Origin of the sequence: Caldicellulosiruptor morganii (assembly GCF_026810225.1) — a bacterium.
In the GTDB taxonomy this organism is placed as follows: domain Bacteria; phylum Bacillota; class Thermoanaerobacteria; order Caldicellulosiruptorales; family Caldicellulosiruptoraceae; genus Caldicellulosiruptor; species Caldicellulosiruptor morganii.
In genome coordinates, this window is the sequence record NZ_CP113865.1 from 571,029 (window position 1) to 628,699 (window position 57,671).

Annotated in this window: 50 protein-coding genes, 6 tRNA genes and 4 pseudogenes (2 of these 60 cut by a window edge); 58 read left to right on the forward strand and 2 right to left on the reverse strand. The window is 36.7% G+C overall.

Annotation, left to right across the window (positions count from 1 at the left end):
- The 19 genes and pseudogenes from metK to OTK00_RS02780 form a co-directional block, all read left to right on the forward strand.
- A protein-coding gene (gene metK / locus OTK00_RS02690; protein ID WP_045170337.1) for a methionine adenosyltransferase crosses the window boundary here: on the forward strand, nucleotides 1-676 show its 3' portion. It extends 515 nt beyond the left edge of the window; only the last 676 of its 1,191 coding nucleotides appear in the window; its start codon lies off the left edge, out of view; its stop codon occupies nucleotides 674-676.
- A gap of 83 nt (nucleotides 677-759) precedes the next feature.
- Nucleotides 760-1,164, forward strand: a complete 405-nt coding sequence (locus OTK00_RS02695; RefSeq protein ID WP_045170336.1) for a DUF3792 family protein — start codon at nucleotides 760-762, stop codon at nucleotides 1,162-1,164.
- 129 nt (nucleotides 1,165-1,293) lie between these two features.
- The gene (locus tag OTK00_RS02700; RefSeq protein ID WP_045170335.1) at nucleotides 1,294-1,878 is read left to right on the forward strand and encodes a hypothetical protein; all 585 of its coding nucleotides are present in this window, start codon (nucleotides 1,294-1,296) and stop codon (nucleotides 1,876-1,878) included.
- Nucleotides 1,879-1,901: 23 nt separating this feature from the next.
- On the forward strand, nucleotides 1,902-4,301 hold the full coding sequence (gene recJ, locus OTK00_RS02705; protein WP_045170334.1) for a single-stranded-DNA-specific exonuclease RecJ: 2,400 nt from the start codon (nucleotides 1,902-1,904) through the stop codon (nucleotides 4,299-4,301).
- 11 nt (nucleotides 4,302-4,312) lie between these two features.
- Nucleotides 4,313-4,747 (forward strand): NfeD family protein, encoded by a 435-nt coding sequence (locus OTK00_RS02710; RefSeq protein WP_045170333.1) that lies wholly within the window; start codon nucleotides 4,313-4,315, stop codon nucleotides 4,745-4,747.
- Nucleotides 4,748-4,785: 38 nt separating this feature from the next.
- On the forward strand, nucleotides 4,786-5,727 hold the full coding sequence (locus OTK00_RS02715; protein WP_045170332.1) for an SPFH domain-containing protein: 942 nt from the start codon (nucleotides 4,786-4,788) through the stop codon (nucleotides 5,725-5,727).
- 32 nt (nucleotides 5,728-5,759) lie between these two features.
- Nucleotides 5,760-5,951 (forward strand): annotated as a pseudogene (locus OTK00_RS02720) (YlbF family regulator); the annotation flags it as partial.
- A gap of 120 nt (nucleotides 5,952-6,071) precedes the next feature.
- Nucleotides 6,072-7,559: an IS200/IS605 family accessory protein TnpB-related protein gene (locus tag OTK00_RS02725; protein ID WP_045170331.1), complete on the forward strand. Its 1,488-nt coding sequence runs from the start codon at nucleotides 6,072-6,074 to the stop codon at nucleotides 7,557-7,559.
- Between the two features lie 102 nt (nucleotides 7,560-7,661).
- Nucleotides 7,662-7,850 (forward strand): annotated as a pseudogene (locus OTK00_RS02730) (YlbF family regulator); the annotation flags it as partial.
- Between the two features lie 25 nt (nucleotides 7,851-7,875).
- Nucleotides 7,876-10,602 (forward strand): UPF0182 family membrane protein, encoded by a 2,727-nt coding sequence (locus OTK00_RS02735; RefSeq protein WP_045170330.1) that lies wholly within the window; start codon nucleotides 7,876-7,878, stop codon nucleotides 10,600-10,602.
- Between the two features lie 275 nt (nucleotides 10,603-10,877).
- On the forward strand, nucleotides 10,878-12,200 hold the full coding sequence (gene tig / locus OTK00_RS02740; RefSeq protein ID WP_045170329.1) for a trigger factor: 1,323 nt from the start codon (nucleotides 10,878-10,880) through the stop codon (nucleotides 12,198-12,200).
- A gap of 49 nt (nucleotides 12,201-12,249) precedes the next feature.
- On the forward strand, nucleotides 12,250-12,837 hold the full coding sequence (clpP, locus tag OTK00_RS02745; RefSeq protein ID WP_045170328.1) for an ATP-dependent Clp endopeptidase proteolytic subunit ClpP: 588 nt from the start codon (nucleotides 12,250-12,252) through the stop codon (nucleotides 12,835-12,837).
- Nucleotides 12,838-12,865: 28 nt separating this feature from the next.
- Nucleotides 12,866-14,167 (forward strand): ATP-dependent Clp protease ATP-binding subunit ClpX, encoded by a 1,302-nt coding sequence (clpX, locus tag OTK00_RS02750; protein ID WP_045170327.1) that lies wholly within the window; start codon nucleotides 12,866-12,868, stop codon nucleotides 14,165-14,167.
- A 211-nt stretch (nucleotides 14,168-14,378) separates the two neighbouring features.
- A complete protein-coding gene (locus tag OTK00_RS02755; protein WP_045170326.1) occupies nucleotides 14,379-15,383 on the forward strand; it encodes a deoxyguanosinetriphosphate triphosphohydrolase in 1,005 nt (334 codons plus the stop codon).
- An 86-nt stretch (nucleotides 15,384-15,469) separates the two neighbouring features.
- Complete coding sequence (dnaG, locus tag OTK00_RS02760; protein ID WP_241765548.1) at nucleotides 15,470-17,239, forward strand: DNA primase; 1,770 nt, start codon at nucleotides 15,470-15,472, stop codon at nucleotides 17,237-17,239.
- Nucleotides 17,236-18,471, forward strand: coding sequence for an RNA polymerase sigma factor RpoD (rpoD, locus tag OTK00_RS02765; RefSeq protein WP_241765547.1), 1,236 nt, complete (start codon nucleotides 17,236-17,238; stop codon nucleotides 18,469-18,471). The genes dnaG and rpoD overlap by 4 nt, the downstream gene beginning before the upstream one ends.
- Nucleotides 18,472-18,660: 189 nt before the next feature.
- Nucleotides 18,661-20,220 (forward strand): zinc ribbon domain-containing protein, encoded by a 1,560-nt coding sequence (locus OTK00_RS02770; protein ID WP_045170324.1) that lies wholly within the window; start codon nucleotides 18,661-18,663, stop codon nucleotides 20,218-20,220.
- A gap of 5 nt (nucleotides 20,221-20,225) precedes the next feature.
- Nucleotides 20,226-21,380 carry a YIP1 family protein gene (locus tag OTK00_RS02775; protein ID WP_045170520.1) on the forward strand — a complete coding sequence of 385 codons (1,155 nt, stop codon included), beginning with the start codon at nucleotides 20,226-20,228 and terminating at the stop codon, nucleotides 21,378-21,380.
- Nucleotides 21,381-21,422: 42 nt separating this feature from the next.
- The gene (locus tag OTK00_RS02780; protein WP_045170323.1) at nucleotides 21,423-22,694 is read left to right on the forward strand and encodes a PdaC/SigV domain-containing protein; all 1,272 of its coding nucleotides are present in this window, start codon (nucleotides 21,423-21,425) and stop codon (nucleotides 22,692-22,694) included.
- A 367-nt stretch (nucleotides 22,695-23,061) separates the two neighbouring features.
- On the opposite strand, the gene OTK00_RS02785 is transcribed toward OTK00_RS02780, so the two are convergent.
- Nucleotides 23,062-25,023 carry a L,D-transpeptidase gene (locus OTK00_RS02785; RefSeq protein WP_045170322.1) on the reverse strand — a complete coding sequence of 654 codons (1,962 nt, stop codon included), beginning with the start codon at nucleotides 25,021-25,023 and terminating at the stop codon, nucleotides 23,062-23,064.
- Nucleotides 25,024-25,567: 544 nt separating this feature from the next.
- On the opposite strand from OTK00_RS02785, the gene mltG reads away from it, so the two are divergent.
- Genes mltG through OTK00_RS02800 form a run of 3 tightly spaced genes read left to right on the forward strand, consistent with a single transcriptional unit; the run spans nucleotide 25,568 to nucleotide 28,453 of the window.
- Entirely contained in the window at nucleotides 25,568-26,569 is a 1,002-nt protein-coding gene (gene mltG, locus OTK00_RS02790) for an endolytic transglycosylase MltG (RefSeq protein ID WP_045170321.1), read from the forward strand.
- Between the two features lie 4 nt (nucleotides 26,570-26,573).
- Nucleotides 26,574-27,212 carry an O-methyltransferase gene (locus OTK00_RS02795; protein WP_045170320.1) on the forward strand — a complete coding sequence of 213 codons (639 nt, stop codon included), beginning with the start codon at nucleotides 26,574-26,576 and terminating at the stop codon, nucleotides 27,210-27,212.
- 14 nt (nucleotides 27,213-27,226) lie between these two features.
- Entirely contained in the window at nucleotides 27,227-28,453 is a 1,227-nt protein-coding gene (locus OTK00_RS02800) for a peptidase U32 family protein (RefSeq protein ID WP_045170319.1), read from the forward strand.
- 25 nt (nucleotides 28,454-28,478) lie between these two features.
- On the opposite strand, the gene OTK00_RS02805 is transcribed toward OTK00_RS02800, so the two are convergent.
- Nucleotides 28,479-28,555: transfer RNA gene (locus OTK00_RS02805), tRNA-Pro, on the reverse strand.
- Nucleotides 28,556-28,654: 99 nt separating this feature from the next.
- On the opposite strand from OTK00_RS02805, the gene OTK00_RS02810 reads away from it, so the two are divergent.
- The 36 genes and pseudogenes from OTK00_RS02810 to OTK00_RS02985 all read left to right on the forward strand — a co-directional run.
- The gene (locus OTK00_RS02810) at nucleotides 28,655-29,134 is read left to right on the forward strand and encodes a DUF402 domain-containing protein (RefSeq protein ID WP_052670941.1); all 480 of its coding nucleotides are present in this window, start codon (nucleotides 28,655-28,657) and stop codon (nucleotides 29,132-29,134) included.
- Entirely contained in the window at nucleotides 29,131-29,928 is a 798-nt protein-coding gene (locus tag OTK00_RS02815) for a dihydropteroate synthase (RefSeq protein WP_045170318.1), read from the forward strand. The genes OTK00_RS02810 and OTK00_RS02815 overlap by 4 nt, the downstream gene beginning before the upstream one ends.
- Nucleotides 29,929-29,957: 29 nt before the next feature.
- Nucleotides 29,958-31,259 (forward strand): DUF512 domain-containing protein, encoded by a 1,302-nt coding sequence (locus OTK00_RS02820; RefSeq protein ID WP_045170317.1) that lies wholly within the window; start codon nucleotides 29,958-29,960, stop codon nucleotides 31,257-31,259.
- Nucleotides 31,256-32,575, forward strand: coding sequence for a ribosome biogenesis GTPase Der (gene der / locus OTK00_RS02825; RefSeq protein WP_045170316.1), 1,320 nt, complete (start codon nucleotides 31,256-31,258; stop codon nucleotides 32,573-32,575). Before OTK00_RS02820 ends, der begins: the two co-directional genes overlap by 4 nt.
- Nucleotides 32,575-33,183 carry a glycerol-3-phosphate 1-O-acyltransferase PlsY gene (gene plsY, locus OTK00_RS02830; RefSeq protein WP_045170315.1) on the forward strand — a complete coding sequence of 203 codons (609 nt, stop codon included), beginning with the start codon at nucleotides 32,575-32,577 and terminating at the stop codon, nucleotides 33,181-33,183. Before der ends, plsY begins: the two co-directional genes overlap by 1 nt.
- Complete coding sequence (locus OTK00_RS02835) at nucleotides 33,183-33,908, forward strand: class I SAM-dependent methyltransferase (RefSeq protein WP_045170313.1); 726 nt, start codon at nucleotides 33,183-33,185, stop codon at nucleotides 33,906-33,908. The genes plsY and OTK00_RS02835 overlap by 1 nt, the downstream gene beginning before the upstream one ends.
- Nucleotides 33,909-33,953: 45 nt before the next feature.
- Nucleotides 33,954-34,085 (forward strand): annotated as a pseudogene (locus tag OTK00_RS02840) (cold shock domain-containing protein); the annotation flags it as partial.
- A 94-nt stretch (nucleotides 34,086-34,179) separates the two neighbouring features.
- On the forward strand, nucleotides 34,180-35,040 hold the full coding sequence (gene hslO, locus OTK00_RS02845; RefSeq protein WP_045170312.1) for an Hsp33 family molecular chaperone HslO: 861 nt from the start codon (nucleotides 34,180-34,182) through the stop codon (nucleotides 35,038-35,040).
- Between the two features lie 163 nt (nucleotides 35,041-35,203).
- Nucleotides 35,204-35,279, forward strand: a tRNA-Val gene (locus tag OTK00_RS02850).
- Between the two features lie 8 nt (nucleotides 35,280-35,287).
- Nucleotides 35,288-35,364: transfer RNA gene (locus OTK00_RS02855), tRNA-Asp, on the forward strand.
- Between the two features lie 20 nt (nucleotides 35,365-35,384).
- A tRNA-Phe gene (locus OTK00_RS02860) sits at nucleotides 35,385-35,460 on the forward strand.
- 19 nt (nucleotides 35,461-35,479) lie between these two features.
- A tRNA-Gly gene (locus OTK00_RS02865) sits at nucleotides 35,480-35,555 on the forward strand.
- Nucleotides 35,556-35,575: 20 nt separating this feature from the next.
- Nucleotides 35,576-35,650, forward strand: a tRNA-Cys gene (locus tag OTK00_RS02870).
- 156 nt (nucleotides 35,651-35,806) lie between these two features.
- Entirely contained in the window at nucleotides 35,807-37,942 is a 2,136-nt protein-coding gene (locus OTK00_RS02875) for a sodium-translocating pyrophosphatase (RefSeq protein ID WP_045170518.1), read from the forward strand.
- Nucleotides 37,943-38,126: 184 nt separating this feature from the next.
- Nucleotides 38,127-38,321 carry a hypothetical protein gene (locus OTK00_RS02880; RefSeq protein ID WP_045170311.1) on the forward strand — a complete coding sequence of 65 codons (195 nt, stop codon included), beginning with the start codon at nucleotides 38,127-38,129 and terminating at the stop codon, nucleotides 38,319-38,321.
- Nucleotides 38,322-38,361: 40 nt separating this feature from the next.
- Nucleotides 38,362-39,579: an RNA-guided endonuclease InsQ/TnpB family protein gene (locus tag OTK00_RS02885; protein WP_045170310.1), complete on the forward strand. Its 1,218-nt coding sequence runs from the start codon at nucleotides 38,362-38,364 to the stop codon at nucleotides 39,577-39,579.
- A gap of 43 nt (nucleotides 39,580-39,622) precedes the next feature.
- Entirely contained in the window at nucleotides 39,623-39,811 is a 189-nt protein-coding gene (locus tag OTK00_RS02890) for a hypothetical protein (protein WP_241765546.1), read from the forward strand.
- Between the two features lie 299 nt (nucleotides 39,812-40,110).
- Entirely contained in the window at nucleotides 40,111-40,752 is a 642-nt protein-coding gene (locus OTK00_RS02895; protein WP_045170309.1) for an ATP-binding cassette domain-containing protein, read from the forward strand.
- Between the two features lie 551 nt (nucleotides 40,753-41,303).
- Complete coding sequence (locus OTK00_RS02900; RefSeq protein ID WP_268760825.1) at nucleotides 41,304-41,990, forward strand: hypothetical protein; 687 nt, start codon at nucleotides 41,304-41,306, stop codon at nucleotides 41,988-41,990.
- 166 nt (nucleotides 41,991-42,156) lie between these two features.
- Entirely contained in the window at nucleotides 42,157-42,447 is a 291-nt protein-coding gene (locus tag OTK00_RS02905) for a hypothetical protein (RefSeq protein ID WP_045170307.1), read from the forward strand.
- 14 nt (nucleotides 42,448-42,461) lie between these two features.
- Entirely contained in the window at nucleotides 42,462-42,752 is a 291-nt protein-coding gene (locus OTK00_RS02910) for a hypothetical protein (RefSeq protein WP_045170305.1), read from the forward strand.
- Between the two features lie 13 nt (nucleotides 42,753-42,765).
- Nucleotides 42,766-43,632 (forward strand): annotated as a pseudogene (locus tag OTK00_RS02915) (zeta toxin family protein).
- 668 nt (nucleotides 43,633-44,300) lie between these two features.
- Entirely contained in the window at nucleotides 44,301-44,585 is a 285-nt protein-coding gene (gene gatC, locus OTK00_RS02920) for an Asp-tRNA(Asn)/Glu-tRNA(Gln) amidotransferase subunit GatC (protein WP_045170304.1), read from the forward strand.
- 26 nt (nucleotides 44,586-44,611) lie between these two features.
- The gene (gatA, locus tag OTK00_RS02925) at nucleotides 44,612-46,072 is read left to right on the forward strand and encodes an Asp-tRNA(Asn)/Glu-tRNA(Gln) amidotransferase subunit GatA (protein ID WP_045170303.1); all 1,461 of its coding nucleotides are present in this window, start codon (nucleotides 44,612-44,614) and stop codon (nucleotides 46,070-46,072) included.
- A gap of 41 nt (nucleotides 46,073-46,113) precedes the next feature.
- A complete protein-coding gene (gene gatB, locus OTK00_RS02930) occupies nucleotides 46,114-47,556 on the forward strand; it encodes an Asp-tRNA(Asn)/Glu-tRNA(Gln) amidotransferase subunit GatB (RefSeq protein ID WP_045170302.1) in 1,443 nt (480 codons plus the stop codon).
- Between the two features lie 78 nt (nucleotides 47,557-47,634).
- The gene (locus tag OTK00_RS02935) at nucleotides 47,635-47,979 is read left to right on the forward strand and encodes a nucleotidyltransferase domain-containing protein (RefSeq protein WP_045170301.1); all 345 of its coding nucleotides are present in this window, start codon (nucleotides 47,635-47,637) and stop codon (nucleotides 47,977-47,979) included.
- 89 nt (nucleotides 47,980-48,068) lie between these two features.
- Nucleotides 48,069-49,352: an EF-P 5-aminopentanol modification-associated protein YfmF gene (yfmF, locus tag OTK00_RS02940; protein ID WP_268760826.1), complete on the forward strand. Its 1,284-nt coding sequence runs from the start codon at nucleotides 48,069-48,071 to the stop codon at nucleotides 49,350-49,352.
- The gene (gene yfmH / locus OTK00_RS02945) at nucleotides 49,336-50,616 is read left to right on the forward strand and encodes an EF-P 5-aminopentanol modification-associated protein YfmH (protein ID WP_045170298.1); all 1,281 of its coding nucleotides are present in this window, start codon (nucleotides 49,336-49,338) and stop codon (nucleotides 50,614-50,616) included. The genes yfmF and yfmH overlap by 17 nt, the downstream gene beginning before the upstream one ends.
- Nucleotides 50,617-50,641: 25 nt before the next feature.
- Nucleotides 50,642-51,445: a prolipoprotein diacylglyceryl transferase gene (lgt, locus tag OTK00_RS02950; RefSeq protein ID WP_045170297.1), complete on the forward strand. Its 804-nt coding sequence runs from the start codon at nucleotides 50,642-50,644 to the stop codon at nucleotides 51,443-51,445.
- Between the two features lie 97 nt (nucleotides 51,446-51,542).
- Entirely contained in the window at nucleotides 51,543-51,722 is a 180-nt protein-coding gene (locus tag OTK00_RS02955) for a Spo0E family sporulation regulatory protein-aspartic acid phosphatase (RefSeq protein ID WP_045170296.1), read from the forward strand.
- 170 nt (nucleotides 51,723-51,892) lie between these two features.
- Nucleotides 51,893-52,324 carry a division/cell wall cluster transcriptional repressor MraZ gene (gene mraZ / locus OTK00_RS02960; protein WP_045170516.1) on the forward strand — a complete coding sequence of 144 codons (432 nt, stop codon included), beginning with the start codon at nucleotides 51,893-51,895 and terminating at the stop codon, nucleotides 52,322-52,324.
- A 30-nt stretch (nucleotides 52,325-52,354) separates the two neighbouring features.
- Nucleotides 52,355-53,278 (forward strand): 16S rRNA (cytosine(1402)-N(4))-methyltransferase RsmH, encoded by a 924-nt coding sequence (gene rsmH, locus OTK00_RS02965; protein ID WP_045170295.1) that lies wholly within the window; start codon nucleotides 52,355-52,357, stop codon nucleotides 53,276-53,278.
- Nucleotides 53,279-53,309: 31 nt separating this feature from the next.
- Nucleotides 53,310-53,801 carry a septum formation initiator family protein gene (locus tag OTK00_RS02970; RefSeq protein ID WP_045170294.1) on the forward strand — a complete coding sequence of 164 codons (492 nt, stop codon included), beginning with the start codon at nucleotides 53,310-53,312 and terminating at the stop codon, nucleotides 53,799-53,801.
- A 36-nt stretch (nucleotides 53,802-53,837) separates the two neighbouring features.
- Nucleotides 53,838-55,997: a stage V sporulation protein D gene (locus OTK00_RS02975; protein ID WP_045170293.1), complete on the forward strand. Its 2,160-nt coding sequence runs from the start codon at nucleotides 53,838-53,840 to the stop codon at nucleotides 55,995-55,997.
- A 30-nt stretch (nucleotides 55,998-56,027) separates the two neighbouring features.
- Nucleotides 56,028-57,488, forward strand: coding sequence for a UDP-N-acetylmuramoyl-L-alanyl-D-glutamate--2,6-diaminopimelate ligase (locus OTK00_RS02980; RefSeq protein WP_045170292.1), 1,461 nt, complete (start codon nucleotides 56,028-56,030; stop codon nucleotides 57,486-57,488).
- An 8-nt stretch (nucleotides 57,489-57,496) separates the two neighbouring features.
- On the forward strand, nucleotides 57,497-57,671 hold the start of the coding sequence (locus tag OTK00_RS02985; RefSeq protein ID WP_268760827.1) for a UDP-N-acetylmuramoyl-tripeptide--D-alanyl-D-alanine ligase. The gene runs 1,163 nt beyond the window's last position; 175 of the gene's 1,338 nt are visible here — the first part of the coding sequence; it begins with the start codon at nucleotides 57,497-57,499; its stop codon lies beyond the right edge, outside the window.

The window sequence follows — 57,671 nt, forward strand, 5'->3', positions numbered from 1 at the left end:
CCCCGATGGAAAAACTCAGGTCACAGTTGAGTACGAGGATGACAGACCTGTAAGGGTTGATACAATTGTTGTTTCGACTCAGCACAGCCCTGAAGTTACACATTCTCAAATAGAGGCAGATGTGATTGAGCATGTTATAAAACCTGTTATTCCTGAAGGGATGCTTGATAAAAATACAAAGATATTTGTAAACCCAACAGGAAGGTTTGTAATTGGTGGACCTCAGGGTGATTCCGGTCTTACCGGAAGAAAGATTATCGTTGACACATACGGTGGGTATGCACGCCACGGTGGTGGTGCATTTTCAGGTAAAGATCCAACAAAGGTTGACAGGTCGGCAACATATGCGGCAAGATATGTTGCAAAAAATATTGTTGTTGCAGGGCTTGCTAAAAAGTGTGAGGTACAAATTTCATATGCAATAGGTGTTGCAAGACCTCTTTCAATCAGAGTGGATACATTTGGAACAGGCAGGATTGATGATGAAAAGATTGCAGAGATTGTAAAGAGGGTATTTGACTTAAGACCTGCTGCAATAATCAGGGACCTTGACTTGAGAAGACCTATTTACAAAAAGGTTGCTGCATACGGTCACTTTGGCAGAGAAGATTTGGACCTGCCATGGGAGAGAACTGACAAGGTGGATATAATTCTAAAAGAAGCTCAAAATATATAAGAGGAGAGAATGCATTGTTCTAACTTTTTATGAGCTTTAATAATGTTTAATAGAGCTTCTTTTAAAAAGATTGTCAGATTATTATGAACAGGAAGACTGAAGATGCAAGTCTTTCTCAATATGTGTGGATAGGTGTAAAATCTCTGTTTTTGATTTGTTTTTTAATTCTTGTGATATCTGTATTTGTAATGTATTTTTCAGTACAGGATAAAATTGCACAGTATCTTGCAATATTTTCAATGTTTGTGGGAATAGCCCTGTGTGGATATGAAGCTGCTGAAGTTAGCACCACCAGAAAAAAAGTAGCTGCATTTGTAGCTTCACTTGTTATTTCGCTTGTTTTGATTGTGGTATCCATTGTGTTAAAAAAGAGTATCAACATTTCAAAGTATCAGCTGTATTTAATAATCTTTGGTCCGGTTCTGGGTTTTGTTATGGGTGCTCTGAACATGGGGAGGACCAGAAAAACACCAGCCAAAAGAAGATAAAAAAGAGTTGCTATTTGTATCCCCTTTTGCTTTTATTGGCTGCAAAAGGGGATTTATTTTTGCCTTTTTATAGAGATTTGGTGTATAATTAACTCAAGGAAGAAATTAAACTTTTTGGGGGAAGGCTTTATGAGGGAAAAAATAGCATATCTTATAAGCAGCATTTTTACAGTACCTATGGTTGCACTGATTGTCTTTACCATTATGTGGTTTGATAATAAAGCTGCAAATTACAACGGTAATTTCAATTATTATCTCAGTTCAATTCTTTTTTTCACAATAATACCCATCATGGCATATATTGTTGCGAGAACTATTCCAAAATTTAAAAGCGGTGGAAGGGAAAAAGAGCGAAAACTTGCTTTTATCTTCGGGATAGCTGGATATATTCTGGGTAATCTGAGCCTGCTTGTTATGAAAAGACCTACAAAAGCTATGGTGGGATTGTATTTATCTTACCTCATATCAAGTTTTATCCTGGCTTTTATTAACAGGGTACTGAAATTTAAGGCAAGCGGTCATGCCTGTGGCATAACCGGTCCGGTTCTTGCAGTAAATTTTATTGCTGGGATAAAGATGTGGTTTTTGTTTTTGCTCATTCCTCTTGTCATGTGGTCAAGGCTTGTGCTGAAAAGGCATGATTTTAAACAGCTTATAGTGGGGGCTGCAACCTCTTTTGTTGTGACTCTGGTGATAATGATGTGTATTTATTAGGCTTGAGGGGGCATTTTAAAGGCATGATATTCCAGAAAAAGCGATGGGTATTAAAAGAGTGTGCAGACACTGATAACTTTGATATAGTAATAAACGGTAAAAAAATAAAACCACAGATAATACAGGTTTTAAAAAACAGGGGAATTACTCAAAAAGAGGATATTGAAAAATTTTTAGAGCCGGCAGTAAAGAACCTCTACAGTCCATTTTTGCTCAATGATATGAAAGAGGCAGTAAGAATTATCAGGAGTGCCATTTTAAGCAAAAAAAGAGTGCTTATTTACGGAGATTACGATTGCGATGGTGTTACAAGCACATATCTTCTTTACTCAAATTTGAGCAGGTTTTTGCCAGCAGGTTACTACATTCCCAATAGATTTAAAGATGGATACGGTTTAAATCTTGATATTCTAAAAAGACTGGAAAACACGTTTGACTTATTAATCACAGTTGATACAGGAATAAGCGCGATAGGTGAGATTGAATATTTAAAACAAAAAGGCAAAATGGTGATTGTCACAGACCATCATGAGCCAAAAGACAGGCTACCAGCTGCTGATGCCATTGTAAATCCCAAAAGACATGACAGTACATATCCTTTTAGAGATTTGGCGGGAGTAGGGGTTGCGTTCAAGCTCCTTCACGCTTTGAAGCTTTCCGGGCTGGAGATTAAGCTTTCTGAATACCTTGACATTGTGGCAATTGGCACAATAGCGGATGTCATGCCACTTGTTGACGAGAACAGGATTTTTGCTAAGTATGGTTTAAAACTTTTAAAGTATACAAAAAATATAGGGCTTAAAAAACTTATAGAAGTAGCCGGGCTTTCTTCAAAGGAGGAGCTAAAACCTTTTGATGTTTCGTTTATTATAGGACCAAGACTCAATGCAGCTGGAAGAATCTCGGATGCCAATTTGGCTATGTCGCTTCTTTTAAGTGATTCTTTAGCAGAAGCTGAAAAGATTGCAAGAAGATTGGATGAGGAGAACAGAAAGCGTCAGGAGATAGAAGAAAAGACCATCAAAGAGGCTCAGAAGATAATTACACTGAACAAGGATATTCTCAGGAAAAAGATTTTTGTGCTCAGCTCCCAGAGCTGGCACCCCGGAGTTGTTGGGATTGCATCATCAAAGATAACAGAGAAATACCACAGACCATCGCTTTTGTTTACGTTTACTGATGAAGGAATCTTGAAGGGCTCCGGTAGGTCAATAAAAGGGTTTAATCTTTTTGAGGCGCTTAAAAATTGTTCGGACATTCTTCTGAGGTTTGGTGGACATGAGCATGCAGCCGGTCTTTCGCTTGTGAGCGACAACTTTGAAAAGCTTGATGAGATTTTAAACAGCATTGCTCAGGATTACCATTTTATGATTTTCAAACCGGCTGTTGAGATTGACCTTGTTTTGAATTTGAATGAAATTGATGATGATTTGATTGACCAGATTTATCTTTTGGAGCCGTTTGGTGTGGGGAATCCTGAGCCAACCTTTCTTATAAAGAATATTCTGGTTGAGAATTTCAGGTTTATGGGTGAGGATAATAAGTATTACAAATTCTTCACAGGCAATGGAACAAAATATGATGTTGTATGTTTTTCGCGCTCAGAAGATGAAGATGAGCTTGTCACAATGAAAAAGGTTGATATTGTTTGCAAGCTTGAAAAGAATATTTTCAATTCTACAAGGCGGAATCAGTTTAATCTTATTGATATATGTGAAAATGTAAGTTTTGGAGTTATAAAAGACCTGTACAATAACTTGAGAGCTATAAGAAGAAGGGGTTGCAGTTTTGAGAAGTTCGAAACAGAGGTTTGCAATCTTTCTGATCTTGTTGATAAAAAGTGTATTTTTACCGCTTTTTATCCTCATATCGTCCTTGATTTTTTGAAATTTTTAAAAGGTGAAGATGTGCAGAATGATGTTTTTAGGTTTTTGAATGAACAGGGGCGGATTGTGCAGCATCAAAGCTCATTGAAAGAGGTGTATTTTGACGATATATTTGCACCGAGGATTGATAAGATAGAAGCTATAAAACAGGATTTTGATGTTATTGTTGCACTTGATATTCCTTCATATCAGCTTGTGAAAAATCTATATCAGGATGCAAAGGTTTTGCTGTTTGACATGGACCAGAAATTTAAGGATTTTGATCTGCAAATAAACAGAGAAGTGGTAGATATCTATAAGACACTTAGAAATTGTGAGTTTATTTCATATAATTTTTCGGGTATAAATGAATTAGACCCTTTCAGGAAGGTTGTAAAACTTTTGTTTATACTTTCAATGTTTGAAGAAAAAAATCTTATCAGTTTGGAATTAACACATGAAGGTGTGGAAGCAAAGGAATTTTATGAGCTGACTGAGAAGGTCAACCTGAAGCAGACATCAATCTATAATTTTTACCAGATTATTAAAAAAGCATAAGGGGGGATTTGATGCATGTAGGTATTTATGATTTTATCTGGTTGGGAATTGCTCTTGCTTTTTTGATAGCTGACACCTTTGTGGGTTTTGTACTGTTTCCCATTTACATTTCTGCTTTCATAGTTTTTATCCTTGATCTTTTTATAAACAATGCATTTGTAGAGGTTGGATTGTTTATAGTTCTTAGCACAACTATCTTTTTGATAGCTAAACCCAGAATAAAAAGTTTTATGAGAAACATGCCAAAAATAGAGAATAAAAGCTTTGTAAGCGTGGGAAAAGAGTTTTTTGTTGAGGAAGTATCGCAGGACGGGTATTCAGGCAAAATAAAAAAGGACGGAATATTTTACAACATTTTTTGCGACAAGAAGCTGGAAAAAGGTGACAGGGTAAGGGTTGTTAAGGTGGACGGGCTGAAGATTTTTGTTGAGAAGATGGAATCTTAAATTAAAACAAAATATTGAAAATAGGAGGTGTGCTTTTTATGGGTCCACTTGGATGGGTAATTTTAATAATTGTGCTGTTTTTAATCTTCTTCTTTTCAAGCATAAAGGTTGTCAGAACAAAGTACTGCTATGTTGTGGAAAGAATAGGGCAGTTTCACAGGGTTTTGGAGCCAGGTATTCATATTATTATTCCTTTTATTGATAATGTAAGAGCAAAGGTGAACATGCAGGAGAGGATTCTTGATGTGCCACCGCAGGATGTTATCACAAAAGACAATGTCAGAATAAAGATTGACTCTGTTGTGTTTTTCGAGGTTTTTGATGCAAAGATGTGCACGTATAACATCCAGAACTACCAGGCAGCTATAATGTACTCTGTCCTGACAAACTTAAGAGATGTTGTCGGTAATATGACTTTGGATGAGATATTCTCATCAAGAGAGATAATAAACTCAAGGCTCACATCTGTTCTTGACCAGATAACAGACAACTATGGGGTTAAGGTGAAAAGAGTTGAAATAAAGGACATCATACCTCCTGCCGAGATAACACAGGCAATGGAAAAGCAGATGAAAGCAGAAAGAGATAAGCGCGCAATGATTCTTGAGGCAGAGGGTGTCAGAGAAAGTGAGATTGCAAAAGCAGAAGGTTACAAGCAGGCTATGATAAAAAGAGCAGAGGGTGAAAAGCAGCAGAAGATTTTGCAGGCAGAAGGTCAGGCCCAGGCGATTGAGATGGTAGCAAGGGCGCAGGCAAATGCAATTGCGTATGTAAACAGGGCAATTAAGGAAAGTGGAACAGATGCGGTTGTTCTTGCAATGAGGCAGATAGAGGCTGCCATTGAAATTGCCAAAAATCCTGCTAATAAGGTTTACATTCCAACAGATGCATTCAAAAACCTGGGGACGCTTATTGGTGCTTCTGAGCTTATAAGGACAAATGAAAACATAAATGTTCAGGGCAATAATGGTGAAAAATAAACCTGGTCACAAAAGGGGTGAGGATACAAAAGATGAGGAATGTTTACGACATTGCATATGAGCTTGCCAGTGCTCTAAAGGAGTCAAATGAGGTAAAAAGGTTCAAAGCTGCGAAAGAAAAGATTGAGAAAGATGAGAAGCTCAAACAGATGGTTTTGGACTTTAAAAAGAAACAGTTTGAACTTGAACAAAAACGCCTGCAGGGGCAGGAGGTTCATAACAGTTGAGAATAACAATGCAAAAAGGTATAATTTTGACTGGGTAGCATTAAAAGTTACTTTGTGTGCAAAAGGTTGGTAAGATTATGCTACCAGAAAAAGAGCCTTAATAAGAGGTGTAAAAACTTGATAACAGTTCAGGCTAAGCTGATTTTTGAAAGTTTTGAAGACAGGCAAAAGACATTGGAGCTTATGAGAAGATGGTCATCTTGCATGAGATTTGCATACAAAAGACTTTTAGAAGGCTATGATAGAAATAGCCTTAAAAAAGATTTGCAAGGGATTTTTGATTTGAACTCAAGATATGTAGATGATGCAATAATGAAAGCAAAAGCTGTTTTAGAGTCCTGCAAGCAAAGAGGAGAAGACCCGAGGAAAGTTGTTTTTGGTGGCAGAGAGCTTTTTGAAAAGCTCAAAAAACGACATATAAACGGCAAGCCTTACAGAAAACTTAAGATTGAGTGGCAGGAAAAAAGGAAAGGAAATTTATATTCAAGAGGAGACAGAAGCAAGAAAGGAAACTTGAACACGAGGATTGTGGTAAATAAAAGTGGCACATTTTTGAGGATAAATGTAGGAGATAGAAAGTATATATTTGTAAGATTGTCAGCTGGTTATAAGAAAGGCAAAGACAGAGAAGAAATTTTGCAGGAGATAGCTATTCTTGAAGTGCCTTATTCAGTAGAGTTAAAACTCAAGAATGGGAATGTATATGCTTACTTTTCAGTAGAAGAACTTTTTCCAGTAACAGAAATAACCAGAGAAAATGGTGCTATAGGTATAGATACAAATGCATATCCCAATCATATGACATGGGTAGAGGTGGATAGAAATGGACAGTTTATAAGCCATGGCAAAATTCCAATGCCAGAGCTTGAAAGTGGAAACTCTGACAAAAGAGAGTATTACAGGTGGCAGTATGCGCATGAAATTGTAGAGATAGCAAAAGAGAAAAGAAAGGCTATTGTGGTAGAAAGGCTTGATATAAAAGACAAAGGAAGAAGAGGAGATTTTTCTGGCAGAAAATCAAGACGGATAAGACACTTTTTCAGCTACAGGTCGCTTCTTTACAAAATCAGGATTTTAGCAAAACGAGAAGGGATAGAGGTTATAGAAGCAAATCCTGCGTACACATCGGTGATAGGGATGCTAAAGTTCGCACCGCAGTTTATGGTAAGCAAAGATATTGCAAGTGCATATGTGATAGCAAGAAGGGGACTTGGGCTAAAAGAGAAGATACCTGCTAACTACATGAAGTTTTTAAATAATCTTGATGTAAGTAGTTTAGAAGAGCTAAAAGAGTATGTAAGCAAAGAAGTTAAGAATATACACTTGAGAAGGAAACAGATAAAAGAAATTGAATATGTAATGCGTAAGATACAAAGCTCTGGGAGTGAGTCAGGGAGGCTATCTGCACCTCTGGATGGAACAAGTGCGGGTAGTTGTAGTGCAGGCTACAATCTCTGGCGAGTTCTCAGGGTAGCGGTGGTGACACCACTCTCCCCTGACAGGGTGTTGCGAGACATGTCTGTCCTGAAACGGATATTGGTTTCAGGGCAAGTGGGGAGACCGAAAATCGGCGCAAGTTCCTGCTTCTTGGGGCAGGGGCTATAGGAGTGCTTAAATACCGCCTGCTGGGAATGAGCACTCCGCAGATCAGGGCGGACTACAAATAGCCCAGCCGTCTAAGCTTGTGCAGTTTTGCACAGTTTAGATGACCAGGTTACAAGCTCTGATGTATACTCTTTGCAGCAGCTTTATCAGATAATAAGCTTAAATCCTGATATCGAAGAGTACCTTTCATCTGAGATGATGCTTGCAAAGATTCTATCCGATATTTCAAAGATAATTGCAGAAGCAGTGGACCTGAATGATGAGATGTTTGGAATTTTGGGTGGTCAATAAGTTAAGTGAGGGGTTAGAGTGTAAAATGACAGATCGAATTTATGATTATAAAAAAGAAAAAACAAGGAGACTATTCAAAAAGATAGGGTTTATTGTTTCAATACTGGTGATACTCGCTATAGCCTTTTCAATTGCATTTGATTTGTTTTTAGAGCTTATCCAGATAAGAGAAATCGGCAAAAACTTTGTAAGTGTATTCTGGAAGAACCTGTATGTAAAACTTTCAGTGCAGATTATTTCATTTGTGTTTCTGTTTGTTGTGTTTTTCATAAACAATGCAGTTATCAAGAAAAACATCGAAAGAATAGTGGGAAAAATCAGTTTTCTCAAAAACAACATTCTTAACCTGATTGTTTCTGCCTTCCTGGCACTTTTGACAAGCAAATATTTGGAGAATAATCTCTATATCAAGTTTTTGACACTAACTCATTCAAAACCATTCAACATAAAAGACCCAATATTTAACAGAGATATAGCATACTATGTATTTGAAAGGCCATTTTTTTTATCAATAGTAAACTTTTTGTTCTTTTTGATGATATTTGTATGCATCTACACAGCAGCAATATATATTGTGCTTTACAGTTTTACTTTTGTTAGCAGGGTAAATTCGTGGGGTGTGCTTTCTGATAGAAGAGTTAAGTCTCACATATTCTTTAGTCTAATCCTCATCTTCACAGTTAAAATCTTTACTCTCAAGTATGAGATGGAGGGGCTTTTATACTCCTTCTTTGGCGAAGTTGTTGGTGTTGGATATACTGACTATTACATTAGAATGAACTATTTCAGGCTTTCGTATATAGTTTTAGCAGCTGTTATAATACTCAGCATCTTCTTCTTTTTGAAAAAAAGATATTCGGATATAGGCAGGGTGATGCTATCTTACGTTGCATTTGCAGTTCTGGGGACTGTGGTTTCTGCAGCTTTTCAGTATTTTGTTGTGTCGCCAAATGAGCAGGTATATGAAAGACCATTTTTAGAAAGAAACATTAAGTTTACCCGCCTTGCTTACAATTTAGAAAACATTGATGAGAAGTACTTTCAGGTAGATACTTCGAACAACATAACATCGGACGATTTGAAGCAAAATGTTAGCACAGTTGAAAACATAAGGATTACAGATTACCCAACTACTTTAGACATTCAAAACCAGATTCAGCGTTTTAAACAGTATTACATCTTCAATGATGCAGATATTGCAAAGTACACTATAAATGGCAGGATAAAGTCTGTATTCATATCAGCAAGAGAGATAAACTACGACGGCATTCCAACAAAGACTTATATAAATCAGAGGTTCCAGTATACCCATGGCTATGGTGTTGTAATGAGTCTGATGACAGAAGTGACACCTGAAGGACAGCCAAAGTTTATCATAAAAGACATTCCGATAAAGAGTTTAGATGGTGCGCCAGAGGTAACACAGCCACGCATATACTATGGAGAGAAGACCGACCCGTATGTCATAGTCAACACAAAGGTGGATGAGATTGACTATCCGGAGGGTGACTCAAACAGGCTTTTCAGATATGACGGCAAAGGTGGGATAAGGCTTACACCTTTAAACAGGTTAATCTTTTCATATGTCTATAAAGACTTTAGACTTCTTGTTTCAACAGCAATAAACTCAAACAGCAAAATACTCATAAATAGGAATATAATTCAGAGAGCAAAGAAGGTTGCGCCATTTTTTGACTATGACACCGACCCGTATATATTAATTGACGGCAGGGGACATTTGGTCTGGGTTCTGGATGCGTACACAAAAACAGGTTACTATCCCTATTCAGAGCCTGCCGGGGATGGCTTCAATTACATTCGAAATTCAGTAAAGGTTTTAATTGACGCTTATAACGGGACGCTAAAGTTTTACATTGTGGATAAAACCGACCCGATTGTTAAGGTATACAGGAGTATCTATCCTGACCTTTTTGAAAAAGGTGACATACCTGAGGATATTGCCGATCACATAAGATACCCTGAGTATATCTTTAAGGTTCAAGCAAGCATTTTGAAAAGATATCATATGACAAACCCGAATGTATTTTACAACAAAGAAGATTTGTGGGATTTTGGTAAGCACAAAACACCGGATGGTTCAATTGACTATATTCCGCCGTATTACAGTGTTATGAAGCTGCCGGATAGCCAAAAAGAAGAGATGATTTTGATGGTGCCATTTACTCCACTGAAGTATAACACGATGATTGCGTGGCTGGCAGCAAAAAGTGACAGAGAGAATTATGGAAAGCTTGTGCTATATAAATTTCCCAAAGGTTTGACCGTTTATGGTCCGCTCCAGATTGAGAACATGATTGACCAGGATCCGCAAATATCAAAGGATTTGTCGCTTTGGAATCAGGGCGGCTCAAGAGTTATAAGAGGGAACCTATTGGCACTGCCAATCAACCAGAAGATTTTATACATTGAGCCAATTTATATTGCCTCGGACAATACCTCTGCTCTGCCTGAGGTAAAAAGGGTAATTGCTGCGTGCAATGGCAGAGTTGTTATGGGAAGTAGCCTGAATGACGCACTGTCGCAGCTTGTCGGGCAGCAGGTTGAAGTGGAGAATCAAAGTAATCAGCCTTCGCAACAGCAGGAGAATACCCCTCAAACTTCAACCTCTGCAGAGCTATCAAAGATAAAGTCATTGTTTGAGGATGTAAAAAAGGCTTTGCAACAGGGCAATTGGGAAGAGTTTGGGAAGAAGTTCAGAGAGCTTGATGATGAGATGAAAAATATTAAATAAATCTGTGAGAAAACTAAAAAGGCTTTTGGCTTTGCCTTATTTGCCAAAAGCCTTTTTCTTTATAAACAGAAAATACACAGGGACACCGAGTAGAGTGATTAGTATTGAGAATAGGGAATCTGTTGTATTTGAAAGTATGTTGTTAAGATAGAAAAATCTTTTCAATCCACTTTTAAAATAGAAACTTTTATGCTACAATATCATAGTTAAAATATAACTTTATCAAAGATGACAGAAAACAAATTCAAAATAAATCTTTTTGAGGGAGGATTAGAATGGAGTTCAAGATTGAAAAAAAAGGCACAAACAGGGCTGTGATTGAGGTTGAGGTTGAGCCTGAGAAGTTTGAAGAAGGTTTGCAAAAGTCCTATTTTAAAAATGCCAGGTATTTTAAAATTCCGGGTTTCAGACCTGGCAAAGCTCCAAGGTCACTCATTGAAAAAGCTTATGGCGAAGAGGTATTTTATGATGATGCAATTGACTATGTTTTGAATGAAACATATCCAAAGGTAATAGAAGAGAGCAAGCTTGAGGTTGTATCAAGACCTGAGGTTGATATAATTCAGGTTGGCAAGGGCAAAAGCTTTATATACAAAGCTGAGGTGTATATCAAACCTGAGTTTGAGCTCGGGCAGTATAAAGGAGTTGAAATTAAAAAGATTGAATATCCTGTTGCAGAGGAAGAGGTTGAACACGAGCTTGAGCATTTAAGAGAAGAAAATGCAAGATTCATCTCTGTTGACAGAGAAGTTCAAAATGGTGATATTGTCACAATCGACTTTGAAGGATTTGTTGACGGTCAGCCTATTGAAAATGGAAGCAGCCAGGATTATGAGCTGACAGTCGGGGCTGGCACATTTATTCCGGGATTTGAAGAGCAGCTAATTGGCATGAAGAAAGGTGAAGAGAAGGAGATTGAAGTTGTCTTCCCTGAAGACTATCAAAATACAGACCTTGCCGGTAAAAAGGCAACCTTCAGGGTAAAGGTTAAGGAGATAAAAGTCAAGGAGCTTCCTGAGCTTGACGATGAATTCGCAAAGGATGTCAGTGAGTTTGAAACACTGGAAGAGCTGAAGGAAAGTATCAGAAGCAGGATAAGAGAGAAAAATGAACAGAGAGCAAAGGATGAGATGATAAACGCAATCTTGGAAAAGATTGCTGAAAATACCCAGATAGATATTCCTGAACCCATGATAGAAAATCAAATAAACTACTATATAGAAGATGTTGCACGAAACCTTCAGTACTTTGGTATGACCTATGAGAGATATTTAGAAGCTATTGGCAAAACAGATAAGGAGTTTAGAGAGCAGTTCAGAGAAAGAGCAACAAAAGCTGTTCGAAACAATCTTATATTGGAAAAGATTGCAAAGGTGGAGAATATTCAGGCAACAGATGAAGAGCTTGAAAAGGAATTGGAAAGGCTTGCAAGTATGTACAACATGGAAGTTGAAAAGTTTAAAGAAAGACTTTCGGAAGATGATATTGAGTATATAAAAGAGGGTATAATTCTAAATAAGGCTATAGATTTTATATACGAAAATGCTAAAATTATAACTGAAGAGTCTCAGGCTGAAAATGAAAATAAGCCAGAATAATTTTTAAAAAATTACACTTTTTTCTTTTGTAAAAGGAGGGGATGTGATTATGTCCGCACTTGTCCCGATAGTCATTGAGCAGACAAATCGTGGTGAAAGAGCATACGATATATACTCAAGGCTTTTAAAAGACAGGATAGTAATCTTGAGCGGTGAAATTACAGACGATATTGCTTCGCTCATTGTTGCCCAGCTTCTTTTTCTGGAGGCTGAAGACCCTGATAAAGATATCTACCTTTATATAAATTCACCGGGTGGTTCTGTTACAGCCGGGTTTGCAATTTATGATACCATCCAGTATATAAAGCCCGATGTATCAACAATTTGCGTTGGAATGGCAGCGTCAATGGGCGCATTCTTGCTGGCAGCTGGAGCAAAAGGCAAGAGGTTTGCCCTTCCAAACAGTGAGATAATGATACATCAGCCAATTGGTGGTGTTCGCGGTCAGGCAACAGATATAAAAATTCACGCTGAGTGGATATTGAAGATAAAACAGAGAATTAACAGGATTCTGGCTGAGCGCACAGGTCAGCCAATTGAAGTTATAGAGCGTGATACAGAGCGTGACTTTTTCATGACAGCCGAGGAGGCTTTAAAGTATGGCATAATTGACAGGGTGATTGAAAGACGCCCATAATCTTTCTTTAATCTGAGGTGATTCAAAGTTGGCTAAGTTTGATGAAAAGAAGACTTTAAGGTGCTCATTCTGTGGAAAATCTCAGGATGAGGTAAGACGACTTGTTGCCGGACCGGGAGTTTATATCTGTGATGAGTGTGTTGAGCTTTGCTCGGAGATAATATCCGAGGAGTTTGAAGAAGAGGAATACAATGAGTTTGATGATAGACTTCCAACCCCGAAGGAGATAAAAGAGTTTTTGGACCAGTATGTGGTTGGGCAGGACCACGCAAAGAAGATCTTGTCTGTTGCGGTTTATAATCATTACAAACGAATTTATTATCATGACAGCAGAAAAGATGACGTTGAGATTCAGAAAAGCAATATTTTAATGCTTGGACCAACAGGGTCAGGTAAGACTTACCTTGCACAGACTCTTGCAAAGATGCTCAATGTTCCTTTTGCAATAGCAGATGCTACAACACTCACCGAAGCAGGATATGTGGGTGAAGATGTTGAAAATATTCTGCTCAGGCTTATTCAAAATGCTGACTATGATATTGAAAGAGCTGAACGCGGTATAATTTATATAGATGAGATTGACAAGATTGCAAGAAAGTCAGACAACCCTTCCATTACCAGAGATGTATCTGGTGAAGGTGTTCAACAAGCACTTTTAAAGATACTGGAAGGCACAATAGCATCGGTTCCGCCACAGGGTGGAAGAAAGCATCCGCATCAGGAATTTATACAGATTGACACTACAAATATCCTCTTTATCTGTGGCGGCGCTTTTGAGGGTATTGAGAAGATAATTGAAAAGAGAATTGGTGAAAAGACTCTTGGGTTCAATGCTAAAATAGAGAGCAAAAAGGAAAAGAAGATAGGAGATATTTTGAGGCAGATAATGCCTCAGGACCTTTTGAAGTTTGGCATGATCCCTGAATTTATAGGTCGTGTTCCGATAATAGTTACACTGGACGCACTTGACAGAGAAGCACTTATAAAGATTCTGACAGAGCCAAAGAATGCACTTGTCAAGCAATATCAGAAGCTCTTTGCAATGGATGGTGTTGAGCTTGAATTCGAAAGGGAAGCACTGGAGGCAATAGCCGACAAGGCAATTGAGCGCAACACCGGTGCAAGAGGGCTTAGAGCTATTATGGAAGAGATCATGCTGGATGTTATGTTTGAGATTCCATCAAATGATAAGATAGAGAAAGTGATAATCACAAAGGCAGCTGTTTTGAAGGAAGATAAGCCTGTTGTAATAATAAATGAGAACAAGAAGGTGCAAAAAAAGCCAAGGCTTAAACAGCGCCTGCAGGAAAGAAGAGGAAATGTGTCTTAAACTGCAAATGAAAAAAGTATGTATGGCACAGATTTTGCTATAAAGAAGAAGGCTGGAAAACAAAAACCAGCCTTCTTCTTTTTGAATTTTTCAGCTTTAAAAGAAGGGAAAATTCAGTTTGTATAGAATTAAGTTATTATATAATAAAACCTCACAGAATATTTTGAAAAATTAAATGAAATGGGATCTTGAAAAGGTCCGGTGAGAAAATTTGTTAAATATAAGAGAATACCAGGAAGAGCTGGAAAGCAGGATTTTATCGCCATACGCAACCCTTTCTAAAAACACAAAAGGAAGACAGAGACCGGAGGCAAAATGTCAGGTCAGAACAGAGTTTCAGCGTGACAGGGATAGAATCATTCATTCAAAATCATTCAGAAGGCTAAAACACAAAACGCAGGTTTTTATCTCACCAGAGGGAGACCATTACAGAACAAGGCTCACTCATGCGCTTGAGGTAGCCCAGATAGCAAGGACAATTGCAAGAGCTTTAAGACTCAACGAAGACCTGACAGAGGCAATTGCGCTTGGACATGACCTGGGACATACACCTTTTGGTCATGCAGGCGAGGATATTCTGAACAGAATTACAACCTGTGGCTTTGCCCACAATGTGCAGAGCCTGAGGGTTGTTGACTTTCTGGAAGGCGATGAGGGGCTTAACCTTACATTTGAGGTAAGAGATGGCATTCTGAATCATGTATGGGGCAAAAATCCTTCCACCTTAGAGGGCAGAGTTGTTCAGTTTGCAGACAGGATTGCATATATAAACCATGACATAGATGATGCAATCAGAGCAGGGATTTTAAAAGAGGAAGATTTGCCGCAGGATTGTCTTAAGATATTAGGATTTTCAAAGCGTGAGAGAATTAATACATTAATTGTGGATATAATAAAAAATAGCATAGACAAGCCAGAAATAACCATGAGCGAGGATGTCTTTTTTGCAATGCAGAAACTGAGAGAGTTTATGTTCCAGAATGTGTATATTGGCTCTGAAGCCAAAAAGGATGAGAAAAAGGCTAAATATATTATACAGTCTCTGTATGAATATTTTATGTCGAATCCTGATACGCTACCTGACGATGTCAAAAAAGATATCGACAGATTTGGACAGGAACAGGCAATCATCGACTATATAGCCGGAATGACAGACAGGTACGCTATGCGCAAGTTTTATGAAATATTCTTACCTTCGCCATGGAATAAGCTTTGATTTTTGTCAAAAACGACAGAAGGTATTTTAAAAAATTTGTCGAAATAAAATTAAATTGTCTCAAAAAACATGAAGGTGAATATGATGTGCTGGAAAGAATTGTAGAGCAGGTTTTGAACAAAGTGGATATTGTTGATATTGTTTCATCTTATATTCCGCTAAAGAGGGTTGGGGTAAATTACAGAGCACTTTGTCCTTTTCATTCGGAAAAAACACCCTCTTTTTATGTCTCACCAGCAAAGCAAATTTTTCATTGTTTTGGCTGCGGTGTGGGCGGCAATGCTATTCATTTTGTGATGCGGATGGAGAATTTGACATTTACAGAGGCACTGAAAGTTCTGGCAGAGAAAGCAAAGATTGATATTAATTTATCTGACTCTAAGTTCACTAAAGACAGAGCTCTGGCAAAGCAAAAAGAAGAGCTAATCAATCTTCATCAGGACTGTTTTGAGTATTTTAAAGAGCAGCTTTATCTTCGCAAAAACATTGAAGCTGCGAAATATATAATAAAGAGGAAAATTGCAAAAGAAACAGCAAAGAAATTCGGACTTGGATATTGTCCGGAGAAGAATGACCTTTATGAAAGGCTTTCTAAAAAGTATTCCAAAGAAATTATTGATTTGAGTGGAATTTTTCTTGAGCGAAATGGAAAAAATTATTGTAGATTCGAAGGAAGGCTTATTTTTCCTATATTCGATACAATGAACAGGGTGATTGCATTTGGCGGGCGAATAATCTCTGATAGTTTATCAGCTCCAAAGTATATGAATTCACCCGACACTTTGATATTTTCAAAGTCAAGGATTCTATATGGTCTTAACATAGCAAAACAGAGCAGGGCAAATGAGTTTGTTGTTGTTGAAGGATATTTGGATGTAATCAGCCTTCATCAGGAAGGTATTGATAATGCAGTTGGTGTTCTGGGCACAGCACTCACCCAGGACCATAGCTTTCTTTTGCGAAGGTACAAAAATGAGGTAGTGCTCTGTTTGGACAGTGATGAGGCGGGGAAAAAAGCGGCTTTGCGGAGTGCTGATATACTGTATCAAAACGGGCTGATGGTAAGAGTCATGGAGCTGGAAGGTGCAAAGGACCCTGATGAGTACATCAGGAAGTTTGGAAAAGAAGCTTTTTTGCTTAGAAAGCAAAGCAGTATGTTTGTTATAGATTATAAAATAAAGGAGCTGAGAAACCAGTACGACCTGAACAGGTCAGACCAGAAGTTCAGATTTGTAAGGGAATATTTTGAGAAGATTTTGACTCCAATTTCAAACGAAGTTGAAAGACAGGAGTATATAAAAAAGCTGTCAGAGATGACAGGGATAGATGAAAATATTATAACAAGAGAATTTTCAAAGACTGCTCAAAGAGAAATCAGGAGAATAGAGAACATAAACTATTTCAGACAAACGCAGAAAAAGGCTACCCTGACAGATAGCGAGAGATTAAAAAAAAATGAAATCTATCTTTTATCTCTTTATATACAGTGGGCTCCGAGATCAGAAGAGATAAAGAGCCTTATTACAGAAGATGACTTTTACACAGAGGATATTAAGATTCTTTTCAGTAGTATAAAAAATCTGCTTGATGAGGGGATGGAGTTGAGCTATTCTATGCTTTTGAGCTTTATAACAGATGAGAATGTTCTATCTGAGCTGACAGGCTTTTCATCAAAAGGCTTTGAAGACTTTGAGACTGCCAGAAAGGCGATAGATGAGCTGAGACAGAACATAAAAGCGCATAGCTTGAAGCTTGAACTTGAAGAAGCACAGAGAAAGAACGATGCTGCAAGGGCTATTGAGATTCTAAATGAGCTCAGGAAACTCAAGGCAGGAAGGGAGGGTGAGGACAGATGACAGAACAAAACATTGGACAGAACAATGAAAATGTTATAAATCAACACAGCACCGAAGAAGCAAATGCTTCGATTCAGCCACAGCAGGACCAGAAAGTTGAACCTGAAAACAAAAATCAGGCTGCAAAGTCTTCAAAGAAGAGTTCGGAGGAGAAGAATAAAAATATAGAAGAAAAGAAAAACCTGATAAGGGAAAAGGTGCGTGAGCTCATTTCGCTTGGTCAGAGCAAGGGATTTTTGACGTATTCTGAGATTCAGGAAATACTTGATAAAGTAGAACTTGATGCCAGCCAGGTTGAGAATATATATGACACTCTTGAGAGTATGGGGATTGACGTTGTGGATGACAGGATTTCTGAAGAGGAGCTTTTGAAAGACGATCTGGAGAACCTGCCGGAAGGTATTGCAATAGATGACCCTGTAAGGATGTATTTGAAAGAGATCGGAAAAATTCCTTTGTTAACTCCTGAGGAAGAGATTGAGCTTGCAAAGAGAATTGAGCAGGGGGATGAAGAGGCAAAAAAGAGGCTTGCTGAGGCAAACCTGAGGCTTGTTGTTAGCATAGCAAAAAGGTATGTTGGAAGAGGAATGCTCTTTTTGGACTTGATACAGGAGGGCAATCTTGGGCTTCTGAAAGCTGTTGAAAAGTTTGACTATCGAAAAGGCTATAAGTTCTCAACCTATGCAACGTGGTGGATAAGACAGGCAATTACACGGGCAATTGCTGACCAGGCGAGAACTATTAGAATTCCTGTGCACATGGTTGAGACAATCAACAAACTTGTCAGGGTATCCCGCCAGCTTTTGCAGGAGAAAGGAAGAGAACCAACCCCTGAAGAGATAGCAAAAGAGATGAACATGCCTGTTGAGAAGGTGCGGGAGATAATGAAGATTGCACAGGAACCTGTGTCACTTGAGACTCCGATTGGAGAAGAGGAAGACAGCCACCTGGGTGATTTTATCCCGGATGATGATGCTCTTGCACCGTCTGAGGCTGCTGCACACTCTATGCTTAAAGAGCAGCTGATGGAAGTTTTGGATTCTCTCAACGAGCGGGAGAAAAAGGTATTGAAGCTCAGGTTTGGGCTTGAAGATGGCAGGGCAAGGACCTTAGAAGAGGTTGGCAGAGAGTTCAATGTCACACGCGAACGGATTCGTCAGATTGAAGCAAAGGCACTCAGAAAACTCAGACACCCAAGCAGGAGCAAAAAACTCAAGGATTTTCTGGAATAAAAATAAAAGTGGGCTATCCACTCATCGGGTAGCCCACTTGCTTTTTTGTTATTGAAGATGACAAAAACTCTTGCATTAAACTGCTAAAATAAATTATAATTATATCAAAAATATGCCTTAAAAGTGTATTGCTTGTCGAATTTTGTCGAAATATGTCAAAAAAATTAAAGAACAGGGGAGGGTAAGAAAGTGATTTTATGCCCTAAATGTGGTGCTGAAGTTGAAAAGGACTCTAAAATATGCCCGAAGTGTGGTGAAAACTTGGAACCCAGGATTTTGGAAAATGTCTCAAAACCTAAAAAAGAGTTCTTCCTGGAAAAATACTTTGAAGGTGAAGAAATAAAGACGTTTGAAGTTTCCAGCTTAAAATTCAGGTTGAACAAAAAATTATTACCGTGGCTTTATGGAATTGCAGGTGTTTTTGTTTTGATCATCCTTATTTTAGTAATTGGAAAATCAATTTATTCTCCAGACAAAGTTGTAAATGAATTCAAAGGAGCTGTTAAAGCAAATGATGCGAAAAAGCTTTCACAGATACTTGTTCATGAAACTTATGAACAGATTTCTCAGGACAGTCTAAAAGCTTTTTTGCAGTTGTGTCAATCAAAGCCAGAATACATAGACAATATTTATAAAGCTTTGGATGCAGCACTTCAGAAAATCTCAAATCCTTCTTCAGATGGAAGCAATAAATCTCTAACCGAGGCATTATCTGCTCTTTTGTCAGGTCAGGATTATTCTAATGATTTTGTATTAAAACCTGTAGGTAATGGCTTGATTTTCTTCACAAGGTATAAGATTGCAGCAAAAAATTATTTTTTGAAGATAAAGTGTGATACAAAAGGTGCAAAGATATACTTGAATGACAAAAACATAGCTACTGTTTCAGATCCATCACAAGAAATCTCAGTAGGTCCTTTGATTGCTGGTATTTATAAGATTAAAGCAGAGTACAAAGGCCCCTATTGTACATTGGAAAATATTGCCGAGAAGGTAATTTATAATAGATATTTTAGTAACGATAATCAATACACAGCTGAAGTGTATTTAAATCCACGATATGTGACAATTAAATCAGATTTTGATGAAGCTGAGATAATTTTGAATGGCAAACCGACTGGTGTTTTGGTAAAAGATGCGTCTGAATTTGGACCTGTAAGTGACGAAAGTGAGTTTAGTGCAAAAATAAAATTACCTTGGGGTGAAGTAACGACAGCTTCTGTAAAACTTGGCAGTTGGTCAAATAGTGTTACAATTCCCAATACACTTTCTACCGATGATACTAATAATTTAACATTCGACAAGGTTGCTTCTGTTATAAATGATTTTGAAAAATCTTATAGAACTGCTATGACATCTCAGGATTCAAATAAGTTTTTGCACATTTCAGATGAATTGAGGCAAATTTTTTCAAACAGAATTGAAGATTTAAAAGGTAATAATCAGAAGTATACAGGAAAAGTGACAAAAACTGAGTTTAATTTTAAGACATTGCAGCTGTTCAAAAATGAAGAAGGAAAAATAAGCATAAAAATTACAGCAAAAATCTATTATAAAGATACAATATATAACAGTGATGAAACGCCACCTCAGGATATTTCTGAAAAAGTAACTGGACAGGTTTACACGCTTGTTTGGGATGAAAGTGCAAAGAACTTTATTATTGTTGGAATAGAAGCTCCATGGTTTTATGATTGGCCTGAAGATGGTAAGATTAAAGAATACAAATTGGATGAAGGGAGTGTGTGATTGAGATGACAAATTGTCCATATTGTGGCAAAGAGCTTCAGGAAGGTGAGATTTGCACATGCAGAGAAACACAAACAACGGTAAGTCAAACTGGCAATCAAGCTTCAGACGGCGAAGTGATAAATGATAAACAAAATGTGGAGAATGTTAATGAAGATATCAAAAAACAGAATGGTGAACAAACTGAAAATGCTTCAGAAAAAAAGGAAAGAAATTTAGAAATTACTTTGAAAATAAACCAGGGTATTAATATAGCATTTCGATATTGTTATATTACAGTAAAATTTGCATGGGCATTTTTGAAAAGTCCATTTGATTTTATTTCAAAGATTATACAGAATAATGACTACAAAGCGGGTATTTTGTTTGCTATTCTTGCATCTTTATTTGTTTCTCTTCAAAATATTGTTTTGGCAGGAAAAGGTATAAAATTGGTTGAAGATTTTATAGGTGCATCAGGTCTTCTGTCTTCAACTTTTGAAGAATTTTCTTTTAGAGCATTTTTATATAACTTCATAGTCTTATTTCTCCTGTATCTCCTGTATTGTGGCATTATTAAGGTGGCATTTACAATATTAAAAGAAAAAATAGATTTTAAAGCTATATTAGGGGCAATAGGGGTAAGCCTTATTCCAATTGTTTTGGTAGGAGTGATAAATCTTTTATTACAATTTATATCTATATGGCTTGTACTTTTATTAAGTTTTTTTGGTATTTTCGTAAATACAATTTTGAACTTTTGGGCCATTAGAAATTTACTAAAAGACAAAGACAGATACAAAGATAAAGATACAAATGCGCTTTATTTGACTGCAATCACATATATTGTAGGTATTATTGTTGTGGCGATAATTATATTTGCTTTAGCTGGTGGAGTGGCAAACTCAGGTGGGACTGGTACAGCAAGTTTTAATACAAATAGCATTGTTGGTACCTGGTCAGATGATCATGATACTATTACATTCAAGCCAGATGGCACATTTAAGGCAAATTATTATTGGGCGGGTGGCAATTGGGAGATAGATGGAGATAAGTTATATATAACAGGATTTTTAACCGGCAAAGAGGGGTATTATTACAAAATTAAAGGCAATAAATTGATATTGGAGCCTATTCCTGGTTCAGGTAGAGGTAATTATGAGTTTTATAGGGTTAGGTAAAGATAGAATAGTTTGGTTTAGAATATGGGAGGTATAGACATAATGTTTAAAAGGATATTAGCAATATTTAGTATGCTTGTTCTTATATTATCATCATTTTATGGGTGTACGAGTATAAGAACAAAAAGAGATGAGATAGGAAAAACAAAAACAACAATTTCACAAAAGACTGAGCAGATTTCTAAACATTCGAATAAGAATAAAGGAAGTAATAAACCTGCATTGGATGTTGTCTTTGAGAGAATATATCAAGCAACGGACAAATATGAGATTGATGTTTTGCTACCAAAAGTAACAGGAAGCGAAGTTAAAAAGGAAGTGTGTGAAAAAATAAATTTTATCCTGAAGAGGTATGTAGAACAAGAAATAGAAGGTATAAAAGCAATAGCGAATGAACAAAAGAATGAACTAGACTTTTATCCCTATACGCTTCATTTAAAATGCGAATGGGATAAAAGTGTATCACCATATATTTCTTTTTTATTTGAAGAAGATTCATATACAGGTGGAGCTCATGACTTGATAAGAGTCAAGACTTTCAACTTTGATTTGGAAACAGGAAGAGAGGTTAAACTTAATGATGTTTTAAGCACTGAACAACTAAATTGGATAGGTAATTATATATTATTTGCAAGGGCATTATGTAAAGACTTAGATGACCCTCCATATGAAGTTTTTTGGGGGCAAGAAAAGCAAGTCACATATGATGAATATATTCTTAACAGTTCAATTTTCAAGAATGGAGGAATTTTAGTTTGTTATGAACCATATGTAATAGGATCATTTGCAAGAGGTATTGTGAGATTTTGGTTTAGTTTTGATGAACTTAATAGAAAAGAAATTGAAAAAAGTGTAGACTTAAAGGATTTGGATACAATCGAGGAATGGTTAGATGCAAATTTAAATAAAGTAAGGAAGGAGTATGGGTTGCCTGTTAAAGTATATTCTTATGAAGGAGGATTATTATATTATACTAAAAGTGGTCTTATATTTAGTTTTAGTTTTAATTCTATAGATTCTCTTGAAAGTATAAATAATGCACAGGTTTTTAGTATTATGGGTAGTGATACAGTAAAATTTTTCGGCATACCGTTGGAGATTTCGGTTTCAGAATTAGTTAGAAAATTAAAAAGTATAAGTGAAATCAAGAAAATTGACGAGGGAATTAGTGAGGAAAGTGGATGTTATACTGTAACATGTGAGCTTGATGGGAATATAAAAGCATATATTGAATCAAAAGGTGCAGATAAATCTTCAAATGTGGGCTATATCCTAATTAAAAGAGAACCATATGGTTATGGACAAACTAATTAAAGTAATTTAAGACTAAGGAATTATTTTAATATAAAATTAGTGATTTTTACAAATGCAAATCAAGATGTCTTGATAAAGTAAATATTTGCTTACTAAAATAATGAAATATCTCAAAATTTTAAAAGCTGGATTAATAAAAATAGTAGTAATGAAATTAATAAGGTTTTACACTATAGTTAGTTATTTTGGCTTTAATAGAAACTATCAGTAAATTATGTTATTAAGACACAAATGTAAAAATTTAAATAATAACATTGGTGTAATTTTATGCATTCAACTCTCAGTATCCCAATAAATGTTTATAAAAATTAAAAAATGTTATAAAGGATGGATATTCTGCAATAAGGGAATATCCATCCTTGTGTTTTTAATTTACCCAAACCACACTTCCAACTGGTATATGATCATAAATATATTTAGCGTCGCTCATAGAGAGTCTGATACAGCCATGGCTGATTCTTTTTAATATAGAATTGTCAGCAATTTTACCTTCACGGTCTGTTGTAACAGAATGTATCATGTAATCACCGTAATATACTAATCCATACATTAATCCTGCTTCATATTTTGGGACATAGAGCTTATAAATTTTAGCTTTACTTTTGAAATAACCTCTCAGCGTAGGAGTATGTTCAGCTCCTGCAGTACAATCCATTGTCCTTATAAGAACGTATCTATTATTTTCTTTTTTCATCAAATACACAGACAGTCTTAACAGGTCAACCCATATAAAATAATTTGATTTTTTATTTTTTATTTGTAAATTGACAAATTTTTCAACTTCATCTTTTGTTAGTGTACTGAGAAAAACTTTTTTCTTTGGTAAGATGAAAAGATATTTTGATGGCACATACAATTGCAGATTTTTATATTTCACAAGATATCTACCATTATTGTAACTCCATACTTCAACTATTTGATTTTCGGGTATGAGGTTTTTATATTGTTGCTTTGTTTTTGCTAAGACAATATAGGGTTTTACATAATAAAATAAGTTTCCGTTTTGCTCAAATGTTTCAGCAATATAATATTTTGTATCATCGACAATTATGTAGATACCTGATTGATCAATACCAAATTGTGATAATGTAAAATTCAGTTTTCTTTGATTTTTCAGTGGAAGACTTTTTAACATTTTTAAAAATCTCATGTTGTCAATTCTAAAGAATTGATTATCCACCTTAAATTCATCAAAGGCTAAATTATTGTTTGTTGAAATCCTATTAAAAATTTCGTAAGCTTCTGTTTTTGAAAACTTTTTATCTGGAAAGATATAAAAATGATGGTCATATTGATTGAATTCAGGTATTAGTATTCCTAAATCCATCAGATAAAGAATTGGTTTTTGAAAAATTTCAGTGGTAGAGAATATGTCTGAAATCATATATTTAAATCTTTCATGATTAATAGGATAGTCTCTTTTTGATGACATAATATAATCTTCGATATATCTATTCCATCGGGGATCTATTTTGACATCTACACTATACTTTTTATTTAAGAATAAAGTTTCGAAATTTTGAACTTTGGCAACTTTCAAAGAGTTGTTTTCCATAAAATAACAATAAGCTTGTTCGGCAACGGTATAAATTTTGTTAAATTCAATATCGTTAGTGGTTTTATATATATTTTCGTATACACTTTGATATACATTTTCAAAAACTGTGGAAAAATGTTCTTTAGAATCCCCTATAAATGGAAATACCCTTTTAATATAGTTAATTGTAAGTTTTTCAGAGGTTTCTCTGAGAGCAATCCTGCGCTTTTGCGGGTTTTTGCTTATAAAATTGGCTACTAATTCTGTATATTCACTTTGTGAATGTGCTTTTACATATGGATTCCACACAACAATATATTTCTTTTCGCCATTATTATAAATTTTCTCTATTACAACAAAATTGTAATACATAAGTACTATTTCAGTGGGCATGTTTTTGTTTAAAAAACCATTCCCTGTTTGCTTATAATAATCCCAATAAGATATTATATTAGTTTGAATTGGAATAAATTTTTGTTTTAAAAAGTCTATATTTTGTATTGTATACCAAATAATATATGATGCTTGAGCTTTTGTGATAATAGACTTTTTATTCAAACCTGCAGGAAGCACTTTTAACAATTTTGCTTTACTCCAAGAATCCTGTGAATGGTCAACTATTTTCAGATTTACAAAAAGTTTATTTACAAAATCTTCTGCAGTTATATAATTATAGTTTGGCAAAGCGTAAGCAAAAATGGTCAAATTAGATGTTGCTAATAAGAAAGACAAAAACATAATAAGTAACTTTGAATAAAAGATTTTTTTAAAGTTTGAAAAACTTTTTCCCATTTCTTATTTACACCCCTTCCCTGAAAGTAAAGTTCAAGCACTTCTTTTGGATTAGTTACAGCTTTCTCAATGGTTTTTCCATATTAGGCGACGCTGTTTTTCCACATTTTGCTATATCCCAGTTGTCTTCTTTGTTTACTACCGGTATAAACGCCACAACAAGACTACATTTTGAAGGTTTTTGTTTACATCTCCTATTTTACCACACAAAAAAACAAAAACCACAGCCAAAAGCATAGATGAAATTTTAAAACTATTTGAAATATATATATTTTAATTTCTTGACTCAAAAATATCAATTGTTTTAAAATCAAAAAGCTGCCTGATAAATTTTCAAAAGAGGTGGTTACACCAAAAAGTTTAAGACTCAGAAAAAAGATATTGAACCATGAAATGAGAAAGAAAATGGAAGCAAGGGCTAAAAAAGAAGAAAAGGAGCCTGTTTATTAGGCTCTTTTTTTTCTTGCTTTTTGTTGTGATATAATTATAAACATAAAATGATAAACAAAGCTTATGCAAGCATTAGAAAAATGAGGTATTGGAAATGAAATGGTATAAAATAAAGAGTAAATGGTTGCTGATATTGATTTTATTTCTCGTCATCTTACTAATATCAGTTGTTTACAAAATGCAAAATGCAAAGGTAATAGAAGCATATGTCGAAATACCTCAAAACAGTTCGGTTAAGAGTGTGGCGAAGATTTTGAAAGAAAAAGGAATAATAAAAAATCCTTATCTTTTCATGCTGTATGTCAAAGCCAAAAAATGCAGGTTGGCAGCGGGAAATTACAGGCTTTCTTCATCGATGAGCTATAAGGAGCTCTGTGAAGCTTTGCAAAAAGGTGTTGTGTTTAAAAAGACAGTAAGGTTTACTATTCCGGAAGGGTTTACCTGTGTTCAGATAGCCGAAAAGCTGAGCAGTTTAGGAATTGTTGACAGGGAAAGATTTTTAAATGAAATTAATAACTGCAATTTTGATTTTCAGTTTAAGTATCCTTCAAAGAATGTAAAGTACAAGCTCGAAGGCTTTTTGTATCCTGACACATATGAAGTGTTTGAAGGTGAATCAGAAAAGGACATAATCAAAAGGATGTTGAATAGATTTGTTGATGTTTACAATAGTATAAAAAACAGCAAGACTACTCAGCTAAGTGATATTCAAACCATAATTCTTGCATCAATTGTTGAGAAGGAAGCCAAAAAAGATTTTGAACGACCCCTGATTGCAGGTGTGTTTATAAACAGATTGAATCAGGGGATGAGGCTGGAAAGCTGTGCAACAGTTGAATATATTTTACCCGTGCACAAAGAGGTTTTATCACTGAGTGATGTTAGGATAAAATCACCCTATAATACATACCTTTACAATGGGCTTCCACCTTCTGCAATATGCAACCCGGGCAGGAAAAGCCTGCTTGCTGCTTTGAATCCTCAAAAGACTGACTATTTATTTTTTGTTGCCAGAAAAGATGGCACTCATGTATTCTCAAAGACATTTGAAGAGCACATAAATGCTCAAAAAGAAATAGAAGAAGGGGAAAAATAGAATTATGGATATTTCATGTGAGATTTTGAACCAGTTTATAAGGTCCAAGCTTACAAACGTTGATGAGAGGTTTTTAAAGATTGAAGAGTATGCAAAGAAAAATAATATTCCAGTTGTGTCAAGAGAAGTATCAAGGCTTCTTACAATTCTGACAATGATCAAAAAGCCAAAAAGGATACTTGAGCTTGGCACAGCCATTGGATACTCAACTCTCTCTATGCATATAGGGTTTCCTGAGGCAAAGATAATTTCAGTAGAAATGGACTTTGACATGGTTATGCAGGCAAAAAAGAATATAAAAGAGTTCAATGCAGAGGACAAAATAACCATTGTTGGTGGGGATGCCAAAGAGGTTTTGCAGGCTATTGAAGGTCAGTTTGACATGGTGTTTTTCGATGCTGCAAAGGCTCAGTATATTGACTATTTTAATCTTACAAAAGATAAAATGTCAGAAGAGTGTCTGTTTGTCTGTGACAATGTGCTTTACAAAGGCATGGTGGTTGCCAGAAGATATCTTGTAAGGAGAATGATTACGATTGCAAAGAGGATGAACAGGTTTATAAAGATGATTGAGGATGACCCCAATTTTGTAATGACTCTTTTACCAGTTTCTGATGGTGTTTTAATTGCTATCAAGAAATAATGGAGGTTTTTGATATGACTGTAAAAAGACCAGAGCTTGTTGCGCCGGCTGGTGATCTTGAAAAACTTAAAGTTGCAATAGTGTATGGTGCGGACAGTGTTTATATAGGTGGCAGGGAGTTTGGGCTAAGAAAATATGCCGGCAATTTTGACTTAGAGGAGATGAAAGAAGGGATTGATTTTGCCCACAGACATGGCAAAAAAGTGTATTTGACTGCCAACATCTTCGCAAGGAATGAAGATATCAGAAAGATAGATGAATTTTTTGACAGTATAAAAGATCTGGGCTTTGACGGGATAATTGTGTCAGACCCGGGCGTGTTCAAAAAGGCAATAAAGCTTGGGATTCCTGTGCACATAAGTACCCAGGCCAATACTACCAATTACGAAAGTGCACGATTCTGGTATGAACTTGGTGCAAAGAGGATAGTGCTGGCAAGAGAGCTATCTTTGGAAGAGATAAAAGAAATTCGAGAAAATACCCCGCAAAAGCTGGAGCTTGAGGCTTTTGTCCATGGCGCTGTGTGTATTTCATATTCAGGAAGGTGTTTTCTGAGTGCGTATATGACAGGAAGAGATGCAAACAGGGGTGAATGCGCTCATCCTTGCAGATACAAATACTATATCATGGAAGAAAAAAGACCCGGGCAGTACTTTGAAGTGTTTGAAGATGTTGATGGGACATATATTTTCAACTCAAAAGACCTTTGCATGGTTGAACATATTGACAGGCTGGTAGAGGCAGGAATTGACGCGTTCAAGATTGAAGGAAGGATGAAAAGTAGTTTTTATGTTGCAACAGTTGTAAGTGTGTACAGAAAAGCAATTGACAAATTTTTGAAGGACCCTGAAAACTTTGAACCCGAAAAAGTGTGGCTTGAGGAGATTGCAAAATGCTCGCACAGAAGCTACACCACCAATTTTTACTTCGGCAGGCCGGCACACAATGATTACAAGTTTGAATCAAGCAAATACATTCGCGAATATGACTTTGTTGGCATTGTAAAAGAGGTTTTGGAAGATGGCTTTGCGGTGGTTGAGCAGAGAAATAGGTTTTTCAGAGGCGATGTTGTGGAGGTTATGCTTCCGGATGGCACATATTTTGTGCAGAAACTTGATAGTATTTTTGATCTGGAAGGCAATCCTCTGGAGGTTGTTCCACATGCACAGCAGCTTACAAGAATAAAATTTGACAGACCTGTTACCGAGTTTGCCATACTGAGGAGAAAAGCGAAAGAATAAAAACTGCAAAAAATGGTATTAAAAATGGTCGGGATGACAGGACTTGAACCTGCGACCTCCTGGTCCCGAACCAGGCGCTCTACCAAACTGAGCCACATCCCGACCTTTTGCTTATTTGCCTTTTCAATTCTGTTTGCAAATCTCTACTTTACATTATATAATATTTTTCAAAAAAATCAATTGTAAAAGGAGAAATTGATTTTGAAACTGGTTCGAAAAAGATTTTATCCTCAGGAAGAGATAGATATTTCATCTGATGAGATAATCTATATGGACGATGATGTTCTTATAACCAAATGGCTTCCGATTAAAAAAAGAGAAGATATCAAATGGGGCGCTTCCTGTGTGTACCTGAAAAAAGGAATTAAAATTAGCAAGGTTTACGGTCATGATGATGGACTGCTATATACCTATTGTGATATTATTGATACACATATAGATACTGATAAAATTGTGACAGAAGATTTGCTTGTTGATGTAATAGTTTTCCCGGATGGAAGGTATAGGATTGCTGATATTGATGAGCTTGTCTGGCTAAGAAGAGAGAATAAAATTTCGGAAGAGATTGTACTTATGGCTCTTGAAAGGCTGAATTTTTTGCTTACTGACATTTACAATGGCTTTGAGCTGGACAGGGTTGAAGAGTATCTTAAAAAAAGGAGTGAAATTAATCCACAATGATAATAATCGGTGAAAAGATTAATTCAACTGTCAGGAGTGTTGCTGATGCAATAAAAGAAGGCAATTTTCAGTATATTGTGGACCTTGCCAGAAAACAGTATTCCGCAGGTGCTCACTATATAGATGTAAATGCAGGAGTGTTTGTTGATGAGGAAGCAGAGATTCTAAAGAGGATGGTCGAGAGTATTCAAAGTGAAATTGATGCTCCACTTTCAATTGACAGTCCAAGACCAGAGGTCATAGGAGAGGTTATGAAAATTTACAGAGGGAAAAGAGCAATATTTAATTCTGTGATTTTTGAAGAGGGAATTTTGAAAAGAGCCCTGCCTGTTATCAAGGAATATAACATGAAAGTGGTAGCACTTTTGATGGATGATGTTGGTATACCTGAAGACCCGGAAAAAAGGCTTGAAATAGCCATAAGGCTTATGGATATGTTTGCTAAAAACGGCATAGCTGAAGAAGATATATTTTTGGACCCAATGGTTCAGCCTGTATCTGTTGATAGCAGATATGTTGGAGTTGCTCTTGAGACAATAAAACTGATAAGAAAAGAATTTAGCAAAGTTAACATTATTTGTGGACTTTCAAATATCTCATTTGGGCTGCCAAAAAGAAGATGGGTCAACAGGGCATTTTTGCCCATTGCCATTTATTTTGGATTAAACAGCTGCATTGCTGACCCGCTTGATGATGTTTTGATGAAATTGGTTTATGCCTCAGAAGTTCTTTCCGGGCAGGATGAGTTTTGTATGGAGTATATTACAAAGGCAAGAGAAGGACTTCTGGATTAGAAAATTTTCATGATTGAAAAGGTGAAAAGATGCTAAAAATTTCTAATATACATCACAGCAGCCTGGCACAGAAGTGTGGTTTGAAAGCAGGGGATATAGTTTTAAAAATAAATGACTGGGAGATAAATGATATAATTGACTATTTATACTATTCCAGGGAAGAAAAACTTGTAATTGAGTATTTGAGAGATAATAAGCTTTATAGAGTTGGACTTATAAACAGAAAATTAAAGCCGCTTGGAATAGAGTTTGAATATGAAATGGTAAGAAGATGTGCAAACAGGTGTATATTCTGCTTTATTGACCAGCTTCCCAGAGGTATGAGAAAGACTCTTTATATAAAGGATGATGATACAGCACTTTCAATTTTGAGTGGCAATTACATTACGCTTACTAACCTGACTGAAAAGGATTTTGAAAGGATAGTTAAATTTCATTTAAGTCCTCTGAAAATATCTGTTCACACAACCAATCCGGGTTTGAGAGAGTTTATATTGAAAAATCCAAAGGCTTCATTGATTTTGGATCAGCTTGAGTATTTAGCAGAGCACCGAATTGAGTTTGATGCCCAGATTGTCCTTATGAAAGGGATAAATGATAAATTTGAACTTGACAGGACAATTTCTGATTTGTCACGATTTTATCCCTGCATTCGATCCATTGCGGTTGTACCGGTTGGGCTTACAAAGTACCGCGAGGGGTTGTTTGCTCTTGAGCCTTTTTCTAAGGATGATGCAAAGGAGGTTTTAAATCAGATAGCAAAATGGCAGCAGAAGTTCAAACAGGAGTTTGGCACAAAGCTTGTATTTGCCTCCGATGAGTTTTATATAAAAGCTCAAAAAAAGATTCCAAATTATGAGTTTTACGAAGATTTCAGACAGATAGAAAATGGAGTGGGTTTGCTTGCTCTATTTAAAAGACAATTTTTGGCAGCTTTGAACAAATTAAAGCCAGATTACAATGTTAAAAAACATATAACACTTGTGACGGGTGTTTCGGCGTATGACTTTTTGAAAAAGCTGATGAAAGTGTTTAACAGAAAATTTCCAAACATCAGAGTTGATATTGTAAAAATTGTAAATAATTTTTTTGGACATACCATTACAGTTGCAGGGCTTCTTACAGGGAAGGACATAATTGAACAGCTGCAAAATGTTGATATAGGTGATTATATTTTGATTCCCTCGTGTGCACTCAATCATGAAAACAGATTCCTGGATGATATTCATATAGACCAGATAAGAGATAGATTTGGCAGAGCAGTTTTTCCTGTTGAGAATCACGGCAGAAAATTGCTTTACTATCTTCTGAAGGGTGGTGAAGAGGATTGAAACCGACCGTGGCAATAGTAGGAAGACCAAATGTAGGAAAGTCCACACTTTTCAATAGATTGATTGGAGAAAGGCGTGCTATTGTGGATGACACCCCGGGTATTACGCGCGACAGAATTGTAGGCGAGACAGAATGGCGCGGGATTTCTTTTAATGTGATAGACACCGGTGGTATTGAACCCTATTCGGAGGACATAATCTTAAAACAGATGAGGCGTCAGGCACAGTTTGCCATTGATATGTCTGATGTGATAATCTTCATGGTGGATGGCAAGACCGGTCTTACTGATGCGGACAGAGAGGTTGCAAACATGCTGAGGGTTTCAAGAAAACCCATCGTACTTGCAGTGAACAAAATTGACAACATCTCGGAACAGCCAGTTATTTACGAATTTTACAGCTTAGGGCTTTCTGATCCGATTCCTATGTCAGCTGAGCATGGCACAGGAGTTGGGGATGTATTGGATGCGGTTGTTAATTACTTTGGTGAAATGGGAATAAATGAAATAGAGGAAGATTCAATAAAGGTTGCTATAATAGGAAAGCCAAATACAGGAAAGTCCTCTCTTGTAAACTATATTCTTGGCGAGGAGAGGGTGATTGTAAGCGATATTCCTGGCACAACCCGCGATGCTATAGACTCTCAGGTTGAATTTGAAGGCAGGCTTTTGACACTTATTGACACAGCAGGGCTCAGAAGAAAAAGCAAGATTTATGACAATATTGAACGATACAGTATGCTGAGGACTCTTTCGGCAATAGAAAGAAGTGACATTTGCATTATACTTATTGATGGCACAGAACCGGTTTCTGAGCAGGATGCGAAGATTGCCGGGTATGCATATGAGGCAGGTAAGGGGTGTATTATTGCGGTTAATAAATGGGATGCTGTTGAAAAGGATGAAAAAACAGCTGATGAGTACAGGATGCAGATTGAAGAGAAGCTGAGCTTTCTTAAGTTTGCACCCATTTTGTTCATCTCTGCAAAGACAGGTTTCAGGGTAAAAAAACTTCTTGAGACAGTTTTGTATGTATACGAAAATTACACAAGAAGAATCACAACAGGGCAGATAAACGACGTTCTGGCAGAGGCTACCACAATATACCAGCCACCAAGTGATAAGGGCAAGCAGCTCAAAATTTACTACATGACACAGGTTGGAGAAAAGCCACCCAAAATTGCTATATTCGTAAACGATAAAGACTTATTTCACTTTTCGTATCAAAGATATATTGAAAACTATCTTAGAAAAACTTTTGATTTTACAGGGGTACCAATAATATTTTTGATAAAAGAGAAAGGGGAAAAGGCTTGATGAAAGCACTTCAGATTTTGATTGTGCTTGCTGTAGGGTATTTGCTTGGGAGTGTACTGCCTGCTCTCATAATTGGTAAGATGTTAAATGGAGTTGATATCAGAAAATATGGCAGTGGTAATCCGGGCACTACAAATGTCCTTCGCACAATGGGGATAGGTCCTGCTATTCTGGTATTTGCCATTGACGTTCTAAAAGGGGTTGTTGCAGCTTTATTTGCTAAGATTGTCATGCCGGATGATGTTGTTCTGGGCGTCACACTTGCCGGATTTGCAGTTATCTGCGGTCATAACTGGCCTTTGTATTTTGGATTCAGAGGAGGAAAGGCAGTTGCAACATCCATTGGTGTTGCGCTTGTTGCAACGCCTGTTATTACTCTTGTTGTAATACCCCTTGCACTGGTTGTGCTTGTATTGACAAGATATATGTCTTTGACAGGTATAACAGGCAGTATCTTGTATTTCTTTGCTGTTTTAATATTTGCAAGAGAGTACTGGTTTTTAGCACTTGTCATAATGATTGTCGTTATATTCCGTCACAGAGAAAACATTAAGAGGCTTTTGAACGGGACCGAAAGAAGAGTTGGAGAGAGGGTAAAACTGCGCTGATGAAATCCTATGACAGTATTGCAGTCTATTACAGGAAGTTTTACAATGTGTTCTTTGACAGAGTGTCAATTATTCGATTTTTAAAAAAGATATTTTATAAGTTCAATATCTCAAAAAAGTCAAAAATACTGGACGTGGGATGCGGAACAGGTTCTCTTTTGCGTTTGCTTGCCAGAATGGGGTTTGGACATCTCTACGGTGTTGACAGGTCAAGCCGGATGATAAAAATAGCCGGATGTGTACTCTTATCTGACAATGTAAAGCTTTATAATGAAGATTTTTTGAAGTTTGACTCAAAGCACAGGTTTGATGTTATACTTTCTACAGTGGATGTCTTAAATCATATTGATAGAAAGCATTTGTTGAAATATTTGAAGAAGGTAAAAAAATTACTGTCCGGGGATGGCATATTTATATTTGATTTAAACACACAGGAATATTTAGAAAGATTAGCCAAAAGAAAAAAGGCAGTAAAGAGAATAAAAGATATGCTGCTTTACTGGAAGTTCAATAAAGCAGGGCAAAAGATCATCATCCACTTTTCTGTTATTGATAGGAACAGGACTGTATACGATAAAATCATTCAGTACATCTATCGTGAGGAAGAAGTAGAAAAGCTGCTTGAAAAAAGTGGCTTTTTGATAGTCGAAAAGGTCTATGATTATAAAAGTTCTGTTAAAACCTCTTTTTGTTCAAAGGTGTGTTACGTATGTAAAAAGATTTGAATAGCATAAAATTCTCAGTGATAGAACATAATATTAGCTTGTAGAGATGTATTTGTTCATTTTTCGGCCATCAACATGGAAGGATACAAGACTTTGGCAGAAGGGCAGATGGTGGAGTTTGATGTGGTAAAAACCGAAAGGGGCAACCAGGCAGTAAATGTGAGAAAGGTAAAATAAGCTTCTGGCAATTTTGCTGGAAGCTTTTTTGTTTTTGGTATAAAATAAAATCTATAAGAATTTTAATTTTTAACTCTGGGGGTATTAAAAGCTTATGGCAAGAATTCTAAGGGCACTGTCAAAGGATAAGAATGTGGCAATTTTTATCATGGATTCTACAGATATAGTCGAAGAAGCAAGAAGAATACATAATCTGCCTCCTATTCCAACAGCTGCTCTTGGCAGACTTCTGACGGCTGCATCAATGATGGGTGTGATGTTGAAAGGAGAAAAGCATACTCTTTCAATTCAGATCTCCTGCAGCGGTATTCTGAAAGGACTGGTTGCAGTTTCTGATTCAAAGGGAAATGTCAAAGGCTATGTGAAAAACAAAGAGGTTCTGACAGAGATAAACCAGGCCGGTAAGCTAAATGTCAGAGGAGCAATAGGAGATGGTACACTTACAGTGATAAAAGATTTAGGTTTGAAAGAACCCTACATTGGTCAGATAGAACTTGTATCGGGTGAGATTGCTGAAGATTTAACACACTATTTTGTATTGTCAGAACAGATTCCATCTGCTGTTGCACTTGGTGTTTTGATAGATACTGACGAAAGTGTGAAATCAGCAGGCGGTTTTATAATTCAACTTTTGCCTGAAACTCCGGAAGGCTTAATTGAAAAACTTGAAGAAAGGATTAAAAATTTTTCAAATATTTCATCTGTACTGGCAGAGAAAGATATTATGCAAATAACTGCACAGCTTTTTGGCGACATCGAATATGAGGTTTTGGATGAGTATTTTCCAGGCTACAAATGTGACTGTTCCAAAGAGAAAGTAGAGAGCATAATTCCTCTTCTCACTGATGAAGAAATTTCAGATGACAGAATAGAAGTTGTTTGCAGCTTTTGCGAGAAAAGATACTATTTCACTAAGGAAGAGGCTTTCAGAATTAAATATGGCGCAAAAGAATGAGAAAAATTAAGCTATCTTTAGTCCGAATAAGAAAAGTCCAAAAAAATGAAGAAAAATAATAAAATTTGGCTCATTTCTGCCCGAAAAATGCTATTGAAAAACCCCGAGATGTCAAGTATAATAAAACATGTCGCCGCTGATTAAAAGCAGCGGCGGGAGAAAAGGGCGGTTAGCTCAGCTGGGAGAGCACCTGCCTTACAAGCAGGGGGTCGCAGGTTCGAGCCCTGCACTGCCCACCATCTAAAATGGCCCAGTAGCTCAGTCGGTTAGAGCGCCAGCCTGTCACGCTGGAGGTCGAGGGTTCGAGTCCCTTCTGGGTCGCCAGTTTATATGTGAAAATATACGCCTCGGTAGCTCAGTTGGTAGAGCAGAGGACTGAAAATCCTCGTGTCGGTGGTTCGATTCCGCCCCGAGGCACCAATCAGAATACTTTTTACGAGCGGGAATAGCTCAGTTGGTAGAGCGCTACCTTGCCAAGGTAGATGTCGCGGGTTCGAGTCCCGTTTCCCGCTCCAAAATTTTATAAGCAAAAAATGGCGCCATAGCCAAGCGGTAAGGCAAGGGTCTGCAAAATCCTGATTCCCCGGTTCAAATCCGGGTGGCGCCTCCAAAGTTAGAAAATAGAGAGCCTGCTCAGCAAAGTGAGCAGGTTTTTTTGTTTTCCAAAGAAGGATTTTTGCAGCTTATGTCGAATAAATATATACTGTACGCTTTTTTGCTAAATGTCAAACTACCAACAAAATACTCTTTCAAGGAGGGATCTTCTTTGAGTGGCTATCTTGCTTTAATTTACGGTGTTGTTATATTTGCAATTCTTGTGATAATTGGTCTTATCAGGTTTATCTTTTCTCAGGAAAAAGGTAATGAAAAAATGCAGGAGATTGCAAACGCTATTAAAGAAGGTGCAATGGCTTTTCTGAACAGACAGTACAAGACCATTGGTATTTTGGCATTAATTGTAGCGGTTATAATCATAATTGCTAACTATTTTGGTAATCTTTCAAAAGGATCTTCACATGCCATTTCGGTTGCTCTTCATATTGGGTTTGCATTTATTACCGGTGCACTCTGCTCGGCAATATCCGGCTATCTTGGGATGTATATTGCGGTGAATTCAAATGTGAGGGCTGCAGCAGGTGCAAGAAAGGGCTTGAACAGAGCTCTTCAGATAGCTCTTCGCGGTGGTGCTGTGACAGGTTTGGCTGTGACTGCACTGTCACTTTTGGGAGTTGCAACGCTATTTTTGCTTTACGGTGGAGCTTCTGGCAATGAAAATCTTATAAAAGAGGCGCCTTCACTGATTGTAGGGTTTGGATTTGGTGCATCGTTTGTGGCGCTCTTTGCACAGCTTGGCGGTGGAATCTATACAAAAGCAGCTGACGTTGGTGCCGACCTTGTGGGTAAAGTTGAGGCTGGAATTCCCGAAGATGACCCGAGAAACCCGGCTGTTGTTGCCGACCTTGTCGGTGACAATGTAGGTGACTGTGCAGGCCGTGGTGCTGACCTGTTTGAATCAACAGCGGCTGAGAATATCGGTGCTATGATACTCGGTGTTGCATTATATCCTGTGTTTGGCTGGAAGGGGATACTGTTCCCGATTGTTGCGCGTGCTATTGGTATTGTATCATCTGTAATTGGACTTTTCTTTGTAAACACGAAAGACGAGAGCAAGGACCCAATGAAGGCTTTGAACAAGGGGTATTTTGTGACTACAATTTTGAACTTGATTGTTTTGATTTTTGTAGTAAAGGCAATGCTCTCTGGCAAGCTTCCAAATGGGCAGGAGGTTAACTGGTGGCTGCTATATGGCTGTGCTGTTGCCGGGATTGTGCTTAGCTATATCTTTGTTTGGCTTACAGATTTTTATACCTCCTACCATTACAGACCTGTACAGGAGATAGCAAAAGCATCTACAACTGGTCCTGCAACAAACATCATAACAGGTATGTCTGTTGGCATGGAATCAACAGCCCTGCCAGTTATATTTATCTCAATTGCAATTTATATTGCATACAAGCTTGGTGAACATGCACTTCCTGGCTTTGCGACAGGCGGTCTTTACGGTACAGCAATCGCTACAATGGGAATGCTTTCAACCTGTGCATATATTTTAGCAATGGACACATTTGGACCGATTACTGACAATGCAGGTGGTATCACTGAGATGTCAGGTGCACCTGAAGAGGTCAGGAATGTAACAGACAGGCTTGATGCCTGCGGTAATACAACAAAGGCTTTGACCAAAGGTTATGCAATAGGTTCTGCAGCTCTGGCTACATTCCTTCTTTTCTCAGCATACCTTGATGAGGTTAAAAAGATTTTGGGCAGGCCTCTTGAATCCTGGTTCTCTGTTGATATTGGCAAACCTGAAGTATTCATCGGCGCATTTATTGGAGCAATGGTTGTGTACCTGTTTAGCTCAACAGCAATAAGGGCTGTTGGAAGAGCTGCACAGTATGTAATCCTGGAAGTTAGACGTCAGTTCAAAGAAATCCCGGGTATTATGGAAGGAAGAGCAAAACCAGATTATGCAAAGTGTGTTGACATTGTCACAAAAGGTGCATTGAAAGAAATGGTGGTACCGGGTATGATTGTTGTAATTGCTCCAATTCTTGTGGGAATTTTGCTTGGCAAAGAAGCAGCAGCAGGGTTTTTGATGATAGGTACAATTGCGGGTGTCATTCTGGCACTGTTCCTGAACAACGGCGGTGGCGCCTGGGACAACGCTAAGAAATACATCGAACTTGGAAATTATGGCGGCAAAAGATCTGATGCACACAAGGCAGCAGTTGTTGGCGACACTGTTGGTGACCCATGCAAAGACACAGCAGGTCCATCCTTGCATGTTCTTGTAAAGCTCATTTCCACAATTACTCTTGTGTTTGTATCACTTTTTAGATAATGATGAGCAAAAAGATAAAAAAGGGGAAGAAGGGTTTTTAAAGACCTTTCTTCCCTTTTCTGTTTTAAGGGGATTTTTACTTTAAGAGCTATTTACTTTTTTAAGACAGAAAATAAAATAAAGTTGTTAAACAATTTTCAAAAATGGTATAATAAAATTAGGAGATAAATAGGGGGGATCACAGATGGGTTTATTTAGTTTGGGTGTTCCAAAGCAGATAAAAGAGTTGGGGCGCGACATCTGTGAGCCACTTGATGTTGAGTACATTGAAGGTCATCCGGACATAAAGTATCAGGGAAGAATGAAGCTGCATGTCTGTCAGAACGGTTTTTATCTGAAATATAGCAAGAAGACTCCATCTTCTTCAAGATGGAGATGAATTGCTAAAAATGTGATAAAATATTTCTGGGTGATGACAAGTGTACAAAACACAGAAAAATCATATAAGATGTAATAAGAAAACATACAAACTTTTGCGAAAGCTCTGTCACTTTTCAAAAAACCTGTACAACTTTGCTCTGTATCATATAAGACAGCACTATTTTCAAACTCATGAATATTTGCGATATGAAAGTGTATATCACATTGCAAAAGGCAACCAAAACTACATGCTCTTGCCATCACAGGTTGCACAGCAGACACTTATTTCGGTGGATGAATCTTTTAAATCTTTTTTGAACCTTTTGAAAGCCAAAAAAGAAGGAAAGGTAAAAGAGAAGGTTTCTATGCCCAGATACCTACCAAAGGAAGGGATGTACCAGATAGTTTTTCCAAAAGACCAGTTCAAGATAGAAGATAAGAAAGTGAGACTGAGCCTTGGCAGAAACTTTTCAAAGGAGTTTGGGGTAAGATACTTATATTTTGATTTGCCAAAAAACATTGCAGGCAAAAAGATTAAGGAAGTCAGGATAATTCCAAGATACCATGGGAAATGGTTTGAGATTGAGTATGTGTATGAGGAAAAAGAGCAGGATTATGAGCTTGACAAAAGCAGGATTTTGGCAATAGACTTGGGATTAAACAACTTTGCAGCGCTTACGGATACCATTGGGACTGCCTTTTTGATAGAGGGCAGGTTTTTAAAATCAGTCAACCGATGGTATAACAAAGAAAAAGCAAGACTGCAAAGTGTATACTCCAAACAGGGAATCAAATATGGTTCAAAACTTGCTCAAATTTCTCTAAAAAGACAGCATATAGTTGAGAACTTTTTAAATCAGGCTGTAAACGTTGTAGTTAAGCACTGTCTGGAAAATAAAATAGGAATAGTTGTTGTGGGTAGGATGAAAGAGATAAAGCAGGGTATAGAGCTGGGGAAGGTGAACAATCAGAACTTTGTGGGGATACCGTACAAGAAGTTTAAGAGAAAATTAGAAGCAAAGTGCAGGTTATATGGGATAGAGTATGTGGAGGTAGAAGAAAGCTACACCTCACAGAGGTGCAGCAGATGTGGGATAATTGACAAAAGTAACAGAAAGCACAGGGGCTTGTATGTATGCAAGGAATGTGGGAATGTATTGAATGCGGATATAAATGGGGCGATAAACATACTTTTGAAGGTAGCTGGTGAATCTGCAAAAGAGCAGATAACCAGTAGTGGGTGTGTGAACCACCCTGTGAGAATAAGGGTAGCATAAAATGCTGCCAAACTTCTCATGAAGCCTTAACCTCTTTAGGTTGATGGTAGTTCACCTGATTGACCCTTCAAAAAAGCACTTTGGAGTTGTTAAGTGGACAGATTTCAAAGATGCATACCCCAGCAAGACAGGTGACAGAAGAACAGTGATTGCAACAAATAATTTTAAGATCTACTTGCTTGGTATTGAAGAAAGAGTTTGCGAGGTTTTGACAAAGAGAATGGCAAGCTAAGGTGAGTTAAGTATATACATGAATAGGTGCTTTATAAATTGAAGGGCTGCGCTTTTGCAGTCCTTTATCTTTTTTGAACATATTGAAAAGTTTGCTCTTCAAGAAAAGTATATCAAATTTACATAGAACTTTTTAATTCCAAATTATGAAGAAAACTTAAGAAAAATTGAGTTAGCAAAAGAAGTAGAGAGCTGAGCTAAAGAATGAAATTTAGCAAAAGAACGGAATTCAGTGTAAAATATTTAAAGGACTTTAGATTAAAAGAGCATAATAAGTAACTTTTTTTGGAGGGTAATTTTATGTCTTTTCCAATTTATATTGCCAATGAATTAACAAAAAAGTTTGGGAACAAAGTGGTTATAGATAAACTGAGCTTTGAAATATATGAGAATGAATTTGTTTATTTAAAAGGAGCAAATGGCACAGGAAAGACTACGCTACTCAATATTATTGCAAAGTTAGATGATTTATGGAGTGGTGAATTAAAATTCAAAGGTATGAGCTTAAAAAAGATAAAGTTACATAATTATCCAATCAGTTATATACCAGATACACCTGTTTTTTATGAAGGTTTAACAGTAAAAGAGCATTTGAATTTTATATCTTCAATGTATGGCTTAAAAGATAAAGAAGCAAAAGAAATTGTGAATATATATGTAAGTGTATTTAATCTAAAAGAATATTTAAATTATTTACCTTCTCAGCTTTCGCGCGGTAATAAGCAAAAAGTAATGCTGTGCTGTTGCTTGCTAAAGGATTTTGAGGTGTTAATAGCTGACGAGCCTTTTAATTTTTTGGATTCTGCTTCTGTTAAGGCTTTATTTGAAGTGTTATCTATAATAAAAAGTAGCGGGAAGACTATAATATTAACATCGCACGAGGTTGAATATGTAAAAAATTTGATGGACAGAGAGATTGAACTTAAGAGGAGTGTAAAGTAAAAGTGTTAAAGTTGCTTTTAGTTGAATATAAAGATAAACTGCGAATGCAAATGTTGATATTTAAACGTTTTGGAATGATACTGATATTGGGATTGATACTATTATTTTGGGTAACCTCAAGTTTGACTGATACCCTTTCTTTGGATAAATTTAATTATTTAGCAAACAGATGGGTAATCCTTTTAACTATTGTATTATTCTTTGCATTGAAAATATATATATCCAGGAATACTAACATATATCTTTATTTTCCAACATTTACTCATTTTTATACACAAACTTCTTACAAACTCAGACTTATAATAATAATCAAACTTATTAGCTATTTATTTTCAAGAGTTTTCTTATTCTATCTATTATACGAAATGGCAATATATATATTTGGTGAAAGGTTATATTTATTCATAACAAACAAGATTCTATTTCTATTTATTATGACAGACATTTTTGCTGAGCTGATCAGGTTTATTTGTTCATTTACTATTTTTTCAAAATATTCTTTTATAACAAGGATGCTGTCATTGTTGACGTTTGTTTTATTAGTTTACGTTTTGAAGGAAAAGGTTTTTCTTATATTATTAGCAATTGAGATAGTGTTAATACCCATAATTTTGAAAAACATTGATATAAATAAATTGTTAAATTATAGCAAAATTATATATAAATCAAGCTGGGGATGTGCAAGAGGTGACTGGGAATTACTTGTAGAAGTAAGTGAAGAATACAAGAAGTTGATTGATTTTGATGAAAAGAAATCTTGCAATTTGGTGCTATCATTTCCATTTAATATCTTGTTACACCAATTTTTGATTTTTAAAAGAGTCTATTTGAGGCAATTAATATTGTTATTGTTGATAACTGTATTATCGATTATTATCATGCCAAAACTGCAATTAAGTGTACAGCCATATTGCTATTTTATCATTCATAGCTTTACGTTATTTTACCTCTTACTATTCTACTCGATGGATACAAAAGAACATATGTATTTCTATATGCATAGATTAAACAACTTAGAGTTAGCATTTTCTGCACTGTCTTTTGTGCTTTTTAATGTATTTTTGAACTTCCTGCTGCTTGTTTTTTTACAACCATTATGGTATTACAAAATAGTCTGGTATTTAATATTAGACTCACTCCTGCTTTTTGGGTTAAAAATTTTATGGCAAAATGAAAAAGTTAAGTTTTTAATGATATGCGGTATAATAATTCTGGAGGGTTTGCTGATCAGAGCTTAATACTCTTTAAATTTAACATCAGCTACTATTTTCATCAAGCTATGATTTCCAGTTTCATCAAAAAGGTATTTATTTAATATTACAATTTAGGACTAATTTTTTTTAACAAAAGCTTGCACATTTTAACTCAAAAGTGATATTATTAAACTAGGGGAGGGTGATGAAAATGAGCGATATAAAAACTATTCAAGAAGATATCAGACACGAAGTTGGCATTGACTTAATATGCGGCCTCTTGGGTAAACTTACAAATATACTTATTAACATTAAAAACTCAGACATCGAAGATAAAGAGCAGAAAATCGAAAAACTAAGAAAAATAAAGGCTGCCCTTGCAAAAGAAAGAGATGAAGCATACAGAGGAAATAAGGACACAATTGAAAGAGCTTACACCATATACGTCACACTTTTAGATTTAATTGCCGTAAACGAATCAAGTTTTATAGAGATCTTGTAAGAGGAGGGATGAAAATGAGCGATATAAAAACTATTCAAGAAGATATCAGACACGAAGTTGGCATTGACTTAATATGCGGCCTCCTGGGTAAACTTACAAATATACTTATTAACATTGAAGACTCAGACATCGAAGATAAAGAGCAGAAAATCGAAAAACTTAATAAACTTTTGGATACTCTCTACAAAGAAAGATCTGAAGCATACAGAGGAAATAAGGACACAATTGAAAGAGCTTACACTGTATACGTCACACTTTTAGATTTAATTGCCCTAGACGAATCAAAGTTTGTAGAAATCTTGTAAGAGGGGGTTGACAATGGACGAACTTATCTACAAGTTGGACGAAAAAACTCACAACGAAACTTTAGAAGAATTAAAAAATAAGCTTTATTCAGGTAAAACACCTGTAGCCAATCCTCAAATAGTAATTCTTGGTGGGCAACCAGGTGCAGGAAAAAGTAAAATAATAACATTATCAGAAAACCAATTTTTTAAAGATGGCAATGTTGTAGTGATAAACGGTGACGATTTCAGGCACTATCACCCAAAAGCCGAAGAAATATTTTAAAGTCATGATAAGCTGTTTGCCAAATTGATAGATCCAGATGTGAGGGAATGGACACGAAAAATCTTTGATGAAGCCATGAACAAAAAATTTAACATCATCTTCGAGGGAACTCTTAGAACACACCAAATCTGCGAAACAATGAAGAAGCTAAAACAATTAGGTTATGAAATAACTCTGAGAATTCTTGCAGTGAATGAACTTATAAGCAGAGCTGCAATTTATTCAAGATATATAAAAAAATTTAAAGCTTCTGGGAAAAATGTAGCAAGATTTTCTGAAAAAAAGGCACATGATGAAGCGTACTCTGGAATGCTAAAAACAATAGAAATCATAGAGAAAGAAAAATTATGTGATAAATTAGAAGTTTTTAATAGAGACGGTCAGCTACTATTTAGCAGTGAACCAGATCCAAACAGAAGTTGTATACCAACAATAATCGAAGAGCGAAGCAGAAAATGGAGTTTAGAAGAATATAAAGAATTCATTGAATGGACTAATGCAATAATAGAAAAGCTCAAGAAATACAATCTCAAAGAAGAATACGAAGGAGAAATTAAAGAGCTACAATCGAAAGCTAAAGAAATGTTGAATGAAAAAGACAGATCATCGATTTAAAAAAGCAAAAAACTGAAAACAAAACGAAAAAATAAAGAAAGTAGAATACAAAGTTTACGAAAATAAGTACAAATTAACCTAACAAAAACTCTACAAGAAAATCAGAATCAGAATTTTTTCAGTTTCTCACAGGTGTTTTTAGAGTTTTTGTTAGGTTATTTTTTGTTATTTTAGCTATTTCATTTTTGAAATTGTTAGTTAATTGGTCGAACATAAAAAAATATACCCCTCTGAAACACTTTTGAAGCTTTTTATACATTGTTGAAAAGCCCAAATAAAAAAACATATCCTGCGTTAAAAATCATTTCTAAAATGCTTTTAAACTTTTGATAATTGTTACATAAAAATTTGACTAATTATTTTGTGCACAACCCGTCAAACTTTTTCTTTTATCCAGGTTTTGGTTTAGCTTTAAAGCAAGCAGTTGTAAAGTTTCAATAATATCAATTTTTTCAACGATTTTATAAATTCAAGCTCAAAATTTTTATTTCATCATTTGACATCATTTTATAAGCATCTATTTTTTTACTTTTTTGCAATAAAAATTTTTTTCCTACAAACTCTTGACACTATCCATCATCTTTATTTTCTTGATAATGAGATTTTTTTACTATAAAATAAAAAAGAGTAGCAAAAAGCTTTAAAAACTAAAGGAGATGAGATAAAGCATGATAACAAAACAGGACGTTGAATATGTTGCAAACCTTGCAAGGCTAACTTTGACAGAAGAAGAGATAGAGAAGATGACAAAAGAGCTTGGTGCTATAATTGAATTTGCAAATAAGCTTTCAGAGCTGAACACTGAAGGGATTGAACCAACTGCACATGTTCTTAACCTTTACAATGTTTTCAGAAACGATGAGGTAAAACCTTCATATCCGCGCGAAGAGATTTTGAAAAATGCTCCATCTCATGATGATGTATGCATAAAAGTTCCAAAGATAGTTGAGTAAAACCTTAGAAGGAGGCAAAATTAAAAATGCTATATAACTTAACCGCGCACGAAGCAATTGAACTTATAAAGAAAAAAGAGGTCACCTGCCAGGAGGTTGTCCAGAGCGTTATTGACAGGATTAAACAGGTTGAAGATAAAGTGAAGGCATATATAACAGTTACAGAAGAAGAGGCAATGGAGAGCGCAAAGAAGATTGATGAAAAGATATCAAAGGGCGAAGATGTTGGGGTGCTTTATGGTCTTCCAATTGCCTTAAAAGATAATCTTTGCACAAATAGGATAAAAACAACCTGTGCATCAAAAATACTTTACAACTTTGTTCCGCCTTACGATGCAACAGTTGTGAAAAAGCTAAAAGAAAACCATATGACACTTTTGGGCAAGCTCAATATGGACGAGTTTGCAATGGGGTCATCCACAGAGAATTCTGCATTTCACACAACCAAAAATCCATGGGATTTGGAAAGGGTCCCGGGTGGCTCAAGCGGCGGCTCTGCAGCAGCTGTTGCTGCGGATGAGGCATTCTTTACACTTGGTTCGGACACAGGTGGTTCTATCAGGCAGCCTGCTTCGCTCTGCGGAGTTGTTGGTATGAAACCAACATATGGAAGAGTTTCTCGTTTTGGACTTGTTGCGTTTGCATCTTCTCTTGATCAGATAGGACCTTTAACAAAAGATGTTGAAGATTGTGCTTTGGCTATGAACATCATCTGCGGACATGACCCATATGACGCGACATCAGCACCGGTTGACGTTCCGGATTTTACAAAAGCCCTGGTGAATGATGTGAAAGGGTTAAAAATAGGTGTTCCAAAAGAGTATATGGAAAAAGGGATTAACCCGGAGGTAAAACAAGCAGTTGAGAAGGTTCTTGAGCTTTTGAAAACTCTTGGGGCAGACTATGAAGAGTTTTCAATACCAATTGTGGAATATGCGCTCCCAACATACTATATAATTGCATCCTCTGAGGCAAGTTCAAACCTTGCGAGATACGATGGAATCAAATACGGGTATAGAACTCAAAACTATGAGGATTTAATAGATTTATACAAAAAGACAAGATCAGAGGGCTTTGGAGCTGAAGTAAAAAGAAGAGTTATGCTTGGCACATATGCGCTTTCAGCGGGGTATTATGATGCTTACTACAAGAAGGGCTTGCAGGTTAGAACCCTGATCAAGCGAGCATTCGATGAAGCTTTCCAGAAGTATGATGTGATTGTAACACCAACAAGCCCAACAACAGCATTCAAAATTGGCGAAAGGGTAGCAAATCCGCTTGAGATGTATATGTCTGATATATGCACAGTGCCTGTAAATATCGCAGGACTTCCTGCTATTTCTGTTCCATGCGGGTTTGACAGCAATGGTCTTCCGATAGGTCTTCAAATAATAGGGAAGGCATTTGATGAGGAAACTATCCTGAGGGTAGCATATACCTATGAGCAAAATAGCGGATACAGGAATCTGAAACCTGGGAATTTATAAATTCCAAAATATAGTATATAATTCAAGAGGTGAAACTGAGGATGGAATATGAAGTTGTGATTGGTCTGGAAGTTCATGCAGAGCTTGCAACAGAGTCAAAGATATTCTGCTCCTGCACAACAGAGTTTGGAGGAGAGCCGAACACTCACTGCTGCCCTATTTGCACAGGTATGCCGGGAGTTTTGCCGGTTCTGAACAAAAAGGCTGTGGAGTATGCTATAATGGCGGGGCTTGCAACAAATTGTGAGATTGCAAGATATAGCAAGCAGGATAGGAAAAATTATTTCTACCCTGACCTTCCAAAGGCTTATCAGATTTCGCAGTATGACTTGCCGCTTTGTTACAATGGCTACATTGACATTGAAGTAAATGGGCAGAAAAAGAGAATTGGAATAAAGAGGATTCACATTGAAGAGGATGCCGGGAAGCTTCTTCATGACCAGTGGGACGAAGGCAGCCTTGTTGACTTTAACAGATGTGGAGTTCCTTTGATAGAGATTGTTACAGAGCCGGATTTGCGCTCAAGTGAGGAGACGCGAATTTTCCTTGAAAAGCTAAAAGCAATTTTACAGTACACAGGTGTTTCTGATTGCAAGATGCAGGAAGGTTCGCTCAGAGTTGATGTCAATCTTTCTGTAAGACCAAAAGGCTCAAAGGAGTTTGGAACAAGGACCGAGATGAAAAATTTAAATTCATTCAGGTCGGTTGTCAGGGCGATTGAATACGAAGCAAAAAGGCAAATAGAGGTTTTGGAAAGTGGCGGTGCTGTCATTCAGGAGACAAGAAGATGGGATGAGGCAAAGGGAATAAGCCTTGCAATGAGGACAAAAGAGGAAGCGCATGACTATAGATACTTTCCCGAGCCCGACCTTCCACCTATCATTGTAGATGAGGGGTGGATTGAGGAGATTAAAAAGAGAATTCCTGAGCTTCCTGACCAGAAAAAGGAGAGGTATGTAAAAGAATACGGGCTTCCTGAGTATGACGCCGGGGTTTTGACATCGTCAAAAGCAATAGCAAACTATTTCGAAGAGTGCATAAAGTATACTCAGAATATAAAGGCTGCAAGCAACTGGATGATGGGAGAGATCATGAGAGTCATAAATGAAAGAGGACTGGAACCTGAAGAGATTGACAGTATAAAGATTAAACCAAATCAGCTTGCAAGTCTAATTAACCTTGTTGATAACAAAACAATTTCCAATACCATTGCAAAGCAGGTTTTTGAAGAAATGCTTGAAACAGGAAAAGATCCTGAGGTCATTGTAAAGGAAAAAGGGCTTGTTCAGATAACAGACAGGAACGCAATTTTGGAAGCGGTAAAGCAGGCAATAGCAGACAATCCAAAATCAGTAGAGGACTACAAAAATGGAAAGGAAAAGGCATTTGGATTTCTGGTAGGTCAGGTTATGAAGATAACAAAAGGCAAGGCTAATCCACAGCTTGTCAATGAAATTCTAAAAGAAGAGCTTGGGAAAATCTAAACTCTGGGGATAAGGAGCTTTCTTTGCAAATATTTAAAAGAAAGCTCCCTCTTTTTTAGATTTTTTGAAAAGGTGAGAATGAAAGTGGAAGACAAAAAGTTTGGAATAGAGGAAGAAATCCTGGATAAGATTGTTGAAATTTTTAAGAAGTACAGGCAAGTAAGAAAAGCCTGTGTCTTTGGTTCAAGGGCAAGAGGAGACTATAAAAGAGGTTCTGACCTTGATTTATGTATTTGGCTTGAAGAGGGGTGTGAAAACCCGGTTTACAAAATTGAGGATGAGCTGGATGAACTTGATACAATATTGCTGTTTGATATTGTTGCCTTTAACAGCATTACAAAAGAAAGTCTCAAAGAAAGTATTTTAAGAGAAGGAGTAATCATTTATGAGAGATTTGAAGAGATAATAGCTTCTGAGCTGTGAAAATGCATCAAATTTGTTGATGTATTTGCAAAAAAAGGGTAAAATAAAGTTAAAAACATTTGCCTGAGCAAGTGTACTTTTTTGAGGAGATGAGGAAAGTGCAGAGGATAAATTCAAATAACAACTTTTATATGGCATTTTACGATGATAGATTCAAAACAAACAGAGTGGCAGTAGCATTTATTGACAGGCTGGAAAAAGGGAAAAATACCTTAAATGCTCTGTTTCCAATGGTTTTAATCAGGGGAAACAATAAGTATAAGAATATGAAAGAGATAAACAGGTTTTTGGACAGTATGTATGGTGCATCTTTGAGTATTGACGTTGATAAAAAAGGTGATTTGCAAATAATCACATTTGGACTGAGCTTTTTAAACGATAGGTTTGTGGGCGAGAAGCTTTTTGAGAAGTGTCTGCAGTTTTTACATGATATAATATATGGACCGATAAAGTACGGTGGCGGTTTTGAAGAAGATGAAATAGAACAGGAGAAAAACAATCTCAAGCAGGAGATAGAAAGCAGGATAAACGATAAGGTGCAATACGCAATTGATAGATGTATAGAGATAATGTTTGAGGGACAAAGTTACGCGCTTTATGAAAAAGGCAGTGTTGAAGATCTGGCACATATAACAAAAGAAAAGCTTTACTCCCAGTACAAAGAGGTTGTTGAGAAAAAGCCAATGTATGTAATGATTTATGGTGACTACAATGAGGAATATGCAATTTCCAGAGCGTTAGAAATATTCGGGCAAAAGGAAAGGGAAGACATCAGAAATGATTTTGCTATAAACATTCCTTTTAACGGCACAAAATATATAACAGAAGAGCTGGAAGTGAATCAGGGCAAGATTTCAATCGGTATAAGGACAAACGTTGATACCACAACTTCTGATTACTACAGGCTTTTGATGTTAAATGGGATTTTGGGTGCATCGCCAAAGTCAAAGCTATTTGAAAATGTGCGTGAAAAAGCTTCGCTATGTTACTACGCATTCTCAAGGATAGACAGGTTTAAATCTGTCATGGTGATAAGCTCTGGTATAGAAGTAGAAAACTATGAGAAAGCTTTGAATCTTATATTGCAGCAGATTGAAGATATTAAAAGCGGGAGCATTACAGATATTGAGTATGAAAGTGCTATAAACTATTACAAAACAGCGCTGATGGCTATTTATGACAGTCCCAAGGATCTTCTGGGATTTTATTTCAACCAGGCTCTTGTAGGTGAGCTGGTAGAACCAAAAGATATTTTTGAAAAGATAAAAAGTGTAAAAATTTCTGATGTCATTGAGATTGCAAATAGATTTGAGCTTGACACAGTATATTTTTTAAGAAACAGAGGTGCAAATAACAATGGAGAGAATATATGATGACGTTTTGCATGAGGAGATTTATATAAACTCATATCCGAACGGGCTTAAAGCTTTTGTGATTAAAAAGAAAAACTTCAGCAAAGCATTTGCAGGGTATGCCACAAAATATGGGTCTGTTGACAGCAAGTTTATCCACCCGCGGACAAATGAAGTAGTTGAAGTGCCGGACGGGATTGCACACTTTTTGGAACACAAACTATTTGAAGAGCAGGACGGGAATGTATTTGACAGGTTTGCAAAATTTGGTGCAATGGCAAATGCCTTTACTTCATTCAAGGAGACAGTTTACTACTTTATTTCAACCCAAAATTTTTATGAAAATTTTGAGATACTTCTTGATTTTGTGCAAAATCCGTTTTTTACAGATCAGAATGTTGAAAAAGAAAAGGGTATAATTGCGCAGGAAATCAGGATGTACCAGGACAATCCAAATTGGAAGGTATATTTTAATCTTTTAAATGCCCTGTATGTCAGGCATCCTGTGAAGATTGACATAGCAGGTACACTTGAGAGTATCCAGAAGATAACAAAGGATGATCTCTACCTGTGCTACAATACCTTTTATCATCCCAGCAATATGATCATTGTTGTGTGTGGCGATGTTGACCCACAGAAGGTTTTTGAGGTGATTGAAAGGATGACAAAGACAAAGGAGTATCAGAGGCTAATTGAAAGAATCTATCCTGAAGAGCCCGACAGGGTAAATCAAAAAAGAGTGGAAGAGAAGCTTGCTATTTCAACACCCATTTTTTATATAGGCTTCAAGGATGTTGTTAATGATCTTCCACCGTATGACATGATGATGAAAGATATACACACACAAATCCTGGCTGAAATGCTTTTTGGAAAGTCTACAGACTTTTATGAGCAGCTTTATAATGAAGGTTTGATCAACCAGAATTTTGGATTTGAATACAGCTGTGAGCCTGAATATTCGTTTTTCATGATAGGTGGAGAAAGCAAAGACCCGGATAGAGTTTATGAAAGGATACTTGAGCATATAGAGGAAGTAAAAAACAGAGGTATTTATAAGCAGGAGTTTGAAAGGGCTAAAAAGGTTGTGCTGGGAAGCCACCTGCGAAAGTTTGATAACCCTGAAAGGCTATCTGTTGAGTTTATCTATAGCTATTTCAAGGGCGTGAATATATTTGAGTATGTAAAGGAGATAAATTCAGCATCGTTTGAAGGTTGCCAGAGCAGACTTAAAGACTTTTTTGATAAAGATAAAAGCTGTATTTCTATAGTGTCCCCTGTAAAGTAAAAAATTGGTGGATGTGAAAAAGCAGATGTTTGATAACAGTATAGTGTTCCCGGGACTTCACCTTAAATTTGATTTTAGCCCGGTTGCTTTTAAAATATTTGGTCTTGAAATAAGATGGTATGGAATTATAATTGCAGTGGGCTTTCTTTGTGGTTTTCTTCTTTCAAACTATATTGCAAAGAAGGAGAATATTCAAACCGATGTTTTGCTTGACATTGCAATAATTGCAACCCCGGTTGCAATTGTATTTGCAAGGTTGTATTATGTGGTGTTTAATTTCAAAGAGTTCAGGGGAAATCTCGCAGCTATATTTGCCATACGTCAGGGCGGGCTTGCAATCTATGGTGCTGTGATAGGAGCTGTTATCAGCAGTTATGCATACTGCAGGGCAAAGAAACTTAATTTTTTAAAAATATGCGACACAGGTAGTTACGGTCTTATCCTGGGGCAGGCAATTGGAAGATGGGGCAATTTTGCAAATCGCGAAGCTTATGGGTATGAAACAAAACTTCCCTGGCGTATGCAAATATACAGCTTTGAGGCAGGAAGGCGTATAGAAGTTCATCCCACCTTTCTGTATGAGTCAATATGGGATTTCATTGTACTTGCTGCTTTGATTTATTTGAGAAGATATAAGAGAAAAGACGGTGAGATTTTTGGATTTTACCTTATGTTGTACTCTGCCGGCAGGTTTTTTATTGAAGCCTTGAGATCAGATAGTCTAATGCTTGGCACAGTCAGAATATCGCAGGCTTTAGCGCTGATTTGTATTGTTGTTGGTCTGTTTTTAGTTTTAAAATCAAGGTTGAAGCATTTCGACAAAATATAGCAAAAAATTAGCACAATGTCTTTTTAGAGTATTTTTGTTGACAAAATGCGCATTTGGTTTTATAATTAAAATACAATCTCTGTAAGATGGTGGGAATATGATAACAGATAAAATAATGAAGCTAAGAGAAAAACTGGATGAGCTTATCAATAGTAATGCTGATTATGACGCTATATATCATGTGAGTATTGAGCTGGACAAGCTGATACTGGACTACTACAGGGAGCAGAATGAGCTGGTATTCAAGAAGCTGAAGCAGAAAGAGGGGAAGGTTTAGGAGCTTTTGTGTTTTTGATAAAAAAGCGGGGGGCTTGTGTGCTAAATAAAAAAGAAAATACAAAAGATAGGGCAGTAGAATGCCCTATTTTTTTTTCTTTTATTGAAGGATTTTTCAAATTGGTATAGAATATTTTTATAAAGTGGTGCAAAGTGGAGCAAAGTGGTTGGATGTTAATAGGTGAATACAAGCATGTGGTAGATAACAAAGGGAGAGTGACTTTGCCATCCAGGTTCAGAGAAGAACTGGGTGATAGATTTATTCTTACAAAAGGGCTTGATAACTGTCTTTTCGGGTATTCGCTCAAAGAGTGGGCAGTACTGGAAGAAAAGCTAAAGAAGTTGCCTCTTACGAATAAAGAGGCAAGAGCTTTTTTGAGATTTTTCTTTGCGGGGGCATGTGAGTGCGAGGTTGATAGGCAGGGGAGAATTTTAATACCCCAGAATTTAAGAGAATATGCCAGCTTGCAAAAAGAGGTATTTATCATAGGTGTTATGACCAGAATAGAAATATGGAGTGAAGAAAACTGGAAGAGAGAAATGGCCGATGAGAGCCTTTCTGTTGAAAAGATTGCACAGAAAATGGAGGAACTCGGGATATAAAAATTAAGAAGGCAAAAGGTGAATGCAGATATGTACGAACATATACCGGTTTTGCTTGAGGAATCAGTGTCATATCTGGTGACAGACCCTGATGGGATTTATGTTGATGCCACGTTTGGGCTCGGGGGACATTCAAAAAGAATACTGGAAAAACTATCAAACAAAGGTTTGCTTGTAGCAATAGATAGAGATAAAGAAGCAATTGAGATGGGCAAAGAAAAGTTTAAAGGTTGCAATAATATAAAGATTGTTCACTCACCATTTTCAAAGTTGGATGAGGTTCTTGAATCTCTTGGGATTGACAGAATTGACGGGATACTATTTGACCTTGGCGTGTCATCTTTGCAGCTTGATAAAGAAGATAGGGGTTTTTCGTACAACAGCGACTCTTTCCTGGACATGAGGATGGACAGGACAAGTAAGCTTACTGCATTTGATGTTATCAATAATTACCCCGAAAAGGAGTTAGAAAGAATTATAAGGGAATATGGTGAAGAGCGATATGCCAGAAGGATTGCAAATGAGATAGTAAAAAGAAGGCAGCAAAAGCCGATTGTGAGCACAGCAGAATTGAACCATTTGATAAACTCAATTGTTCCAAGACCAAAAGACGGGTCAAACCCTGCAAAAAGGACATTCCAGGCAATAAGGATTGAGGTAAACAACGAATTTGACGAGATAAAAACAGCACTTGAAAAGAGTCTGAGGTTTTTAAAAAGTGGAGGAAGGATTTGTGTTATATCTTTTCATTCTCTTGAAGACAGAATAGTAAAAGAATTTTTTAAATACCACTCGCTTGAATGTGTATGTCCGAAGGATATACCGGTTTGTGTATGTGGCAAGAAGAAAGAACTCAATATACTCACTAAAAAGCCAATAACCCCTACCAAACAGGAGATTAAGAAGAACAAAAGAAGCCACAGTGCAAAGCTGAGAGTGGCTGAGAAGGTATGAATAATATCATATAAGGGGGTTTTTATTTATTATGGCAAGAGAAAATTTTGCTATTTATAACCACCAGTATTTAGAAGAGCTTGAAAGAAGGGATCTTGAGCAAGAGATACTCAAAAAGAATGAATTGAGAAAAAAGATAGGACAGCAGAGAAAACTTGAAAAACTAAAATTGATAAGGCGACTTATGTTTGTAAGTTTATTCTGCTGTATCTCTATAATTCTCATGTGCGGGTATGTGAATATTACGGCAGAGAGGGCAAAACTTGCAAAACTTCAGAACGAGTTGAAATTCCAGAGCGACATAAATAAAGAACTAAAGCTTCAGATAGATGGTAAATTTACACTTTCTGAGATAGAAAAAATTGCCAAACAGAAATATTCAATGACCTATCCTGATTCATCGCAGATTATTTATGTGGCTGTTGACAGTAGTAGCAATAATAAGGTTTTAGCCAAAAAAGATAAGGCAAACTATAATAATAGAATCTTTTCAATAATAAACTTTATTAAGAAATTGTTTTAAACCATCCATTTGTTTTTTTGTGGGGGTAACAGAAACTTGAAAGAAGCATCAATCAGGTTGAAAAAAAGAGTTATATTTGTAATGGTGATATTTTTTTTAAGTTTCGTATTGCTTGCAGGAAGGCTTTCATACCTGCAGCTAATAAAAGGTGAAGACCTTAAGAAAAAGGCATTTGCGCAGTGGACCAGAGAAAGACTTGTAGCCCCCAAAAGAGGGAGCATAGTTGACAGAAATGGCAAGATTCTGGCAATGTCGGTTACAGCAGAGACTGTTGTTGCAGCATTAAGTCAGGTAAAAGACAAAGAGTACACTGCAAAAGTACTTTCAAATATCCTGGGAATGGACTATGAGAAAATTCTGAAAAAACTCAACACAAAAGGTGTCTCTGATGTGTACATAGCAAGAAACATAGATAAAGACAGGGCAAATAAAATAAGAAAATATGACCTGCCCGGGATTTATCTTACAGGTGGTACAAAAAGGGTGTATCCAAACGCAAATTTTTTATCCCAGGTACTTGGATTTACCGGAATAGATGATCAGGGTTTGGCCGGGCTTGAACTTTACTATGACAGGTATTTAAGGGGGAGACCCGGTAGTATTGCCTCAGAGACTGATGCGAGTGGAAGGTCAGCACCATTTTCTGAGGAATTTTTTAAAAAACCGGTTGATGGATATGACCTTATGCTTACAATTGACGAGACAATTCAGCACTTTGCAGAAAAATACGCTAAGAAAGCTCTGTACGATAATAAAGCAAAAAGTGTTACAATCATAGTGGAGAAGGTCAAAACAGGAGAAATTTTAGCAATGACATCAAAACCTGATTTTGACCCAAATAAGCCGTTTGAGCTGATTTATAAAGATAGATTTCCTGATTTTGATAAGCTCCCGCAGTCTGAGAAGATGAAAATTATTCAATCAATGTGGAGAAACAGGGCACTAAATGATGTATACGAGCCAGGTTCTACGTTTAAGATTGTCACTGCAGCTGCAGGGTTTGAAGAGGGAGTTGTAAGTGAAAACTCTCAGTTTTACTGCAAAGGTTATGTAAAGGTAGCAAATGCCATACTTAAATGCTGGCGATATTACAATCCACATGGCTCAGAAAATTTTGTGGAGGGCGTGCAAAACTCATGCAACCCCGTATTTATAGAAGTTGGGCAGAGGCTTGGCAAAGAGAAGCTTTATAAGTATATAGATCTATTTGGGTTCGGGAAAAAGACAGGGATTGACCTTCCGGGTGAGGCAAAGGGTATTGTCCAGCCTATTAACAGGGTGGGACCGGTTGAACTTGCTACAATATCGTTCGGGCAGGGTATTTCAGCAACCCCTATTCAGGTAATCAGCATGATAAATGCTGTTGCCAATGATGGTGTATGGGTACAGCCACATGTTGTTAAGGCTATTTATGACAGAGACAGGAGGTTAATAAAATCATTTGACAGCGTGCCAAAAAGGAAGGTTTTAAACAGCAGCACTGCACGGAGGTTAAGAAACATTTTGCAGTCTGTTGTGACAAATGGTACTGGTCATAATGCATATCTTTTGGGTTACAGGGTTGCTGGCAAGACCGGTACATCGCAAAAGTATGATAAAACTAAAAAAAGGTATATAGCATCCTTTGGTGGGTTTGCCCCGGCTGATAATCCAGAGGTTTCAGTACTTGTGGTAATAGATGAGCCTGACCCTTCGCTTTACTATGGTGGGTTGATTGCGGCACCTGTTGCGCGTGACCTTCTGAATGATATTTTGAGATACCTTGAGGTGCAACCACAGTATACAGCTGATGAGCTAAAGCAGATTGAATTTTACAAAGAGTATATTGTACCAAATGCTGTTGGTATGGACATTGAAAATGCAAAAAAAGTGATCTCAAACAGCAAGTTCAATGTTAGGATAATAGGCAATGGCAGCAGTGTAGTTGACCAGGTGCCAAAGGCAGGGTTTATGCTAAAAGAGGGTTCAACCATAGTTCTTTTTACTGAAAAGTTGCAAAGCCAGGATGTTGTAGTTCCCAGTGTGATAGGCTTTAGTATGCAGGATGCACAGAAAGTATTGACGGGCAATATGCTGAATATAAAAATAAAAGGGATAAAGGGAAAAGCTATAAGGCAAAGCCCACAGCCGGGCACAAAAGTTTTGGTTGGCTCCATTGTTGAAGTTGAATTTGCCGACAGAGAGAATGCCGAATAGAAGATTTATTGAGCAAGAGGTGACTTTGAGGTGAAATTGAGTAAGCTAATAGAAGGTCTGGATATTATCAGGACAAATATACAGGATTTTGATCAGGATATAAAAGATATTGCTTATAATTCAAAGAATGTAGAGGATGGCTTTGCATTTGTATGCATAAAGGGATTTAAAACGGATGGTCATGAATATATAGATGAAGCTATAAAAAGAGGTGCAAGACTTATAGTTGTTGATGAGTTTTATGACACATCCAGGCTTGAGGATAAAATACCTTTTATAAAAACATCAAACACAAGAAGAGCTCTTGCAATTATTTCTGCTAACTTTTTTGGTCATCCTTCAAAAGAGTTTTTGCTCATCGGTGTGACAGGGACAAATGGCAAGGCATCAACAACCTTTATGATAAAATCAATCCTTGGACAGAGTGGTCATAAAGTTGGGCTTATTGGAACAGTTAAGAACATGATAGGGGAAAAAGAAATAGAGGCAAAACACACAACACCCGAGTCTTATGATTTACAGAAACTGTTTTTTGAGATGAAAAAAGAAAATGTGGACAGTGTTGTGATGGAAGTATCATCACATTCGCTTGAACTGCATCGTGTGGATGGTTGTGACTTTGATGTTGGAGTGTTTACCAATCTTACTCAGGACCATCTTGATTTTCACCAGACGATGGAAAACTATTTTGCTGCGAAGTTGAAGCTTTTTAAAATGAGTAAAAAAAGAGTTGTGAACATTGACGATGAATGGGGAAGAAAGATTGCAAGTATATACCCTGATTCTGTGACATATTCTAAAGAAAATGGTGGGGATGTAGTTGCAAAGAATATAAAACTTTTTGTCAACAAAAACCAGTTTGAGCTCTGGCACAAAGATCAGAGTGTATCTGTTACTCTTTCCATTCCCGGTATTTTTTCAATATACAATGCACTGGCAGCATCAGCCTGTGCAGTTTCACTTGGAATGGATCTGAAGACCATTAAAGAAGGGCTTGAAGCTTTAAAGGCAATACCCGGCAGGTTTGAGATAGTTGAGTCAAACGATAGGTTTACAGTGGTGATTGATTATGCATACACCTCCGACGGACTTTTAAATTTAATGAAAACTGTGGATGAGGTTGCAAAGGGAAGGAAGGTTCTTCTTTTTGGCTGTGGAGGGGACAGGGACAGGGCAAAACGACCTGTTATGGGTGAAATTGCCGGAAAAATGGCTGACTTTGTGATTGTAACCTCTGACAATCCACGCACGGAGGATCCTATTAAAATCATAGAGGATATACTTGTGGGCTTGCAAAAGACAAATGTCGAATACGTGGTTATTCCGGACAGATATGAGGCAATCAAATATGCTTTGCAGAATGCAAGAGAGAACGACTTTATTGTTCTTGCTGGAAAGGGGCATGAAAATTACCAGATTTTAAAAGACAGAACCATTCACTTTGATGAGAGAGAGGTTGTGAAAAATATCCTGGAGGAACTCAAGGGATGAGCCTTTTTTTGAGCGAGATAGGGAGAATATTAAATGCTACGGTTGAAAATTTCAAGGAAGATATATTAATAGAAAGCTTTTCTATTAATAGCAAAGATATTAGAAAAAATGCAATGTTTATTCCTTTGAAAGGTAACAGATTTGACGGTCATGATTTTATTGACCAGGCAATTGACAATGGTG

Coding starts and splice junctions, on each gene's coding strand:
- clpP (WP_045170328.1), top strand. CDS start 12,250: ATGTCCGCACTTGTCCCGATAGTCATTGAGCAGACAAATCGTGGTGAA.
- OTK00_RS02715 (WP_045170332.1), top strand. CDS start 4,786: ATGGGTCCACTTGGATGGGTAATTTTAATAATTGTGCTGTTTTTAATC.
- lgt (WP_045170297.1), top strand. CDS start 50,642: ATGTTTGATAACAGTATAGTGTTCCCGGGACTTCACCTTAAATTTGAT.
- gatB (WP_045170302.1), top strand. CDS start 46,114: ATGGAATATGAAGTTGTGATTGGTCTGGAAGTTCATGCAGAGCTTGCA.
- OTK00_RS02955 (WP_045170296.1), top strand. CDS start 51,543: ATGATAACAGATAAAATAATGAAGCTAAGAGAAAAACTGGATGAGCTT.
- mltG (WP_045170321.1), top strand. CDS start 25,568: ATGAAATGGTATAAAATAAAGAGTAAATGGTTGCTGATATTGATTTTA.
- rsmH (WP_045170295.1), top strand. CDS start 52,355: ATGTACGAACATATACCGGTTTTGCTTGAGGAATCAGTGTCATATCTG.
- hslO (WP_045170312.1), top strand. CDS start 34,180: ATGGCAAGAATTCTAAGGGCACTGTCAAAGGATAAGAATGTGGCAATT.
- OTK00_RS02700 (WP_045170335.1), top strand. CDS start 1,294: ATGAGGGAAAAAATAGCATATCTTATAAGCAGCATTTTTACAGTACCT.
- gatC (WP_045170304.1), top strand. CDS start 44,301: ATGATAACAAAACAGGACGTTGAATATGTTGCAAACCTTGCAAGGCTA.
- gatA (WP_045170303.1), top strand. CDS start 44,612: ATGCTATATAACTTAACCGCGCACGAAGCAATTGAACTTATAAAGAAA.
- OTK00_RS02735 (WP_045170330.1), top strand. CDS start 7,876: ATGACAGATCGAATTTATGATTATAAAAAAGAAAAAACAAGGAGACTA.
- OTK00_RS02880 (WP_045170311.1), top strand. CDS start 38,127: ATGGGTTTATTTAGTTTGGGTGTTCCAAAGCAGATAAAAGAGTTGGGG.
- yfmH (WP_045170298.1), top strand. CDS start 49,336: ATGGAGAGAATATATGATGACGTTTTGCATGAGGAGATTTATATAAAC.
- rpoD (WP_241765547.1), top strand. CDS start 17,236: ATGACAGAACAAAACATTGGACAGAACAATGAAAATGTTATAAATCAA.
- OTK00_RS02890 (WP_241765546.1), top strand. CDS start 39,623: ATGGTAGTTCACCTGATTGACCCTTCAAAAAAGCACTTTGGAGTTGTT.
- plsY (WP_045170315.1), top strand. CDS start 32,575: ATGAAAGCACTTCAGATTTTGATTGTGCTTGCTGTAGGGTATTTGCTT.
- OTK00_RS02835 (WP_045170313.1), top strand. CDS start 33,183: ATGAAATCCTATGACAGTATTGCAGTCTATTACAGGAAGTTTTACAAT.
- recJ (WP_045170334.1), top strand. CDS start 1,902: ATGATATTCCAGAAAAAGCGATGGGTATTAAAAGAGTGTGCAGACACT.
- OTK00_RS02785 (WP_045170322.1), bottom strand. CDS start 25,023: ATGGGAAAAAGTTTTTCAAACTTTAAAAAAATCTTTTATTCAAAGTTA.
- tig (WP_045170329.1), top strand. CDS start 10,878: ATGGAGTTCAAGATTGAAAAAAAAGGCACAAACAGGGCTGTGATTGAG.
- OTK00_RS02800 (WP_045170319.1), top strand. CDS start 27,227: ATGACTGTAAAAAGACCAGAGCTTGTTGCGCCGGCTGGTGATCTTGAA.
- OTK00_RS02695 (WP_045170336.1), top strand. CDS start 760: ATGAACAGGAAGACTGAAGATGCAAGTCTTTCTCAATATGTGTGGATA.
- OTK00_RS02795 (WP_045170320.1), top strand. CDS start 26,574: ATGGATATTTCATGTGAGATTTTGAACCAGTTTATAAGGTCCAAGCTT.
- OTK00_RS02820 (WP_045170317.1), top strand. CDS start 29,958: ATGCTAAAAATTTCTAATATACATCACAGCAGCCTGGCACAGAAGTGT.
- yfmF (WP_268760826.1), top strand. CDS start 48,069: ATGAGGAAAGTGCAGAGGATAAATTCAAATAACAACTTTTATATGGCA.
- OTK00_RS02895 (WP_045170309.1), top strand. CDS start 40,111: ATGTCTTTTCCAATTTATATTGCCAATGAATTAACAAAAAAGTTTGGG.
- OTK00_RS02815 (WP_045170318.1), top strand. CDS start 29,131: ATGATAATAATCGGTGAAAAGATTAATTCAACTGTCAGGAGTGTTGCT.
- mraZ (WP_045170516.1), top strand. CDS start 51,893: ATGTTAATAGGTGAATACAAGCATGTGGTAGATAACAAAGGGAGAGTG.
- OTK00_RS02710 (WP_045170333.1), top strand. CDS start 4,313: ATGCATGTAGGTATTTATGATTTTATCTGGTTGGGAATTGCTCTTGCT.
- OTK00_RS02935 (WP_045170301.1), top strand. CDS start 47,635: ATGAAAGTGGAAGACAAAAAGTTTGGAATAGAGGAAGAAATCCTGGAT.
- OTK00_RS02905 (WP_045170307.1), top strand. CDS start 42,157: ATGAGCGATATAAAAACTATTCAAGAAGATATCAGACACGAAGTTGGC.
- OTK00_RS02780 (WP_045170323.1), top strand. CDS start 21,423: ATGTTTAAAAGGATATTAGCAATATTTAGTATGCTTGTTCTTATATTA.
- OTK00_RS02910 (WP_045170305.1), top strand. CDS start 42,462: ATGAGCGATATAAAAACTATTCAAGAAGATATCAGACACGAAGTTGGC.
- OTK00_RS02970 (WP_045170294.1), top strand. CDS start 53,310: ATGGCAAGAGAAAATTTTGCTATTTATAACCACCAGTATTTAGAAGAG.
- OTK00_RS02775 (WP_045170520.1), top strand. CDS start 20,226: ATGACAAATTGTCCATATTGTGGCAAAGAGCTTCAGGAAGGTGAGATT.